The sequence below is a fragment of the Salibacterium halotolerans genome (assembly GCF_900115625.1).
Lineage (GTDB): Bacteria > Bacillota > Bacilli > Bacillales > Marinococcaceae > Salibacterium > Salibacterium halotolerans.
Genome location: NZ_FOXD01000006.1, coordinates 1 through 57,671, shown reverse-complemented (window position 1 = coordinate 57,671; position 57,671 = coordinate 1). Strand labels below are relative to the sequence as shown.

General features: G+C 46.4%; 58 protein-coding genes and 1 pseudogene (1 of these 59 running past the window's edge). 14 read left to right on the top strand and 45 right to left on the bottom strand.

What is annotated here, in order from left to right; translation table 11 throughout:
• The 11 genes from sufD to BM124_RS06660 all read right to left on the bottom strand — a co-directional run.
• Nucleotides 1–354: the 5' end (the start) of a Fe-S cluster assembly protein SufD gene (gene sufD, locus BM124_RS06705; protein WP_093336237.1), read on the bottom strand. The gene continues 957 nt to the left of window position 1, outside the view; the window shows 354 of its 1,311 coding nt (coding positions 1–354); the start codon lies at nt 352–354; the stop codon falls past the left edge of the window.
• Between the two features lie 19 nt (nt 355–373).
• Nucleotides 374–1,159 (bottom strand): Fe-S cluster assembly ATPase SufC, encoded by a 786-nt coding sequence (gene sufC / locus BM124_RS06700; protein WP_093336414.1) that lies wholly within the window; start codon nt 1,157–1,159, stop codon nt 374–376.
• A 232-nt stretch (nt 1,160–1,391) separates the two neighbouring features.
• Nucleotides 1,392–1,532 (bottom strand): YuzK family famiily protein, encoded by a 141-nt coding sequence (locus BM124_RS18825; RefSeq protein WP_170841013.1) that lies wholly within the window; start codon nt 1,530–1,532, stop codon nt 1,392–1,394.
• A gap of 208 nt (nt 1,533–1,740) precedes the next feature.
• Nucleotides 1,741–2,145, bottom strand: a complete 405-nt coding sequence (locus tag BM124_RS06695) for a carboxymuconolactone decarboxylase family protein (RefSeq protein WP_093336236.1) — start codon at nt 2,143–2,145, stop codon at nt 1,741–1,743.
• 189 nt (nt 2,146–2,334) lie between these two features.
• Nucleotides 2,335–3,228: a MetQ/NlpA family ABC transporter substrate-binding protein gene (locus BM124_RS06690; protein WP_093336234.1), complete on the bottom strand. Its 894-nt coding sequence runs from the start codon at nt 3,226–3,228 to the stop codon at nt 2,335–2,337.
• A 16-nt stretch (nt 3,229–3,244) separates the two neighbouring features.
• Nucleotides 3,245–3,913: a methionine ABC transporter permease gene (locus BM124_RS06685; protein ID WP_093336233.1), complete on the bottom strand. Its 669-nt coding sequence runs from the start codon at nt 3,911–3,913 to the stop codon at nt 3,245–3,247.
• Nucleotides 3,906–4,928 (bottom strand): methionine ABC transporter ATP-binding protein, encoded by a 1,023-nt coding sequence (locus tag BM124_RS06680; protein WP_093336231.1) that lies wholly within the window; start codon nt 4,926–4,928, stop codon nt 3,906–3,908. Before BM124_RS06680 ends, BM124_RS06685 begins: the two co-directional genes overlap by 8 nt.
• A gap of 219 nt (nt 4,929–5,147) precedes the next feature.
• Entirely contained in the window at nt 5,148–6,974 is a 1,827-nt protein-coding gene (locus BM124_RS06675; protein WP_093336230.1) for an ABC transporter ATP-binding protein, read from the bottom strand.
• Nucleotides 6,975–6,990: 16 nt separating this feature from the next.
• Entirely contained in the window at nt 6,991–8,739 is a 1,749-nt protein-coding gene (locus BM124_RS06670) for an ABC transporter ATP-binding protein (RefSeq protein WP_093336228.1), read from the bottom strand.
• 199 nt (nt 8,740–8,938) lie between these two features.
• On the bottom strand, nt 8,939–9,322 hold the full coding sequence (gene gcvH / locus BM124_RS06665; protein ID WP_093336227.1) for a glycine cleavage system protein GcvH: 384 nt from the start codon (nt 9,320–9,322) through the stop codon (nt 8,939–8,941).
• 26 nt (nt 9,323–9,348) lie between these two features.
• A complete protein-coding gene (locus BM124_RS06660; protein ID WP_093336225.1) occupies nt 9,349–9,708 on the bottom strand; it encodes an arsenate reductase family protein in 360 nt (119 codons plus the stop codon).
• A 156-nt stretch (nt 9,709–9,864) separates the two neighbouring features.
• Between BM124_RS06660 and BM124_RS06655 the strand changes: the two genes are divergently transcribed.
• The 3 genes from BM124_RS06655 to thpD all read left to right on the top strand — a co-directional run bounded on the left by BM124_RS06655 (nt 9,865) and on the right by thpD (nt 11,654).
• Nucleotides 9,865–10,137, top strand: coding sequence for a hypothetical protein (locus BM124_RS06655; protein ID WP_093336224.1), 273 nt, complete (start codon nt 9,865–9,867; stop codon nt 10,135–10,137).
• 13 nt (nt 10,138–10,150) lie between these two features.
• A complete protein-coding gene (locus tag BM124_RS06650; RefSeq protein ID WP_093336223.1) occupies nt 10,151–10,486 on the top strand; it encodes a spore coat protein in 336 nt (111 codons plus the stop codon).
• A 223-nt stretch (nt 10,487–10,709) separates the two neighbouring features.
• Complete coding sequence (gene thpD, locus BM124_RS06645; protein WP_093336222.1) at nt 10,710–11,654, top strand: ectoine hydroxylase; 945 nt, start codon at nt 10,710–10,712, stop codon at nt 11,652–11,654.
• A gap of 21 nt (nt 11,655–11,675) precedes the next feature.
• Here thpD and BM124_RS06640 read toward each other — a convergent pair whose 3' ends face one another.
• Nucleotides 11,676–11,897 (bottom strand): hypothetical protein, encoded by a 222-nt coding sequence (locus BM124_RS06640; RefSeq protein ID WP_093336221.1) that lies wholly within the window; start codon nt 11,895–11,897, stop codon nt 11,676–11,678.
• An 89-nt stretch (nt 11,898–11,986) separates the two neighbouring features.
• Complete coding sequence (locus tag BM124_RS06635; RefSeq protein WP_093336220.1) at nt 11,987–12,277, bottom strand: hypothetical protein; 291 nt, start codon at nt 12,275–12,277, stop codon at nt 11,987–11,989.
• 247 nt (nt 12,278–12,524) lie between these two features.
• Between BM124_RS06635 and ilvD the strand changes: the two genes are divergently transcribed.
• Nucleotides 12,525–14,222 (top strand): dihydroxy-acid dehydratase, encoded by a 1,698-nt coding sequence (gene ilvD / locus BM124_RS06630; protein ID WP_093336219.1) that lies wholly within the window; start codon nt 12,525–12,527, stop codon nt 14,220–14,222.
• Between the two features lie 237 nt (nt 14,223–14,459).
• Entirely contained in the window at nt 14,460–14,591 is a 132-nt protein-coding gene (locus BM124_RS19490) for a hypothetical protein (RefSeq protein WP_280139718.1), read from the top strand.
• Nucleotides 14,592–15,118: 527 nt separating this feature from the next.
• Here BM124_RS19490 and BM124_RS06625 read toward each other — a convergent pair.
• The 4 genes from BM124_RS06625 to BM124_RS06610 form a co-directional block, all read right to left on the bottom strand.
• On the bottom strand, nt 15,119–16,147 hold the full coding sequence (locus BM124_RS06625) for a siderophore ABC transporter substrate-binding protein (protein WP_244504270.1): 1,029 nt from the start codon (nt 16,145–16,147) through the stop codon (nt 15,119–15,121).
• 84 nt (nt 16,148–16,231) lie between these two features.
• Nucleotides 16,232–16,987 (bottom strand): iron ABC transporter ATP-binding protein, encoded by a 756-nt coding sequence (locus tag BM124_RS06620; protein ID WP_093336216.1) that lies wholly within the window; start codon nt 16,985–16,987, stop codon nt 16,232–16,234.
• The gene (locus tag BM124_RS06615; protein ID WP_093336214.1) at nt 16,981–17,931 is read right to left on the bottom strand and encodes an iron chelate uptake ABC transporter family permease subunit; all 951 of its coding nucleotides are present in this window, start codon (nt 17,929–17,931) and stop codon (nt 16,981–16,983) included. The genes BM124_RS06620 and BM124_RS06615 overlap by 7 nt, the downstream gene beginning before the upstream one ends.
• Entirely contained in the window at nt 17,921–18,874 is a 954-nt protein-coding gene (locus BM124_RS06610) for an ABC transporter permease (protein ID WP_093336213.1), read from the bottom strand. Before BM124_RS06610 ends, BM124_RS06615 begins: the two co-directional genes overlap by 11 nt.
• A 243-nt stretch (nt 18,875–19,117) precedes the next feature.
• On the opposite strand from BM124_RS06610, the gene BM124_RS06605 reads away from it, so the two are divergent.
• A complete protein-coding gene (locus tag BM124_RS06605) occupies nt 19,118–19,924 on the top strand; it encodes a ZIP family metal transporter (RefSeq protein ID WP_093336212.1) in 807 nt (268 codons plus the stop codon).
• 308 nt (nt 19,925–20,232) lie between these two features.
• Here the strand turns inward: BM124_RS06605 and BM124_RS06600 are convergent, their stop codons facing one another.
• The 8 genes from BM124_RS06600 to BM124_RS06560 all read right to left on the bottom strand — a co-directional run bounded on the left by BM124_RS06600 (nt 20,233) and on the right by BM124_RS06560 (nt 31,134).
• Nucleotides 20,233–21,825, bottom strand: coding sequence for a catalase (locus BM124_RS06600; RefSeq protein ID WP_093336210.1), 1,593 nt, complete (start codon nt 21,823–21,825; stop codon nt 20,233–20,235).
• A gap of 1,336 nt (nt 21,826–23,161) precedes the next feature.
• A complete protein-coding gene (locus tag BM124_RS06590; RefSeq protein ID WP_093336207.1) occupies nt 23,162–24,103 on the bottom strand; it encodes an aldo/keto reductase in 942 nt (313 codons plus the stop codon).
• Nucleotides 24,104–24,122: 19 nt separating this feature from the next.
• On the bottom strand, nt 24,123–25,142 hold the full coding sequence (locus BM124_RS06585) for an NADP-dependent oxidoreductase (protein ID WP_093336206.1): 1,020 nt from the start codon (nt 25,140–25,142) through the stop codon (nt 24,123–24,125).
• A gap of 128 nt (nt 25,143–25,270) precedes the next feature.
• Complete coding sequence (locus tag BM124_RS06580) at nt 25,271–27,205, bottom strand: BglG family transcription antiterminator (RefSeq protein WP_170841011.1); 1,935 nt, start codon at nt 27,203–27,205, stop codon at nt 25,271–25,273.
• A 68-nt stretch (nt 27,206–27,273) separates the two neighbouring features.
• On the bottom strand, nt 27,274–28,662 hold the full coding sequence (locus BM124_RS06575) for a glycoside hydrolase family 1 protein (RefSeq protein ID WP_093336204.1): 1,389 nt from the start codon (nt 28,660–28,662) through the stop codon (nt 27,274–27,276).
• A 16-nt stretch (nt 28,663–28,678) separates the two neighbouring features.
• Nucleotides 28,679–28,984: a PTS lactose/cellobiose transporter subunit IIA gene (locus tag BM124_RS06570; protein WP_093336203.1), complete on the bottom strand. Its 306-nt coding sequence runs from the start codon at nt 28,982–28,984 to the stop codon at nt 28,679–28,681.
• Between the two features lie 485 nt (nt 28,985–29,469).
• Nucleotides 29,470–30,774: a PTS cellobiose transporter subunit IIC gene (celB, locus tag BM124_RS06565; RefSeq protein ID WP_244504260.1), complete on the bottom strand. Its 1,305-nt coding sequence runs from the start codon at nt 30,772–30,774 to the stop codon at nt 29,470–29,472.
• Between the two features lie 48 nt (nt 30,775–30,822).
• Nucleotides 30,823–31,134 carry a PTS sugar transporter subunit IIB gene (locus BM124_RS06560; RefSeq protein ID WP_093336201.1) on the bottom strand — a complete coding sequence of 104 codons (312 nt, stop codon included), beginning with the start codon at nt 31,132–31,134 and terminating at the stop codon, nt 30,823–30,825.
• Between the two features lie 234 nt (nt 31,135–31,368).
• Here BM124_RS06560 and BM124_RS06555 point away from each other — a divergent pair, with 234 nt between their 5' ends.
• Complete coding sequence (locus BM124_RS06555) at nt 31,369–32,580, top strand: NAD(P)/FAD-dependent oxidoreductase (protein WP_093336200.1); 1,212 nt, start codon at nt 31,369–31,371, stop codon at nt 32,578–32,580.
• Between the two features lie 358 nt (nt 32,581–32,938).
• Here the strand turns inward: BM124_RS06555 and BM124_RS06550 are convergent, their stop codons facing one another.
• The 19 genes from BM124_RS06550 to BM124_RS06480 form a co-directional block, all read right to left on the bottom strand.
• Entirely contained in the window at nt 32,939–33,955 is a 1,017-nt protein-coding gene (locus BM124_RS06550; protein ID WP_093336198.1) for an alpha/beta hydrolase, read from the bottom strand.
• Nucleotides 33,937–34,689 carry a tryptophan-rich sensory protein gene (locus BM124_RS06545; RefSeq protein ID WP_093336197.1) on the bottom strand — a complete coding sequence of 251 codons (753 nt, stop codon included), beginning with the start codon at nt 34,687–34,689 and terminating at the stop codon, nt 33,937–33,939. The genes BM124_RS06550 and BM124_RS06545 overlap by 19 nt, the downstream gene beginning before the upstream one ends.
• A gap of 27 nt (nt 34,690–34,716) precedes the next feature.
• Nucleotides 34,717–36,165: an NAD(P)H-binding protein gene (locus BM124_RS06540; protein WP_093336195.1), complete on the bottom strand. Its 1,449-nt coding sequence runs from the start codon at nt 36,163–36,165 to the stop codon at nt 34,717–34,719.
• Nucleotides 36,166–36,239: 74 nt separating this feature from the next.
• Nucleotides 36,240–36,368, bottom strand: a complete 129-nt coding sequence (locus BM124_RS19485; RefSeq protein WP_280139717.1) for a hypothetical protein — start codon at nt 36,366–36,368, stop codon at nt 36,240–36,242.
• 106 nt (nt 36,369–36,474) lie between these two features.
• Entirely contained in the window at nt 36,475–37,653 is a 1,179-nt protein-coding gene (locus BM124_RS06535) for a nuclease-related domain-containing protein (RefSeq protein ID WP_170841010.1), read from the bottom strand.
• 93 nt (nt 37,654–37,746) lie between these two features.
• On the bottom strand, nt 37,747–39,012 hold the full coding sequence (locus BM124_RS06530) for an ABC transporter permease (protein ID WP_093336192.1): 1,266 nt from the start codon (nt 39,010–39,012) through the stop codon (nt 37,747–37,749).
• Complete coding sequence (locus BM124_RS06525; RefSeq protein WP_093336191.1) at nt 39,005–39,904, bottom strand: ABC transporter ATP-binding protein; 900 nt, start codon at nt 39,902–39,904, stop codon at nt 39,005–39,007. The genes BM124_RS06530 and BM124_RS06525 overlap by 8 nt, the downstream gene beginning before the upstream one ends.
• 200 nt (nt 39,905–40,104) lie before the next feature.
• Nucleotides 40,105–40,275 (bottom strand): hypothetical protein, encoded by a 171-nt coding sequence (locus BM124_RS19160; RefSeq protein WP_212634942.1) that lies wholly within the window; start codon nt 40,273–40,275, stop codon nt 40,105–40,107.
• Between the two features lie 68 nt (nt 40,276–40,343).
• On the bottom strand, nt 40,344–42,311 hold the full coding sequence (locus tag BM124_RS06520; RefSeq protein WP_093336189.1) for a TRAP transporter permease: 1,968 nt from the start codon (nt 42,309–42,311) through the stop codon (nt 40,344–40,346).
• 265 nt (nt 42,312–42,576) lie between these two features.
• Nucleotides 42,577–43,587: a TAXI family TRAP transporter solute-binding subunit gene (locus tag BM124_RS06515; RefSeq protein WP_093336188.1), complete on the bottom strand. Its 1,011-nt coding sequence runs from the start codon at nt 43,585–43,587 to the stop codon at nt 42,577–42,579.
• 446 nt (nt 43,588–44,033) lie between these two features.
• Nucleotides 44,034–44,471: a UPF0236 family transposase-like protein gene (locus BM124_RS06510; RefSeq protein ID WP_212634941.1), complete on the bottom strand. Its 438-nt coding sequence runs from the start codon at nt 44,469–44,471 to the stop codon at nt 44,034–44,036.
• A gap of 337 nt (nt 44,472–44,808) precedes the next feature.
• Complete coding sequence (gene tnpA, locus BM124_RS19700; protein ID WP_425288578.1) at nt 44,809–44,916, bottom strand: IS66 family insertion sequence element accessory protein TnpA; 108 nt, start codon at nt 44,914–44,916, stop codon at nt 44,809–44,811.
• 92 nt (nt 44,917–45,008) lie between these two features.
• Complete coding sequence (locus tag BM124_RS06505; RefSeq protein WP_093336185.1) at nt 45,009–46,139, bottom strand: acyltransferase family protein; 1,131 nt, start codon at nt 46,137–46,139, stop codon at nt 45,009–45,011.
• Complete coding sequence (locus BM124_RS19255) at nt 46,140–46,301, bottom strand: hypothetical protein (protein WP_244504259.1); 162 nt, start codon at nt 46,299–46,301, stop codon at nt 46,140–46,142.
• A gap of 53 nt (nt 46,302–46,354) precedes the next feature.
• A complete protein-coding gene (locus BM124_RS19250) occupies nt 46,355–46,609 on the bottom strand; it encodes an SGNH/GDSL hydrolase family protein (protein WP_244504258.1) in 255 nt (84 codons plus the stop codon).
• Nucleotides 46,610–47,119: 510 nt separating this feature from the next.
• Complete coding sequence (locus tag BM124_RS06495) at nt 47,120–47,920, bottom strand: polysaccharide deacetylase family protein (RefSeq protein ID WP_093336184.1); 801 nt, start codon at nt 47,918–47,920, stop codon at nt 47,120–47,122.
• A 184-nt stretch (nt 47,921–48,104) separates the two neighbouring features.
• On the bottom strand, nt 48,105–48,758 hold the full coding sequence (locus BM124_RS06490) for an N-acetylmuramoyl-L-alanine amidase family protein (protein ID WP_244504257.1): 654 nt from the start codon (nt 48,756–48,758) through the stop codon (nt 48,105–48,107).
• Nucleotides 48,759–49,096: 338 nt separating this feature from the next.
• Nucleotides 49,097–50,881: a HAMP domain-containing sensor histidine kinase gene (locus tag BM124_RS06485; RefSeq protein ID WP_093336181.1), complete on the bottom strand. Its 1,785-nt coding sequence runs from the start codon at nt 50,879–50,881 to the stop codon at nt 49,097–49,099.
• Entirely contained in the window at nt 50,878–51,564 is a 687-nt protein-coding gene (locus BM124_RS06480) for a response regulator transcription factor (RefSeq protein WP_093336180.1), read from the bottom strand. Before BM124_RS06480 ends, BM124_RS06485 begins: the two co-directional genes overlap by 4 nt.
• 660 nt (nt 51,565–52,224) lie before the next feature.
• On the opposite strand from BM124_RS06480, the gene BM124_RS06475 reads away from it, so the two are divergent.
• The 5 genes and pseudogenes from BM124_RS06475 (at nt 52,225) to tnpA (BM124_RS19695) (ending at nt 55,237) form a co-directional block, all read left to right on the top strand.
• The gene (locus BM124_RS06475) at nt 52,225–52,884 is read left to right on the top strand and encodes a hypothetical protein (protein WP_093336178.1); all 660 of its coding nucleotides are present in this window, start codon (nt 52,225–52,227) and stop codon (nt 52,882–52,884) included.
• Between the two features lie 143 nt (nt 52,885–53,027).
• Nucleotides 53,028–53,261, top strand: a pseudogene (locus tag BM124_RS19245) (IS4 family transposase); the annotation flags it as partial.
• Nucleotides 53,262–53,381: 120 nt separating this feature from the next.
• A complete protein-coding gene (locus BM124_RS06470) occupies nt 53,382–53,993 on the top strand; it encodes a TetR/AcrR family transcriptional regulator (protein ID WP_093336177.1) in 612 nt (203 codons plus the stop codon).
• Nucleotides 53,994–54,088: 95 nt separating this feature from the next.
• The gene (locus BM124_RS06465; protein ID WP_093336175.1) at nt 54,089–55,042 is read left to right on the top strand and encodes an SDR family NAD(P)-dependent oxidoreductase; all 954 of its coding nucleotides are present in this window, start codon (nt 54,089–54,091) and stop codon (nt 55,040–55,042) included.
• An 87-nt stretch (nt 55,043–55,129) separates the two neighbouring features.
• Nucleotides 55,130–55,237, top strand: a complete 108-nt coding sequence (gene tnpA, locus BM124_RS19695; protein WP_425288577.1) for an IS66 family insertion sequence element accessory protein TnpA — start codon at nt 55,130–55,132, stop codon at nt 55,235–55,237.
• Between the two features lie 283 nt (nt 55,238–55,520).
• Here tnpA (BM124_RS19695) and BM124_RS06460 read toward each other — a convergent pair whose 3' ends face one another.
• Nucleotides 55,521–56,027: an MmyB family transcriptional regulator gene (locus BM124_RS06460; protein ID WP_093336173.1), complete on the bottom strand. Its 507-nt coding sequence runs from the start codon at nt 56,025–56,027 to the stop codon at nt 55,521–55,523.
• 743 nt (nt 56,028–56,770) lie between these two features.
• On the opposite strand from BM124_RS06460, the gene BM124_RS06450 reads away from it, so the two are divergent.
• Both BM124_RS06450 and BM124_RS06445 read left to right on the top strand, forming a co-directional pair.
• Entirely contained in the window at nt 56,771–57,433 is a 663-nt protein-coding gene (locus BM124_RS06450) for a GDSL-type esterase/lipase family protein (protein ID WP_093336170.1), read from the top strand.
• Between the two features lie 15 nt (nt 57,434–57,448).
• Nucleotides 57,449–57,671, top strand: a 223-nt coding sequence (locus BM124_RS06445) for an acyltransferase family protein (RefSeq protein WP_280139716.1), incomplete at its 3' end; no start/stop codon positions are given.

Below are 57,671 nucleotides of genomic sequence, written 5' to 3'. Positions count from 1 at the left end.
ATCAAGAAACAGAACACCCTGCTCCTGAAGATGGTCACTTCCAGTCCGGTAGATCGGCTTGCCGTCCCGGAACACGATAAGATTTTGTTCTTCGGTGCTGCGGTCGATCAGTTTCTGAACGTCTTCATGAAGTTCATCTACCGAATCAATAGCGGATACTTCACCAGGATCATGCTTGAATTCGGTGAAATTCCACGTTTTTATATTGGTTTTTTCCGGCTTCGGCAGATTCAGCTCACCCGCCAGACGAATGGCGGCAATACGCTGTTCCGTCAGCCACTCGGGCTCCCCGCGGTTTTGGGAGTATTCTCTTACGTAGTTTTCATCGTAGGTCCATTTCGTATCCACTGACATTCTATTACCTCCCTCGCGATTACGCCTGCTCGCCTACTTTTTCGTCTTCGATTCCGAGTTCTTCCTTAATCCAGTCATACCCTTCTTCTTCAAGACGCTGCGCCAGCTCCGCGCCGCCTGATTTCACGACACGTCCCTGCATCATGACATGGACTTTGTCAGGCGTGATGTAGTTCAGAAGACGCTGATAGTGGGTGATGATAAGACAGCCGAAGTCTGGAGATTTCATGCTGTTGATTCCTTTGGAAACGACTTTCAGCGCGTCAATGTCGAGGCCGGAGTCGATTTCATCAAGGATAGCGATTCTCGGTTCAAGCATAAGAAGCTGCAGAATTTCGTTCCGCTTTTTCTCGCCGCCGGAAAAACCTTCGTTCAGGTAACGCTGGGAAAACGATTGGTCAATTTCCAGTTCGTCCATTTTGCCGTCCATCTTTTTGATAAATTTCATCAACGAAATTTCATCGCCTTCTTCGCGGCTGGAGTTAATGGCCGAACGCATAAAGTCGGAGTTTGTTACACCGCTGATTTCACTTGGATACTGCATTGCAAGAAACATCCCGGCATGAGCGCGCTCGTCCACTTCCATTTCCAGAACATCCTTGCCGTCGAGATGGACACTGCCCTCGGTGATATCATATCTTGGGTGTCCCATGATTGCAGATGCGAGTGTTGATTTACCGGTACCGTTCGGACCCATAATGGCGTGAATTTCACCGCCGTTGATTTCCAGATCGAGTCCGTTGATAATTTCGGACCCATCGATTTCCACATGTAGATTTTGAATCTTAAGGGTTGATCCTGCCATGAGAAATACCTCCATCATATCAATATTAAAGGAACATTCCCGTTCCTCCATAATTCTCAATTTATTCTCATTATCATTTTAAAACAAATTCAATTAGAGTTCAAGAAACTCGGGCACAGCCGCCTTCAAATAGAAAAAGGAGCCGCCTCTTCAGGCTCAGCCCCCTTATGATGACTTATTATATTCATTGTAACAAAATCGATTAATTGTTCAAAATAAAAGCCGGTTTTCCCTATTTACCGAACTCTGCTGCCATCTGCCGGCCCTTTTGGTGATTCTTTTCACGATTGACTTCCACTTCCAGACGGCGGTCTAGACTGTGGTTGTATTCGGCATAGCCGAACCCATGAAACTGATGCATCGCTTTTTCCATTTCCGTTGTCGGATTGCTGCTGATTGCGTGGATAATAAATCCATCCTTTCGTTGTATTTAACACATATCAACGATACCACGCATATTTCCTTACAACAAAGCGTTCTTTTTGTTAAATTTTCTAACAATTAAAGATCAGCAGAAATCTGTGCTGATTTTTTCGAACAGACGAAGGCATACTGGGCGTTCCTCGTCTTTTCTTATCGAGTTACTGTTTCATTTGTTTGTCTGTCTGCAGCTCCTGCACCGCTTCCTGAACGAGGGTAACAGCCTGACTCATTGCTGCTCCCCCACCGAATGCAGCGGTCACGCCAAGGATTTCCATGATCTCTTTTTCGGTGCTCCCTTCATCGAGACATCCTTTCGTATGATAAATGATGCAGTATTCATCCTGCGCATAAACACTGAGCGCAAGTGCCATCCGCTGTTTTTCTTTTGCCTCCAGTTCCCCTGTTTTAAAACAGGCTTCCGTAAACGCATTATACCGTCTGGCAATATGGGGGATTTTCTCCTGAAAAATACCGACTCCCTCTTTGTACTCCTGCAGCGCCTGCTGAATAAAGGATGACGACTGCTGATCCTGTCCCTGCTGTCCTTGTTGCTGCTGCGGCATGACACGGCCTCCCTTTGATCTTTTCCTGTAGTATGCGGACATCCGGATTTTTTTATACCGTTATGTAATAAGAAAACCGGCAGAAAGCCGGCCGCGGACGCAGCTTACCCTCCAAAACAAAAAACGCTTCCGGTCGTCAAATGACAACACGGAAACGTTTTTTCCTCTTTTACAAGCCGTTACAACATCCTATTGTTTTGCCGGTATGACGGCTCCATTGTATTCTTCTTCGATAAACTGGGCGGTTTCCTCAGACTGCAGCACGTCAACGAGGGTTTGAATCGCTTCATTTCCTTCATCTTCACTGCGTACAGCGACAATATTGACATAAGGATTGTTTTCGGCGCTTTCAAGCGCGATGGCATCTTCAGACGGATTCAACCCTGCATCAATCGCGAAGTTGGAATTAATCAGCACAGCGTCGCCTTCCCCGTTCTGATAAGCCTGCGGTAGTACTGCCGCCTCGATGTCGGCCCGGAATGTAAAGTTGTTCGGATTCTTTTTAATATCTTCAATACGCGCATCCACGCCGGCATCTTCAGGCATAGTAATTAACCCTTTTTCGTCCAGCATCTGCAGAATGCGTCCGTGGTCGGCCACAGAACTGCTCATGATAATTTCAGCGCCATCCGGCAGTTCATCCAGACTGTCATACTCCTGCGAATACACACCAATCGGTTCAATATGAACACCGCCTGCATTCACAAAATCATAGTTGTCATTATTTTCAAGCTGCCCCTCGAAATAAGGGATATGCTGAAAATAGTTGGCATCAAGTTCTCCCTTTGCCAATGCTTTATTCGGAAGGACATAATCATTAAATGTTTCGATCTGCAGCTCAATACCTTCCTCATTCAGCTGGTCTTTCGCGAATTCCAGAATTTCCGCGTGCGGAACATTGGTTGCTCCGACCGTAAGGGTTGTCGTTTCTTCCTCTTGTGAAGCGCTGCTTTCGTTGTTTCCTTCCGACGAGCCGCCGGATGCTCCGGATCCTTCTTCTTCTGACCCACTGCCGCCTGTGCCGCAGGCCCCAAGGAGCAGCACCAGGGATGGAACAGCGATAAGTTTAGCAAATTTTTTCATGATAATTCCCTCCATTTTATCGTTTATCTAATGTTTTTGTAATCCAGTCTCCAATCATCTGGAAAATAAATACGATTATTAGTACCGCAATCGTAGAGGCAAAGGTCACGTCGGGCTGCGTCCGCTGAAACCCTTCCCGGTAGGCGAGATCCCCCAGGCCTCCGGCGCCGATAGCTCCGGCCATCGCTGTAAAGCTGACCAGCGTAATGCCTGTCACTGTAATACCGGAAACGAGCGCCGGCATGGATTCGGGAAGCAGCACTCTCATAATAATCCTTCCCTGCCCGGCCCCCATGGACTGGGCTGCCTCAATTACCCCTTTATCGACCTCCCGGAATCCAATCTCGACAAGCCTTGCATAGAATGGTGCCGCTCCGGCAACCAGCGCGGGGAGCGCCGCACTTGGTCCGAGAAATGTACCGAGCAGCGCGTTCGTAAAAGGAATCAAAAGAATAAGCAGAATAATAAAAGGAATCGAGCGGAAAATATTCACCACAGCAGCGGTCAAAGCATGAACCGCTTTGTTTTCCCAAAAGTTCCCTTTGTCCGTAAGATAAAGCAGCAAACCGAGGATGATGCCGAGTATAAACGTCATGATAATGGCTGCCAGACTCATATAGATGGTTTCAAGGGAAGCAGTCCAAAGCGCTCCCCATTCCACATTCGGAAACAGTTGATTAATCATGGCCGAGCACCTCTGCTTTCACCCGGTGTTCGTCAAGAAAACGCAGCGCTTCATTCAGATGTTCATCGTCTCCCTGAAGCTGCACGAACAATGTGCCGTAGCTTCCGTGCCGGGTTTTGGACAATTTTCCCTGCAGAATATTGACTCCCACCCCGCAGCGGCGTATCAATTCCGTCATAACAGGCTGCTCCGCCTCTTCTCCGACGAACCTCAGTTTCACTACAGGACCGCTGTCGTCATCGATCAGCTCATACACAGCGTCCATCGTTTCTTCCGGTTCCGTAATCTGCTTCACAAACTCTTTTGTCATGTCTTCTTCGGGGTGACGGAAGACATCCAGAACATTTCCCTGTTCAACGATTTTCCCTTCCTCCATCACAGCGACGCGGTGACAGATTTTCCGGATAACGTGCATTTCGTGTGTAATGAGCACGATAGTAAGCCCCAGTTTTTTATTGATGTCGGTGAGCAGATCAAGAATCGCATCAGTCGTCTTTGGATCAAGTGCTGACGTAGCTTCGTCACACAGGAGCACTTTCGGGTTGTTGGCAAGCGCCCTTGCGATACCAACGCGCTGTTTCTGACCGCCGCTGAGCTGGGACGGATAAGCGTCCCCTCGACCGCTCAGTCCAACCAGATCAATCAGCTCGTTCACTCTGCTGTTTTTCTCCTGTTTCGACATTCCCGCGATTTCGAGCGGAAAAGCAATATTGTCTTTCACTGTCCGTGACCAGAGAAGGTTAAAGTGCTGAAAAATCATGCTGATTTCCTGACGCGCTTTCCGCAGCTCGCGGCCGCTCAGTTCAGACATGTTTTTATCGCCGACTGTCACCTGACCCGCCGTCGGTCTTTCCAGCATGTTCAACAGTCTGATCAGCGTGCTTTTACCGGCGCCGCTGTACCCGATAATGCCGAATATCTCCCCCTCATTGATAGAAAGGTTAAGCGAATCTACAGCAGCTATATCCTGATCGGGAGTACGGAATATTTTAGACAATTGATGCATCGTGATCATACGTATCCCTCTTCGTTAATCCTGATTAAACTTATCAGAAAACTTATTATGTTATTCTATAAAAATCCGGGTCAGCTCATGCAGAACCGGAAAGAACAAGCATATGTAATCCTTGAAACAAAAAAATAGTAGCACGGAACAGGCTTACTGTCAATATAATTTTACATCTATGTTCCTGTCCTCCGCTTTATGAAAAAGCCGGGACAGGAACACCGCATGTCAACCGGCATGAGAAGGTTGAAACTGCGCCTTTACGAGCCGGTTGTATTCGCCCTGTTTCCGGATCAATTCCTGATGGCTTCCTTCTTCCAGAACTTCCCCTTCTTTAAGCACCATAATCCGGTCTGCTTCCCTGATGGTGGAAAGACGGTGTGCTATCATCACTGCCGTCCTTCCCTTTAACAGTTTACGCAGAGCCTCTTGAATAACCTGTTCGGTTTCTGTATCAATGGATGCTGTCGCCTCATCCAAAATCAGGATGCGGGGGTCCGCAAGCAATGCCCTTGCAAAGGAAATCAACTGTCTTTCTCCGACGGAAAGAACATTTCCGCGCTCTTCCACTTCTGTATCATAACCGTCTCTCAGTCCACGGATGAATGAATCAGCGCCAACTTGGAAAGCAGCTTCCTTCACTTCTTCATCGTCTGCATCTGGATTTCCAAACCGGATATTATCCATAATCGTCCCGGAAAAAATAAAAGTGTCCTGGAGAACAACACTCACCCGGGAGCGGAGACTTTCAAGTGTGACCTCACGCAGGTTTCTGCCGTCAATCAGCACGTTACCGCCGGTGGGATCATAAAACCGGCTGATAAGATTCACGATCGTCGTTTTTCCGGAGCCGGTATGACCCACAAGAGCGAATGTTTCTCCCGGTTGAATATGCAGATCCAGATCCTTCAGTGCATATTTCGACGTGTCATACTGAAAAGAAACCTGTTCAAAGCGCACGTCTCCTTTCATTTCGCCAATGGATACAGCATTCTTTTTTTCCGGGACAGACGGGGACTCATCCAGGTATTCAAATATGCGTTCAGAGGAGGCCATCGCCATAAGCAATTGATTGTATATCTGCCCAAGACGGGAAATAGGCTCCCAGAACATCCCCAGAAACGTCGCGAACGTCACAAAGTTACCAATCGTAAGAGCACCGCTTCCTATCAGATGAATACCGTACCAGATCAAAACTGCTGTGCCGACAGCGTTGGAAAGCTCAACAACAGGGCGGAATTTCGCACTTTTGCGGGTGGCCTGTTCCCACGCGTCATACGTATCCATGTTCAGATCATCAAAATAACGCATGTTTTCCTGTTCCTGATGATACGCCTGCGTCACCCGCATCCCCTGAATGCTTTCATTCAAATGAGCGTTCATCGTGGACTGCCTGAGCCGGACCAGCTGCCAGGAGCGCCGGATTCGGCGCCGCAGGTTGGTGGAGATATAAAACATGATGGGAAGTACAATCATGACAGCCGTTGTCAATTCCGGACTTATGACAAACAGAATACTTACAATACCGACGAGCATGATGACATCCATCATTAAGTTAATGACACCGTTTGTGAACAGCTCCTGAAGGGAGTGCACGTCGTTTGTAACCCGGACGAGAATCGAACCTGCCGAGCGCTGGTCAAAAAAGCGGTGGGAAAGTGTCTGGATATGGTTAAACAAATCCCGGCGCAGATCAAAAATGATATGCTGTCCCATCCGGTTAATCCAGCGGATGCGGAACACATTCGATACCCATTGCAGAGCGTACATTGCAGCGAGCACAGCTGCAATCCAGATAAGCAGGTCCCCGTTTCCGGGAGTTATCGCTTCATCTATCGCGTAACCGATAAGAACCGGAGCTGCCAGCCGGATTATTGTCCCAATAAACATCGCCGCCGCAGCGAGAGGCAGCAGCGTTTTGGCGTAAGGCTTCATATAGGTGAGAAGCCGTTTCAGCTGGGACCAGTTAAACATTTTGTCGACGACACGATCCTGAGGGTAATGAAATCTTCCCTTTGACGCTCTGTCGTGCCCGGCTGCATCATTTCTTTTCATCTTCATCCCCCTGTTCTTACCCCTGATACTGCATCACCTGATTCTGATCCTGGAATTGTATATCATGGATTCTGCGGTAAATGGATCCATTTTCAATCAGTTCCGCATGCGTACCGTGTTCTGCAATACTCCCTTTTTCAAGAACCAGGATCTGATCCGCATGCTTTAAGGAGGAAATGCGGTGTGCGATGATAAAGGTCGTTCTCCCTTTCATCACTTCCCGAAAAGCGGCCTGGATCCGCTGCTCCGTTTCCATATCCACCGCACTTGTCGCATCATCCAAAACCAGTACAGCAGGGTTCAACACAATCGCTCTGGCAATAGCAAGCCGCTGTTTCTGCCCTCCCGACAGCCCCATTCCACGTTCTCCAAGAACCGTATCGTACCCATGTTCCAGCGCGGTAATAAACGAGTGCGCCTGTGCTCGTTTTGCAGCGTCCACGATGTCCTCCATGGAGGCATCCGGTCTGCCGTACGCTATATTATCCTTGATCGATGACGAAAACAGAAACGATTCCTGCAGGACAAATCCTATGTTTTTGCGCAGGTCAGCCAGGCTGTAATGGTTAATCGGCTGCCCATCGAGAAATATGTCTCCTTCTGCCGCTTGATAAAAACCGGCTGTTAACTGAGTAATCGTCGTTTTCCCGGAACCGGCGGCACCGATCAATCCAATCGTGCTGCCGGGAAGCGCATGAAAGGAAATATTTTGAAGAGCGTACGACTGCTCCCCCTGGTATTGATGAAAAACATGATCGAACTCGACGTCCCCTCCTAAACGATCCAGAAAAAGTTTTCCACGCTGAACCTCCATTTCTTCTTCATCCAACACGTCAAGAAGACGTTCACCAGCTGCCTTCGATTGAGAAAACGTGTTGATGACAAAACCCAGGTTCATCAAAGGACCGACGATATACCAGATCAGGCTGAAGGAAGCGGCGAGCTGTCCGATCTGAAGCTGTCCGCTCATAACCAGGTATCCTCCGAAACCAAGCAGCAATACAACACAAATATTCCCTATTAGTTCCATGACTGGGAAAAACACTGCCCAAAGGCCGGCATTATATAACGACTTTTCCCTGTAATCATCATTCCTGCGATTGAAACGAATGCTTTCCATTCCTTCCTGCGACAACGACTTCACGGTACTCATTCCACTCACATTTTCCTGTACTTTCGTCGTCATATCAGCAAATGATTCCCGTATTCTCTTGAATCCCGGATGCACTTTCCGGTCAAACCGGTAGATGACGACCGCGAGAAACGGCATGGAAATCAAAGTGACCAGGGCGAGCTGGAAACTGTAGACCATCATAACGGAGAAACTGAGTACAACGATCAGAAAAAGATTCATCACCTGGGCAAATCCAAAAGAAAGGAAAAAACGGAATGCTTCCACATCAGCGGTTAGTCTCGACATCAAATCCCCGGTCCTGGCATTATCATAAAACCTGAATGGCAGGTACTGCAGCTTTTCATACAGCGATTGACGCAGTCTGTAGACCGAACGGATACCAAACATGTCGCCGCAGTATTGATGCAGGTATGTAGCAACCGCTTTCAAAACGGTTAAAAGAACAAAGCCGACAGCAAGATACGGAAGAAGGGACATATTGGAACCTATCACCACTTCGTCGATGGCATATTGAAGGACGATAGGATAGGCCATGGTCAAACTCGTCATCACGATAAGAAATAAAATCGATAACAGGAAAAGTTTCCGGTCCGGCAGGTAAAAATGTTTCAGTCGTTTGAATGTATTCACATCTTTCCTCCTTTGGAAAACGATAGTATAACTATATCGATTTTATTCCTTTAGAGCGAGAAGCAGGACAATCATGAAAAAAGAGAGAAAAAAAGACCCGTGAAGCTGCTGCGATCTAAAACTGGTGTATCGTTTTATTTAAAAAAATTTAAAAGTTAAAGCAAAAAGCCCCGCTCTCTTAAAGAGCAGGGCTTATGTATTACTCGTCTCCGATCATTTCTTCGTACTGCTCTGCTGTCATGAGCTTTTCGGTTTCGCTCATGTCGGCGGGTTCTACGACAATCATCCATGCTTTTTCGTACGGGGATTCGTTTACAAATTCCGGAGAGTCTTCGAGTTCATCGTTGATTTCCACGACTTTCCCGGTGACCGGTGCGTACAGTTCGGATACGGTTTTCACCGACTCCACGCTTCCGAACGGCTCATCGGTTTTCACCTCATCCCCTACTTCCGGGAGTTCGGCAAACACGATGTCACCCAGCTCGGACTGCGCAAAATCCGTAATGCCGACACGGACTTTTCCGTCTTCGACTTTCACCCATTCATGCTCCTGGGAATACTTCAATTCTTTTGGGACACTCATACGTTAAACCTCCTTCGTTTCAATACCTACTGCTTCCACACTTCCTCAAATTCCTTTTCGTTAAACCCGACCGTCACGCTGCTGCCATCTGTCAGAATCGGCCGTTTCAAAAGCATGCCGTCGGAAGCCAGCAGATCAAGCAGCTCGTCCTCGTCTGCTGTCTTCATTTTATCTTTTATACCGAGCTCACGATACTTTTTTCCACTCGTATTAAAAAATTTCTTCAGCGGGAGGCCGCTTTTTTCATAGAGTTTCTTCAGCTCTTCCCGGCTTGGCGGATCATTTACAATGTGGTGCTCCTCGTAGGGCACATTGTTCTCGTCAAGCCAGTTCCGGGCTTTCCGGCAGGTGCCGCAGGGCGGGTATCCATAATAGGTCAGTGCCATTCTTTACGCTCCTTTCTGTGTGGGGATTCTTTGTATAGTATATCGTAAATTCCGCTGCATCTCTAATAGAAGACATGTCTGCTTCATTTTTTACATAACTTTTCGTTTTCATGCAGAGACTATCCACGAAACGATAAACACGAAAGGGTGAATAACATGAGTCCACAGCAACAGCAGCAGCCCGGAATGACCCCGGAGAATGTCATGCCGCAGCCTCCGCAGACCGTCACGGTGAAAGACCATTTGTATTTGAGCGATATGCTCAGCTGGAATTTGACCGCTGCCAAAAAAGCGGCCTTTTTCGCCAAACAGTGCATGGACATGGAAATCAAAAAGGAGCTCGAAAAAACAGCCCAGATGCACGAAAGGCACTACGAGCAGCTTCTCACCCATCTGCAGCCCGGGTCACAGCCGGGACCGTCCAATTAAAAGGAGGATTACAATGGCATCTTCTCAAAAAATACAAAATCCGCAGACCCAGATTCCCAAGACACCGGAAATGAATGACCGTGATTTTTTAAATGATATGCTTTCGACAGAAAAATACATGACTTCTTCCTACGGATACGCCATGAACGAAGCCAGTCACGAAGATCTTTACGACGATATAGCGATGATTTCAAGCGAAACCCAGAACTTGCAGCGCTCCCTTTTTAACATGATGTTCAAAAAAGGGTGGTACAGCTTCGACGCAGCACAAACGAACGCGCTCAGCCAATCCTATCAGCAGTTTAACGGATACACCAATCAGCTCCCGGCACAGGGAAACCTCAACTGAATCAAAAGACGCGCCGCCTGATTTTAAAGGGCGGCGTTTTTTTAATTGAAACATAAAAAAATTAAAAATTCTCTATCCCTCATGCTTTCTGTTTTACAGCTTATCTTTCATCATGATATATTAAAATATTTTACTATTGTGTTTATTTCATCGTATACATGGGTATGGGTCTCATGGACCGCCATTTCATAAACAGAAAAATAGGAAAAGGAGTGATGGTGTAATGGCAGTCGATAAGTATCCTTCCAGAAACGGGCAGCGGGCTCAGGTGATGGAACGGAAAGATCCTGTAGTTCACCGTGATCCTGCATTCTCAGATGGTCCTCTCAGTGAAAAAGAGATGAATGCTTTTGGGGAGAACGGCTATTTACTGTTTGAGAAATTGTTCAACGATGACGAAGTGTCCATCATGAAGAGCGAACTGCAGCGGACGATGGAGTACAATCAGAACCGCGATGGCGACGATGTGATTAAGGAACCTGGAAGCAACGACATACGTTCTGTTTTTGAAATCCATAAAGACAGCGGTTTCTTCCAGGCACTTGCCAAAAATGAACGCATCGTGAAGGTCGCACAGCAGCTTCTGGGAAGCCATGTCTATATTACACAGTCCCGGATAAATTTTAAGCCAGGCTTTAAAGGTAAGGAGTTCTACTGGCATTCGGACTTTGAGACGTGGCACCAGGAAGACGGTATGCCGGATATGCGCGCGGTCAGCTGCTCGATTGTACTTACCGACAACTATGAATTCAACGGCCCTCTCATGCTCGTTCCGGGATCGCAGAAATGGTTTGTATCGTGCCCCGGTTCCACACCGGAGCAGAACTATAAGAGTTCGTTAAAGAAACAGGAAGCCGGTGTCCCGGATAATGACAGTATGACACGTCTGGTCGACCATGCAGACGGCCGTATCAACCGCGCTACAGGGCCGGCCGGCTCCGTCCTGTTCTTTGACTGCAACACGATGCATGGATCCGCCGGCAACATTTCGCCGTATCCGCGCAGCAATGTGTTTTTCGTATTCAATTCGGTGGAAAACAAGCTGCAGGATCCATTTTCGGGGCAGCCGCCGCGTCCGGAATTTCTCGCGAACCGGGAAAATACCGAACCAATCAAGCCGATCAAAGACCGGATACAGAACGTATCCCACCGCATCAAACGTAATTAATAACGGCAAAGAAAAAAAGGATCAGCTGCTTCGGTGCAGCTGATCCTTTTTTTCTGTTTTCTGCTCAGACGGATTGGATTCCCGGCTTAAAAGCATTCCATACGACAGGAAAAACACCATACCGGTGAAACTAATCACCTGCAGTGAGTATCCAGCTCTTTCTTCATACAATACAGGAGCTGTAAAAAACAAAACAGCACAAACCGCCAGCATAATAAAGGCCCGGATAACAGGGACATGCAATAGAAGTCCTCCCTGCAGCGATGATGACTTTTATTCATCCTATGCAGGGGACGCTGTGCTATGCGCCAAAATTGTATCCGGTACGGCTTTCACCGTTTATTTTTCTGCTGTTTCCAAATCACGGCGGCAGTGAGTACCACCATTCCTGCCCAGAACGAAACGATACCTGCAATTACAAGGGCACCTATGATAAATAAAATAAGCCCGGACAAAACAAAAGCACTGGACCCAGGTCTCCGCAGAAGCCCGGCCCCGGTATAAAAAAGCAGCACCGCGGTCAGAATGGATGCTATCATCCCCAAATTATCTCCGAGCAGCGCGAAAAGTCCAATCACCGCCAGAACGGTGATAATGATGTTTAAATTTCTGCCGTACATCATGTGCCATCAGCCGCCTTCATCTCTATCGTTTTTTCACTATTATATCCTACAGTAACATACAATCTTTGTGCCATCACACGTCATTTCTGCAGCAGAAAGGCAAATAGGAGAAATTTTTTGACATTGTCAAAAGATACAATTGATAGTCAGTCCGAGCCCTAGTATCATGAGAATAAGGTTTCTTTCACAAACGACACAAACCTTTTCTACCTATATAGGATAGAACATCACTTGGGAGGGTACATGAATGACGGAAGAAAACAAAGATCTGCGCATCCGCAGTAAAGTAATCAGTGACGATCCCAACCGGGCTCCAAACCGCGCTATGCTCCGTGCTGTAGGTTTTGAAGATGAAGATTTTCAGAAGCCGATGGTCGGCGTAGCCAGCACATGGACGGAAGTGACGCCATGTAATATACATATTGATGAGCTGGCGCGTTCGGCAAAAACAGGAGCATCCGACAGCGGCGCCGCCCCAATGATCTTTAATACGATTTCTGTTTCCGACGGTATCTCGATGGGACACGATGGCATGAATTATTCCCTGCCGAGCCGTGACATTATCGCCGATTCCATCGAAGCCGTCACCGGCGCGGAACGTCTGGACGGATTTGTAGCCATTGGTGCCTGCGATAAAACCACACCAGGCTGTCTGATTTCCATCGGCCGGATGAACCTTCCTTCCGTTTATGTATACGGGGGCACCATTCAGCCCGGCAAACTCGACGGCAAAGACATCGATCTTGTCTCTTCCTTTGAAGCCGTCGGTCAGTATCAGCAGGGAACGATTGATGAAAAGCAGCTTCACCGGGTGGAATGCAACGCCTGTCCCGGCGCCGGAGCCTGCGGCGGCATGTACACCGCCAACACGATGGCAGCGGCGGTGGAAGCTCTCGGAATGAGTATTCCCGGATCCTCTTCCACACCTGCCATTTATGATTACAAGAAGGAAGAATGCCGCCAGGCCGGCGCCATGATCACCGACCTTCTCAAAAAAGAAATTTATCCACGCGATATCATGACAAAAGAAGCATTTGAAAATGCAATCACCGTTGTGATGGCACTCGGCGGTTCCACCAACGCGTTTCTGCATCTTATCGCGATCGCCCGCTCCGCTGATGTCGACCTGACATACGACGATTTCGAACGCATCCGCAAAAACGTGCCGCATATCGCGGACCTCAAACCAAGCGGACAGTATGTCATGCAGGATCTGTATGAAGCAGGCGGTGTGCCGGCCGTGCTGAAAATGCTGCTTGAGGAAGGCCTGCTTCACGGAGACTGCCTCACCGTTACCGGCAAAACGCTCGCGGAAAACCTTGAAGACGCACCGGACCTGAAAGAAGGCCAGGACGTCATCAAACCGCTGCATGACCCGATCAAACAGCAGGGTCCTCTCGTCGTGCTGAAAGGAAACCTTGCTCCCGAGGGCGCCGTGGCGAAAATGTCCGGTCAGAAAATCAGCCGTTTCGAAGGGCCGGCCAAAGTGTACGACAGTGAAGCCGAAACAACAAAAGCCATCGAAGCCGGTGAAATTGTGGAAGGGGACGTGCTTGTTATCCGCAATGTCGGCCCGAAAGGCGGACCGGGTATGCCGGAAATGCTGTCCATCACGTCCATGATTGTCGGCCGCGGGCTTGGCGGAAGAGTCGCTCTTATTACCGACGGCCGCTTCTCCGGCGGCTCCCACGGCTTTGTGATCGGCCACCTTGCGCCGGAAGCAGCAGCCGGCGGGCCGATCTCCCTTCTGCAAAACGGAGATACAATCACCATCGACAGTGACACCCAGGAGATCAACTTTGATGTGACGGATGATGAGCTCGAAGAACGTGCCCGCCACCGTGTGCCATTTGAACCGCGCTACAAAACCGGCGCACTGGCCAAATACTCAAAACTCGTCTCCTCCAGCGCAAAAGGCGCCGTCACCGACGAGAATTTATTCTAAAAAAGAAACTGTAAAAAAGAGTCTGGGACAAAAGATAAATAGGCAGAAAAAGACACGAACGTCTTCTGGAGCTGTTTAGAAGCCGCATAGCAGCGGAGCCAAAATGCTTCGATTCCTGCTCAGAACAGCACGAGTCTCAAGACCCCGCAGGAAGCGATTTTCTTCCGAAGGCCCGCAGGATGCGGGTCAGGTCGGCGTTGGCACAGGACGTGCCGTTTTTAGCCGATCATCCTCTATTTGAGCCGTGCCCGCGGCAAAGAAGACACGATGAGCCCCAGCGAATCGATGCCGCCCTTGTACTCTGGAGTGAAAGCGAAGTATTTTGGCGCAGCGATTTATCTTAGGAACGAAAAATACCGAACGATTTAAAAAAATCGTTCGGTATTTTTTTATTGTACATAAGGTTTGTCCCAACCTCTTTTTATAGGATGGAGTTAAAAAGCTTTTTCTGCTTTCATCTATCCGGCTTTGGACACTTCGTTCTTATTTTTCAATGATAATGTCCACGGAGCATCATTCTGTGTACACTGCACCGGTGAAATAAGCAATTAGTGTCCATTGGAGGAAATTAATAGACACTAATTGCCGGCAGGGGAGTTGCAGTGTCTACCAACACTACTTCCGTCGACACTATGTATGCTGCCGGTCGGTTTAGTGTCCACGGAACCGTTCCATCCCGGATCAGTCACAGCCCTGCTGCAGACGCCGGACTTTTTTTATTATAAGGTTTTTGCCGTTAGGCAGCCGCCATCCAGGTTAAAAGGGGTTCTTATTAAAAATGCCAACGCAGCGATGGCAGGATGCAGAACAAAAAAACGCCGAACGATTCGCTAAGAAATCGTTCGACGTTTTTTATTGACTTACTGAATTTGTCCAGTCTCTTTGTCTGTTACGTTCTATTCAAGAGCGGCTGATGCCTGTTCAACCATAGCGGGCACGGATTGCAGGCCGCCACCGGAAATGTACCAGTACTCCGGATTCAGATAGACGATGTTGTCATTCTTATAGGCCTTCGTCTGTTCGGTGAGTTCGTTCTCAATCACTTCTTTGGCTGACGTGTCACCGCCTACCACGGCTGTCCGGTCAATGACAAACAAATACTCCGGATTCTTTTCTTTCACGTATTCAAACGACACACTCTGCCCGTGCGTGGAAGCTTCAATGTTTTTATCCGCCTGGGCAAACCCGAATTCATCGTGGATCACACCAAACCGGGAACCGGCACCATACGCACTCAGTTCTCCGTTGTTGGCAAGCGTGACAAGTGCTTTACCGTCGGCGGAGGAAGCTTTTTCTTCAAGGGACTCCACCTTTTCCTGGATGGAAGCCAGTTTTTCATCCACCAGATCTGATTTACCGAAAATCTCTCCCAGCGTCTGGGCATTGGAGGCGAAAGAATCCCAGTAATTCTCCGTGTCCACCTGCATGTAAATCGTAGGCGCAATCTCGCTCAATTCTTCATAGGCTCCAGACTGTCTTCCGGAGATGATGATGAGTCCGGGTTCCATCGCCGCTATCTTTTCAAAATCGGGTTCCTTAATACCGCCGGCGTTTTCATACTCCGAGCTGTCATACTGACTCAGATAATCCGGTACGTTCGCTTTAGGGACTCCCGCTACATCAACACCGAGGGTATCCAGTGTGTCAAGGCTCCCGAAGTCAAACACTACAACGTCTTCCGGGTTCTTCGGCACGGTCGTTTCTCCCAGCTCATGGGAAACAGTTACTTCTTCTGTTTCCGTACTTCCACCGTCTGCGTTTTCTTCACTTGAGTTGCCTTCCGATGATGCACTCTCTTCGGCCGCACTGCCTCCGGACGCGCCGGATGTTTCTCCACCGGAAGCTTCTTCACTGCTTTGTGAACCGCAAGCGGTCATTCCCATAGCAAGCAGTGCTCCTGCGATTACCAATTTCCATTTGTTCAACATGTTGATTCCTCCCTTTTTATAATACAACTTGTAATCTGGTTCACTTTGTGATGACTGTTTTCTATGTCCCCCTTTTTGTACTTAAAAGTACACACAGATTTTCTGCTGGTTGATATGATGAACCGTCATATCCAGCTCATAGATATCCCGCAGTACCCCGCGATCAATGATTTCATCGGTGGTTCCTTCTTTGAACACTTCACCGTCTTTCATCGCGACGATATAGTCGGAATAACAGGAGGCAAAATTAATATCATGTATGACCAGAACCACGGTTTTTCCGAGGTCATCGACCAATTGACGGAGAACTTTCATGATCTGGACCGAGTGCTTCAGATCCAGATTGTTCAATGGCTCATCGAGCAGAATATAATCGGTATCCTGAGCAATAACCATCGCGATGAAGGCGCGCTGGCGCTGGCCGCCGCTCAGCTGATCCAGAAATTTGTCTTTCATGTCCTCCAGTTCCATGTACGTGATGGCTTCTTTCACGTAACGCCGGTCTTCAGAGGTCAGCCGTCCCTGCGAGTAGGGAAAACGGCCGAATGTGACAAGTTCCTCCACCGTCAGGCGCACATTCATTTCATTGGACTGTTTCAGGATCGCAATCTGCTTGGCAAGCTCTCTGGACGGCGTGTCGGAAACATCTCTTTGATCCAGCAGCACGTTCCCGCTGTCCCGTTCAATCAACCGGCTCACCATGGACATCAAGGTACTTTTGCCGGCTCCGTTCGGCCCGATAAAGGTAGTAATTTTACCGGGTTCAATCTCCACAGACACGTCGCTCACCACGGTCTGGTTTCCGTATGTTTTGAATAAGTGCTTCACGTTTACCATTTTCTATTCTCCTTTAGCAGAAGGTATATAAAGTAGACACCGCCGGTAAAGTTAACTATGACACTTAACGTTGTGGAAAAGGCGAACACCCGCTCCACCATCATCTGCCCGGCCACCAGCGCAATAATGCTGATGAGGATGGCCGCTGTTATCAACGGTTTATGCCGGTACGTTTTCATAAACTCATAGGCAACGTTTGCAACGAGCAGTCCAAGAAAGGTAATCGGTCCGACAAGAGCTGTAGCAATCGAAATCAGCACGACGACAACCAGAAGGAGCCGTTTTACTACACTCTTATAATTCACCCCGAGGTTAATGGCATGTTCTTTTCCAAGTGCCAGAACATCGAGATATTTCGCGGCCGGGAGAAAATAGAGAAACACCAGAACCATCCCCACGCACGATATCAGCAGCAGTTCGGTCTGCACGTTGTTAAAACTGGCAAACATCCGGTCCTGTACAATCAGAAATTCATTCGGGTCAATGAGCATCTGCATGAATGAGGAAATACTTTCAAAAAAAGTGCCGAAGACCAGTCCGACTAAAAGAAGAAAGTAGATATTGCGTCCTTCCCCGCGGAACAGGAATTTATACAAAAGCACTGCAAACACCATCATCAACCCGACCGAAAGGAAAAAGTTCAGCTGTTTGTTCGCAATGGTCAGTGTATCGGATCCATAGAAGAAGATAATGGCCGTCTGTGTCAGCATGTAAAGAGAATCCATGCCGATAATGCTCGGTGTTAAAATACGGTTGTTCGTAAGCGTCTGAAAAATAATCGTCGAAAATGCGATGGCTGCCCCTGTCAAGCTGATGGCAAACACTTTTTTGCCACGGCTTTCCAGCACATAACTCCAGTTTCCTTCCACCCCCTGGAACATGAACAATGCCAGGGAAACTGCAGCAAGCACGGCCAGCACGAATAATTTGGCCTTATGACTCATATGCTTTTCTCCTCAACAACAAATAAATAAAGATGCCGCTTCCGATCACCCCTACGGTCAGACCGATCGATATTTCGTAAGGAAAAATGATGATCCGGCCGAGTATGTCGCACAGCAATACGAATACGGCGCCGAGAAGCGCTGTATGTGGAAGGTTTTTTCGTAGATTGTCCCCCTGGAAAATACTTACTATGTTTGGAATCACCAGACCGAGAAACGGAATCATACCGGCGGTCAGGACGACAACGGAAGTAACAGCCGCAACGACGATTAAACCAATGTTGACTACTTTCTTGTAGTCGAGACCGAGATTGGTGGAAAAGTCCTCCCCCATCCCCGCGACCGTAAATTTGTTGGCAAAAGCGTACGCCAGAATAAGGGCGGGAAGACTAAGATAAATCAATTCATACTGGCCGCTGATAATCATCGAAAAATCCCCATGCAGCCAGGACGACATGCTTTGGATGATATTGTTTTTGTACGCAAAAAAGGTGGTGACAGAACCAACGATGTTCCCAAACATCAATCCGACCAGCGGTATAAATACGGTATCTCTGAATTTAATCCGTTCGAGAATTTTCATAAATACAAAAGTCCCCGCCAGCGCAAAAGCAAAAGAAATGGCCGCTTTTTCAAGTGGTGACGCATTGGTGAAAATCATCAGGGAAACAAGAATACCGAGTCTGGCGGAATCCATCGTTCCTGCCGTCGTAGGTGATACAAATTTGTTCCTGCTTAACTGCTGCATAATCATACCGCAGATACTCATGCTCATCCCTGCGATTAATATGCTTGCCAGCCTCGGCAGACGACTGACTGCGAGGGTGTGGGCCTGGTCCTCTGTTAAATCAAACAGATCCAGCGGTGATATCGGTGTGACACCGATAAAGACCGAAGCAAAGGACAGTATAAACAGTGCTGCTGCCAAATATCTTTTTTTCATAGGTGCCCCATACTCTCTCTTCTTTTCAAGTGATCATTTATAACTGCGCGCAGGATTTAAAAATGATAATCATTATCAACTTAATTGATAACGATTATCATTCTACCAGTTTTGATGTTTTTGTCAATATTATCTAGAGTATTTTGATTGACAGGTTTCGACAGAGAGGAGTAGCATGAATTTAAAAGTTTACCTGAGGCAAAAAAATATGAATAGATCAACAATAAGGGAGTGGAGAAAAAAATGGAATACTTTCTATCGCTGCATCCAGTTATGCAGGCCTTTCTGGCTACGTTATTTACGTGGTTCATGACAGCCCTCGGTGCGTCTGCTGTCTTTTTTTCCAAAGGGACGAACTACCGTATAATGGACGGCATGCTTGGATTCGCCGGCGGGGTCATGATTGCAGCCAGTTTCTGGTCCCTGCTGTCTCCGGCTATTGAACGAGCGGAAGAGAGTGGTGTTCCCGGCTATATTCCGGCCGTGATCGGTTTTCTGCTTGGCGGCGCCCTGCTTCTTCTCGTTGACAGAATGCTGCCGATGCTCCGTGATGACCGGTATTTCACGGAAATCAAAGACACGAAGGCCAAACACCGAACCGCCCTGCTCGTCTTTTCCGTGACGCTTCACAATATACCGGAAGGACTGGCGATTGGTGTTGCTTTCGGGGCTCTTGCCGGTGATATAACATCAGCTTCCATCGGCGGCGCCGTCGCGCTTGCCCTCGGTATCGGAATTCAGAATTTTCCTGAGGGACTCGCCGTGTCCATGCCGCTTCAGCGGGAAGGGATGTCCAGGAGAAAGAGCTTTATGTTTGGGCAGTTTTCCGGTATGGTCGAACCCATTTCAGCTGTGATCGGGGCTTTTGCCATTATTATGATTGAACCGGTTCTGCCTTATGCCTTGAGTTTCGCGGCCGGTGCCATGATTTTTGTCGTCGCCAAAGAAATCATCCCGGGCTCCCAGGAACGCGGCTATGTCCAGCTCTCCTCCATCTGTCTCATGATCGGCTTTGCCGTCATGATGACACTGGATGTCGCGCTTGGGTGATGCAGGATAACCAATAGAACCGGAGCATAAAACAAACTCCCGTCTATCCATTATGATAGGCAGGAGTTTGTTTTCATTTTCTGGAAATATATAGACAGCCGCTGCGGGGCTTAGGCAGATGCTTTGCCTTGATCCACTATCAGCTTAAAATTCGGGATTAGTGTCCATATTATATAATCCGGTGGACACTAAGACGCTGAAATTAATTGTTAGTGGCTTCAGGGGGATAGACGAGGGACACTAATCTTTAAAGTCAGCATCGTAGTGTCCACCCACCACCGGACAACATCTCTGCCCTTCCCTATTTTTTAATACGGATCCGAGACATGCCCGGTTTTTTCCGCTTCCATCACGGCTTCCTCACTGTCATCGGTCGCAATCGGACCGCTGCTTCCGTTTTCTGCCGCCATTTTTAACCCTTCCGCTACCCGTCTGCCGTACTCTTCATCACATTCATGAAACAGGGAAATCATTTGTTCCTGAATACCAGTGTGACAGGTTTTTAACGTGTTGACCAGGTTGTTGATCAGATCGTTTCGTTCCCAGTCACTGAGACGGCGGTATGTTTCACCGGCCTGACCGAAGTTGTTTGTCCGCTCGATCGATTCGCGTGTCAGGCGCCCCGACACATAAGGCTCATGTTCCGTTCCCGGATTATGCTGCTCCTTCAGCCCTTCGACAAGCGATGGTTCATAGTTAATGTGCGGGTTGCGGTCTCCGGCATAATCGGTCCGGTAGTCCATCTGTCCTTTCTGCTGATTCGTGATCGTTTCCTTTTCCGGGTTGTTGATCGGAAGCTGGAGGTAGTTGCTGCCGACGCGGTACCGCTGCGTATCAGAATAGGAAAACGTACGGCCCTGCAGAAGCTTGTCATCGGAAAAATCAAGGCCGTCCACAAGCACTCCGGTCCCAAATGCCGCCTGTTCCACTTCTGCAAAATAATTATCCGGATTCTTGTTCAGCACCATTTTGCCGACCGGAAGCCACGGAAATTCATCCTTGTACCAGAGCTTCGTCGGATCGAGCGGATCAAAATCCAGTTCATCGTGCTCCTCATCAGTCATAATCTGCACATACAGTTCCCATTCCGGGTAGTCTCCGTTATCAATCGCTTCAAACAAATCCTGAGTGGCATGATTAAAATTCTTTCCCTGGATGCTGTCCGCTTCATCCTGAGCCAGATTTTTAATGCCTTGTTTCGGCTCCCAGTGATACTTCACCAGCACAGACTCTCCGTCTGCGTTCACCCATTTGTACGTATTCACGCCGGATCCCTGCATGTGGCGGTACCCCGCCGGAATCCCCCACGGCGAAAATAAAAACGTAATCATGTGCATCGCTTCCGGAGACTGCGAAATAAAGTCGAAAATCCGCTCCCCGTCCTGAATGTTTGTTACCGGATCGGGTTGAAAGGCATGAACAAAATCGGGAAATTTAATGGGGTCGCGGATGAAAAAAATCTTCAGGTTGTTGCCGACGAGATCCCATATTCCATCTTCTGTGTAGAACTTCACCGCAAACCCGCGCGGATCACGCAGCGTTTCCGGCGAGTGTTTTCCATGATTTACCGTTGAAAATCTCACAAAAACCGGAGTCTGCTTTCCTTTTTCCTGAAACACCTTCGCCCTCGTGTATTTGGATGCCGGTTCATTTCCAACCATTCCGTAGGATTCAAAATAGCCGTGTGCTCCTGCCCCGCGGGCGTGCACGATTCTCTCCGGAATTTTCTCCCGGTCAAAATGACTGATCTTTTCGAGAAAATCATAGTTTTCAAGTGTCGCCGGGCCGCGTCTGCCAACCGTTCTCGTGTTCTGATTGTCTGTGACCGGGTGACCCTGACGGTTGGTCAGCGCCTCTTTCTTATTATGCTGGTACTTGTTTTTACCATACATCGCACACATCGCCTCCTTCTTTTCTTCATTGTTGCCAGAAGGCGTAAGATTATGACAGAAAAAAGATGAAAAAATGAACGGACCAGGTATGTGCTATGCGCACCGTTAGAACCATTTTACAGTGAAAAGTGTCTGTAAAACCGCGCACGTCCTGTGCCGGGCATAGAAGCTACCACGGCTCGCGGCCGCGGTTCCACCGGATCAGCTGCTTGTCGAAACCGAAGGACCCCGGGCGTTCCAGGGCCCGTTTGCCGGAATCGAAACCACACCTAAGCTGCTCCGCGATGTGATCACGACGCCAGCCGGTATAACGGGGGAAAAGGAAGCAGCTCCGGCCGTACGGATGCAGAAAAATGCAGGGCGGATGTACGGTGGTTTGTAAATGGGAATGGGTCATAAGGCACTTTAGGGGGTTCAGCGCTCCCTTAAACGTCGTTAAGCATGGCTCATGAGACACTTTAGAGGGACCGGTGCACCCTTAAACGTCATCATGAATGATTCATAAAGCACTTTAGAGGGTTCCGTGTCCCCGTAAACGTCGTCATGAACGAATCCAGGTTCCGTTTAGCGGGAATTTGAACGGGCCGACGCAGCAAAGAGCCCACTTCGCTGCGTGAAATGTGGGATGAATAGTCCATAAGGCACTTTAGAGGGTTCACCTCCCCCTTAAACGTCGTTAGTCATGTCGCCTGAGACACTTTAGAGGGACCGGTGCACCCTTAAACGTCATCATGAATGATTCATAAAGCACTTTAGAGGGTTCCGTGTCCCCGTAAACGTCGTCATGAACGAATCCAGGTTCCGTTTAGCGGGAATTTGAACGGGCCGACGCAGCAAAGAGCCCACTTCGCTGCGTGAAATGTGGGATGAATAGTCCATAAGGCACTTTAGAGGGTTCACCTCCCCCTTAAACGTCGTTAGTCATGTCGCCTGAGACACTTTAGAGGGACCGGTGCACCCTTAAACGTCATCATGAATGATTCATAAAGCACTTTAGAGGGTTCACCTCCCCCTTAAACGTCGTTAGGCATGACGCATGAGGCACTTTAGAGTATCCTGTGCGCCCTTAAACGTCAATATCATGTGGAAGCACGAGTCGAAGCATTTTGCCTCCGCTGCTATACGGCTCTTGAACAACGCCGCAAGACATTCGTGTTCTCCTCCGCCTATTTTACTTTTGTCCCAGACTCTTCAGAAGAAAACATAAGACAAAATGGTCCGTAACCATCTTTTACAGACACTCTGCCGGCCGTATTGTCTATAACCCAGATTTACTCTTCCCCATTCTTAGTCAGATCGGCCGAAAAAATCCCGGAAGCTTTAACAGCATCCGGGATATTACATCTTATGATTTGAAGATACGGTCGATCTCAGCCGTTTCTTCTTCTGTCAGTGACACATCGACGGTTTTCAGGTTGTCGACGACCTGTTCAGGACGTTTGGCCCCTGGAATCACAGCGTCCACGGCATCCCGTGTCAAATACCAGGCGAGAACAACATGGGCGGTGTCAACGCCCTTATTCTCTGCGATCCGGCGCACCTGATTCACTTTTTCCAGGTTCTCTTTAAACGTTTCTCCCTGGAACATCGGGCTGCCCGTGCGGATATCGTCTGAGGCGAACGTCGTGTTCTCGTCATACTTGCCCGCAAGCAGACCGGAGGCGAGCGGGAAATACGGAATGAACGTGATGCCGCGTTCCTGCACGAGCGGAAGCATATCCTGCTCCGCGCCGCGTTTAAACAGGTTGTATTCCGATTGGATGACATCTACATGTCCGTCCTGGTCCGCATCTTTCAGCTGGTCGACGGAGAAATTGGACACACCGATGGAACGGATTTTGCCTTCTTCCCGTAACCGCTGCAATGCACCGACGGCTTCCACTTTCGGCGTATCTTCATCGGGAAAGTGGATGTAAAAGAGATCCACATAATCCGTCTGCATCCGTTTTAGACTGTCATCGACCGCCTGCTTCAGAAAGTCGGGACGGTTGTTGAAAACCATTTCCCCGTCTTTAAAAGAGTGGGCCGCTTTTGTCGCGATGACTGCTTCCCGGCGGCTGCCGCGCTCTTTGATGACCTCACCGATAAGTTCTTCGGAGCGCCCCATACCGTAAGCGTACGCTGTATCCAGGAAATTCATGCCGTGGTCGAGGGCATGGTGCACAACCTTTTTGCCCTGCTCTTCATCCAGGTTCGGATAAATGTTGTGGCCGCCGACCGCGTTGGTGCCTACTCCAATCGGATGAACCTTAACATCGGAGCGGCCGAGTGTCGTTTGTTCTGCCATACGGATTCCCTCCTTCTTTTTAGTTCGATGGTTCACTTACTTTCACGAGCTGCTTGCCGAGATTTTCTCCTTTAAATAACCCGAGAAAAGCGTCCGGTACGTTCTCGAACCCTTCCACCATTGTTTCTTCATACGTCAGTTTTCCTTCTGACAGCCAGGCCGCCAGTTTTTCGCTTCCTTCCTGAAAGCGGGAAGCATAATCGCTGACGATAAAGCCTTGAATCAAGGCACGGCTTTTTACAAGAATCGGCTGCACTCTCGGACCGATATCGGCTTCTGTTTTGTTATAGGAAGAAATCGCGCCGCAGACCGGAATCCGGGAGAAATCGTTCAACTGTGACATGACGGCATCGGATACCGGGCCGCCGACGTTGTCAAAGTAAACGTCCACGCCTTTCGGGCATGCTTCTGCCAAAGCAGCTGTCAAATCGGACACCTCGTTATAATTCACCGTTTCGTCAAATCTTAGTTCATTTTTCAGGTAATCGGTTTTCTTCGTCGATCCGGCAATGCCGACTACACGCGCGCCGCGCAGCTTTGCAATCTGTCCGGCTGCCATGCCGACCGCACCGGCTGCTCCGGAAATAACCACCGTTTCACCAGCGGCCGGATTTCCGATATCAAGCATACCGAAATAGGCTGTCAGTCCAGTGATGCCGAGAATACCAAGATAAGCGGACAACGGCGCAATCGAATCATCAATTTTGCGGACTGCTGCGTCTTCAATCGTATTGTAGCGTCTCCAGCCGAGCATTCCCATCACTTTGTCACCCGGCTCAAACAGGCTCGATTTGGATTCCACCACCTCTCCGACGACGGATCCGTTTATGACTTCGTTGACTTCAAACGGTTCGACGTACGATTTCGCACTGCTCATTCGACCGCGCATATAAGGGTCAACGGATAAGTATATCGTTTTCACAAGAACCTGACCGTCCTGCGGCTGCTCGATGGGTTCTTCCTGGTAGTTAAATGTGTCGTGGGAAGGCATACCTTCCGGGCGTTCTGCCAGTAGGATTTTTTCGTTTGTTTCGGGCATGGTATCACATCTCCCTCTTAGTAAAAATCACGTGCACCACTATTTTCTACCACTGTTTTCCTTTTGTAAAACATTACGAACTGCCGGCGCAAAAAACAGGCACCGTAACCGGTGCCTGCTTGAACGTTTCAGGATAAAAACAGACGCAGAAATTCGTGTTTGGTGCTGCACTGTACCAGCTGCTGCACCAGAGAGAGATCATCAATAACAGCTCCAAGACTTTTATAAAGCGCCTGCAGATCATGGCGGCTGTTTTTTTCTATACTTAACAGGCATACAAGCTGCACGCGCTTATCATCCCAGATAATCGGCTTCTGCAAGGTGCAGACAGCGAGAAAGGTCGTCGTTGTCTGCGGCGTGATGGGATGCGGGACCGCTGTCATATTTCCAAAGCTCGTCGGCGCGGCATCTTCACGTTCATACAATTTTTCCAGGAAGTCACCATCCGTATAACCCTTCTCCATCAACTGACCGCCCAGAAAATGCAGTACTTCTTCCTTGGATGACATATCCTGCTGCAGAAAAATTAATTCTTCTTTTACATACCCAGACATGTTTCTCCATTGATCTTCAGACACAGCGTTTTCCACTTTTTTCAGATCCCCTTCCCCCAGTATCGTGTTCACATGGATGACTGGGATGGGGATATCGTCCGGAATCTCCATGGTACTGATAAGAAAATCGAGTTCCTGCAGGGGGATGCGGGGAAGATTATAATATTCTGTCGTTCCGGCAAGCTCCAGCTGCGTACCAAACCTGGCCTGCAGCTTGTAGTAGATCAGCTGCGCACTGCCGGCACCCGAAGCACAGACAATCATGCAGCGTTTCGGCCTTTTCTCCAGATTCTGCCGCTCCATGGCCGCTCCAAAATGAAGAGCAATGTAGCCGATCTCACTTTCTTCAATGCTTACTTTCTCTTCCTTTTCGAGAACCATTCCTGCGATAACCGCCGCTTCAAAGGAGGCGGGGTAGTTGGTTTTAATATCATCGAGCAGCGGATTGCGGATATTCATGCCGTAGCGGTACCGGTTCACAGCCGGCTTTAAGTGAAGACTGAGGCCGATCTGCAGTTCCCGGTCGTGCCGGATGCCAAGGTCGAGCTTCTGCTCCACTTCTTCCAGTATAACGGAGGTGAGGGAATAGGCACGTTCGTCCATCACTGCTTCGATACGCTCTTCTGTCATATTTGTTTCGGAAATCATCTTGGTACCGAGCAGGTGCATCGCAATGTAGGCAATTTCCACCTCCGGAAACGTCACCCCGAGTGCCTGTTCCACTTTTTTTACGATGGTTTCTGCCACTTCATATTCTTTCTGGTCCATGATTTCATCAAATTCTTTTGCGTAAAAAGAAATATGATGACCGGTCTGTACCCGCTTGCATGTGATGGCTGTGTGAATAAACAAATTATTCAGGGCAATATCCGAGAGCGTGATGTCGTGTTCATTAATTTCCTCCACGATAATATCCCAAATATCATTCATATTATCATTCATCAGCCACGGCAGCCGGTTATGGAAGCGGGATGCTTCATGTTTAATGCTGCGGTCGAACACATATTCTGATATGCAGAACCTGAGTTTCATTTCACTTCCGCTGACTTTCAATCCGTAATTCGGCCGGTTCTCCAGTGTGATATCATATGTCTGTAAAATATCCCGGACGATGCGGATGTCGTTTTGAATCGTGGAGCGGCTGATCAGAAGTTCATCGGCCATATCATCCAGTTTTACATAATCGCCTGCCAGCAGCAGGCGTTTCATTAAATAATACACGCGTTCTTCCGGTTCGTCCGGTATCATGGAGCCGGCGGCTTCCTTTCTCTGAAAAATCTGTTCCAGATAGTGCCGAAATCTGTCGTCATCGTCAATCCGCAGTTCATACCCTCTCGCATGAAGCGCGTGTATAACAGCACCATGACCGGCCAGCGCATCATTGAGCTGTTTGATGTCATTTCTCGTTGTCCGCGCTGTCACTTCGTTTCGGTGCGAGAGATACCGGCTCGTAAGTGGTGTATCCGCCGCCATGAACTCGCGCAGCAGCATCATGCATCGTACATTCATATCATCCCTCCTTTCCTTAGAAAAAGGCCCTGACCCCTGCTGTCAGCGCCTTCTTCCTTGCTGCCTTCTTAAAATCCGTTACGTTCCGCCGTTTCTCTAAACCATCCCGCGCTTTTCTTCGCGGTCCGCTCCTTTGTTTCCAGATCTACTGCAAAGAACCCATATCTATTCTTATACGCATTCATCCAGGACCAGTTATCCATGAAGGACCATAAGTGGTAGCCTTTCGCATTACATCCTTCCTGAATCGCCTGATGCAGCCATTTCAGATGACCTTTGATAAAATCAATCCGGTAATCATCCTGAATCTGTCCGTTCTCCATAAAGCGTTCTTCATTCTGAACACCCATTCCGTTTTCTGATACGAATGATTCTATATTACCATAGTTTTCTTTCAAGTTTATCATAATGTCGTAAATGCCCTTTTCGTAAATCTCCCATCCCCGGTACGGGTTCATCTTCCGCCCCGGCATCTCATACATGTCAAAAAACCAATCCATCATGAACGGCCCGTAAGGATTCGGAAGATGCTCCTTTGCTTTGACCCGCCGCGGTTGATAATAGTTGACGCCGAGAATGTCCGCCGTATTGGCGAGGATCAGACTGCTGTCCCCTTCTTTCGTTTCCGGAAGCTGCCCGTGCTCTTCGAGAATCTCAAGCAGTTCCTGTGGAAACTCTCCTTTTACCGTTGGGTCAAGAAAACTACGGTTAAAAAACAGATCCGCTATACGTGACGCCCGAAGGTCTGCAGGGTTACTGCTTCTTGGATATGAAGGGGTCAGGTTCAGAATAATGCCGATTTTCCCTTTCGGTATGGAAAAGCTCCGAAAGACCTGCACTGCCTTCGCGTGGGCGATGATGGTATGATAGGCGACCTGGGCCGCCCGCTTAAAGTCCACGACATTCGGATAGTGAAAATCATACAGGTACCCGCCTTCCACCGGTACAATCGGTTCATTAAACGTGAACCACTTGGACACACGGTCCCCGAAGCGCCGGAAGCACTCTTCGGCAAAAACGGTATAAGCATCTGTCACATACCGGTTCTCCCAGCCTCCGATTTTCTGCATCTCCATCGGCATATCAAAATGAAACAGATTCACAAACGGTTCGATTCCCTGGTCGAGCAGTTCATCTATGACACTCGTGTAAAAGGTTGCGGCTTCTTCATTTACCGCGCCGTCTCCATCAGGTATGAGACGGGACCAGGAGATCGAGAACCGGAACGTGTTATGACCGGTCTCTTTCATTCTGCGGATATCCTCTTTGTATTGGTGGTAAAAATCAGAAGTCGTCTCTGGACCGACACCTTCAAAAAAACGGTCTGGTTCCCTGGAATACCAGTAGTCCCATATATTCCATCCTTTTCCGCCCTCAAAGGCTGCTCCTTCAATCTGGGTGGCAGACGTGGCGCTTCCCCACCAGAACCCTTCCGGAAAACGGTACTCAACTGTCATTTTCCATTCCTCCTGATTATTTATTACGATAGATTTCGATAATTTCTACAGCCAGATCCCGGACCGTCATGGACGTCATGAGGTGATCCTGGGAATGAACGAGCATCACGTTCAAAGGCGCCTCCTTCCCATCTGCTTCCTGCTGAAGAAGACGGGTCTGGAATTCGTGCGCCTTGCCAAGTTCTGTGCCGGCTTCTTCGATCAACTCATCCGCACGCTCGAAATCGTCCTTTTTTGCTTCCTGAATCGCTTCCATCGCGCTGGATTTTCCGTTCCCCGCGTACAATATAATCTGAAATGCTGTTTCTGTAATTTGTTCCATAATTGGTTCCCCTCCTGCCTTCCACTTTTCTATTTTTTAGACCGAGCTGTATCAAAAGCCATTAAAAGTAAAGGCATCCGCTGCAGGCGGACGCTTGCACTCCAGAGCACAAGTGCGACATCGGCTCGCTGGGGCTCACCGTGTCTTCTTTGCACTCCGGAGTACAAGGGCGACATCGATTCGCTGTTGCTCATCGTGTCTTCTTTGCCGCGGGCAGCACCTCAGCTACATCCTGTAGAGGAAGATCGGTTAAGTTCGGCACGTCCTGTGCCAACACCGATCTGACTCCCGACGCGAGCGCCTCCGTTTGATGGAATCTTCGGCTGCTGCTTCGACGAACAGGAGGTTCTAGCATCGGCGCCCGCCACAGGACGTGACCGCTTTTAGCCGATGAACCTTCAAATGTCGCCGCCATCCGCTTCTGCCTGAGTTGAAAGTTCTATATCACTAAAATGGATTTACACCTTTTTACACAGCCCTCATCCTTACTCTTTGGTTGCTGCAGCGTCTTCCTGTTTTTCGGTTTCATAGTATTGCTTATCCATTATTTTTAGGAAAGGCCACCAGATGAAAAAGACGATAAACATGCTGACAAGCTGAATAGCTGCCCCCTGCCAGGCATTCCCGGTTGCCAGAAATCCGCTTAACAGAGGTGGTGTCGTCCAGGGTACGATGATGCCGGCGGGCTTTGGAACAAGCCCCGCTGCCATGGAAAAGTACACAACAACAGCCACTACAACCGGTGCAACCAGCCACGGTATGAGAATTAAGGGGTTCATGATAATTGGAAGACCAAAAATCATCGGTTCGTTCACGTTAAATATCCCAGCCGGCGCGGATACCCGTCCGACCTGTTTCATTTGTCGGCTGCGGCCGATCAGAAAGATACCAATGATGACGGCCAGTGTCATTCCGGAACCGCCAATACCGACAATAAACGTATCAATGAATTGCTTTGTCACAATGTTGGGAAGTTCTCCGCCGTTCTGAAAAGCTTCAAGGTTCTGGTTGTTCAGCGTATACCAAATCGGGTCCAGAACGGAGTTGATAAGAATCTGCCCGTGCAGACCGAAAAACCAGAACAGCTGAATCAGAAGAACAGCCACAATCGTTGCCGGAAGACCTCCGCCGAGTGCTGTCAACGGCTCCTGCAGCACGGTGTAGATGAAATTCTGTACCGTGTCAAACGGCGTCAAACTGAAAAGAATGCGGATGACAAGAAAGATAAACAACGTTATCGCAATCGGAATCAGTGCGCTGAATGAACGGGTGACGGCGCCTGGTACACCAGCCGGCATTTTTATCGTCCAGTCCTTTTCAACAAAATACCGGTACACTTCCGCCCCGAGAAAAGCGGCCAGAATTCCGAGAAACAATCCTTCCGCTCCGATGCTCGCGGTCGGAATCACACCGCTTGTCTCTTCGACGGTCTGCGGGGTAAGAATCAGAAAACCGGCAAGGGATACGACACCGCCGTAAATTCCTTCTCCCCCGGCATGTTCCACTAATTTATACCCTATACCAATAATGACAAAAAGCCCCATAATACTCAGTGTTGCAGCGGACGCCGGGTTCAGCGCATTCTGATAGGCCGTAAACGCTTCTTCACTGAGCAGCTGATCAAGAAATGGAAAATTCGCGATAACAACGAAAATCGATCCGAAAATAATAAGCGGAAGAGCGACCAGAAATCCGTCACGCAACGCAGTCAGATGTCGGTTGTTATTCAATTTCTCGGCAATAGGCATCAAAATTCGTTCGAGCAGGTCCATAAACTTACTGTTATTCACAATACGTTCCCCCTGTTTTTCATATTTTTCTCCACCCCTTTTCTCCTGCTATTTTTTATCCAGCAGTTCCAGCGCCTTATTCAATACAGCTTCTCCGTCCACCCGGCCGTATGCGACAGGGTCGATAACATCGAGCGGTATGCCGGTTTTCTCTGCTGCTTTGGAGTATTTGTTTTTCATGAATCTCATCTGCGGGCCGATAAGCAGCACATCAGCCTGTTCCATTTCTGTTTCCGCCTTATCTTGAGCCACGGCCCAGATTCGTACATCCATGTTTTTGGCCTCAGCCGCTTCTTCCATTTTTGAGACAAGAAGACTCGTCGACATCCCGGCAGAGCACGCCAGTAAAATATTTGTCATGGTGCACCTCCTCCTTCTTTGATTACATTCAGTTTATGGGAAAAGCCGGTGTATGAAAACGCATACTTTTTCCGTTAAGAAGCGGAAATCGTTTAAACAGCAGAGGGACACGATTTGTGAAATATTTAACGTTACCTTCTTTTTTGTTATAATAATGATGGTTGTTAACGTTTTTATCAAAGGGCAATACTTAAGATGTAAGATTTTTTATCTTCGTTTAGAAAGGTGATCATTGTGAGCAGAAAACCTAGAATTGTTGTCATTGGGGCCGGATATGCCGGCATGATGACGACAAAACGCCTGACCCAGCAGCTGCAGCACCAGGAAGCTGACATCATCCTCGTCAATAAGCATAACTATCATTACCAAACCACATGGCTTCATGAGGTAGCGGCGGGAACGATAGATCCAAACCGCGTCCGGATTATGATCAGTGACGTCATCGACACAAAACGCGTGCAGATGGTGTATGACACTGTCACCGAAATCCAGCCTGAGAATGAGCGCGTCATTCTCGAAAATGGGGAACTGTCCTACGATTACCTCGTCGTCTCCCTTGGCTTTGAGACCGCCACATTCGGCATCCCCGGCATTGCCGAACATGCATGGAAAATCGAGAACATAGAGAACAGCAAAGCCATTTACCACCACATTGAATCACAGTTCACTAAATACGCGAGCGGCGAAACCGATGATGACACGGCATTGAATATTCTTATCGGCGGCTCCGGCTTCACCGGTATCGAATTTCTTGCAGAAGTCGTGGAAAAAGTACCGGAGCTTTGCAGCAAGTATGACATTGACGAGTCCAAGGTCCGCATCATTAACGTCGAAGCCGCTCCTTCCATTCTTCCCGGCTTTGATGAAGAATTGATTGAGTATGCCGAGAAGAACCTGGCAGACCGGGGCGTAGAGTTCCGAATCGGAACAAAGATCCAGGAATGTACACCGGACAGCTTTATTGTCGGGGATGACAAGGAAGAGATCAAAGCCGGCACCGTTGTCTGGACAGGCGGAGTTCAGGCCAATCCTGTCGTCGGTCAGTCCGGTTTTGAACTGACGAAAGGAAAAGTCAACGCACGCGATGACCTCCGAGCACCGAATTATGACAATGTCTTCATGATTGGCGATACGTCCTGGGTATGGGACCACGAAAACGACAAGCCATACCCGGTAAACGCCCAGAGCGCGATCCAGGAAGCCGATACCTGTGCTGCCAACCTGCAGGCCCTGCTGCACGGCAAAAAACTGAGCAGCTTCGTATTCGACAACAAAGGAACAGTCGCCTCCCTTGGTAAAGGCGATGCCATCGGCACGATACTCGATGACTACAAACTGTTCGGCAAAAAAGCACGGCTGATGAAAAATGTCATCGACAACCGCTACCTGTTCCTCGTCGGCGGACCGAAACTCATTCTGAAAAAAGGAAAAGTCCGTTTCTTCTAAAAGAAGACAGAAGGAGGAGAGTAGAAATGAAAAACTGGTTTATGATCGTATCACTGATTTCCGTCGCCGCGGCCGCCATTTACACCGCCGCGAGCCGCTGCATGGAAGGAAGCCGCGATTTCCGCTGAAGCACCGGCTGCCAAAGAAGGATCCCGGGAACATCACCCGGGATTCCTTTTTTTATGGTTTGATCTGGTTAGAGGACGTTTTTCGCATATTTGTATCTCCTAAACGTCACGTTGGAGGGGTCATAGTGACGTTTAGGAGATACAATTGGTCCAAAACGTAAGCATGGTACATTCATACTTACGTTTTTGTCCGTCGTGACAGGAGAAAAGTGCTGTATGAAGTGGATGGGTTATTCTGTTCCTGTTTCTATGGCATCAAACACCTCGTTAGCCCAGTTGATAAAATGCTTTTTCCAATAGCTGAACTTGTTGTTCAGTCGTTTCAGACCTGTGCCTTCGCAGTCGCCGAATCCATGGTGGGCGCCTTCCAGCTCAAGCAGGTGGTTCGGCACTCCTTTTTCCTCCAGCGTACGTTGATACTGCTGCACGCTTTCCTGTGATATGAGTAAATCTTTTGTGCCGTAACACAAAAACTGGGGCGGGTCTCCGGACTGAATATATTGGGACAGCTCATGCCCGTGGAGCAGTTTTTCCCACTTTTCTTCGTCGTCCAGCTCTTCTTTCGGATGAAGAGCAACAAGCATATTCGGGATGTCCCGGATGGTTAACACAGGGTAAATCAGCCCGGCTAAGGCGGGACGGCCATCCATCTGATCCACCTCGTCTTCCTCATATCCTTTTTCGTTAACTGCTGCGTTTGTATGTTTTGTGAGAACGGAAGCCACGCAGTGCCCTCCCGCGGAAAAACCTAGCACCCCCACTTTTTCAGGGTGGATACCGTACTCACGGGCGTGATACTTCACGTATCGGAGCGCGCGCTGCAAATCAAGGGACGGTACCGGATCTTTGTACGAATTCAATCGGTACCATAAAACAAACGCGGAAATACCGGCTTCATTTAAAGCCCGGGCCATCCCTTCTCCTTCCTGCTTGAAAGACTTAAAAATGTAGCCGCCGCCCGGCACAATGATCATCGCACGGTCACTGCCCGAAACGGTATACTCCGTGAGATAGGGAATGTCGTCATACGTTATTATCCCCTCCCCGTTTTTGATTTCTTCGTGATATGTCATTTCGTGGATGTAGTGGTGTTTTTCCGTAAAAGTGCGGCTTCCCAGTGTTCTCATACAATGAAACGTCCGCAGCAGCCTCGGGCGTTTTTTTTGGACATCGAGTTCCTCGAACTTGTTTTTCCCTGTGTTATAGGGAATCCGCGATCCCCATATTCTTATCTTCTTGTGTTCCATGACGGCATTCTCCGCTTCTTCTTCGCCTTCCGCCGGGACATAACCTGCATCACAAGATTAACGGCAAGGACAAGAATACCGATGACGGTTGTCAATACAATCAGATTTTGTTCATTTTTTACGAACACCGCTGCATACACCCATATGAAGACGAGGGAATACCACACGTCACGGTTTACTCTGGTGAATACAACAGCCACGGCAGCAAGAATAAGAAGCATGAGTACCGTCCAGGTCACTTCCCCCATGCCGAGAAACGGCACGATATCATTCCAGACAAACCAGGTGAAAATGTTAACCACACTAGCTGCCGAAACCCAGCCGATATAAATGGAAAACGGCAGCCGCACGAAACCTGCCCGTTTATGTTTCCAGTAAATAATCTGATAAATCCGGATCAGGGATATAAGCAGCAGTATAATAACCAGTGTCGACACAAGAATCCATTCGTTTGTGAACGCAATAATCCAGGCGCTGTTCAGAAGAAAGTTAAGCGGAATCCATACCTGCGTGTCCCGGTAAATTTCCTTTTTCCCCTGGCGCTGAAACGGTGCCCGGAGAATCCATAAGAGCAACAGAACATAAATCAGCCCCCAGATGGAAAAAGCGTAGCCGGCAGGTTGAATCAGGGCCGGTTCCTGGTTCGCTGTGATGCCGACGTTAGTGGCAGAGGAATAGTTCACAGCAATCATGAGAATAAAAAATAACAGATTAACAAGCGTGATCCGAATCATGAATGAACACCGCCTTTCTTTTGTCACCTATTGTTCGATGGATGACCGGCCCTGCACGAGTAATGGAAGCCGCACCGTCCCGTGCTCTATCTCTTCTTTTTCAAGATGGCGGCGGAAACGGTACATCACAAAGCGGTGCGCTTTAGCCTGCGTGTATTTATACAGAAACCACGGGAGCGAAGGCATATAATCGTGGATAGCAATGATGCACTCCGGTCTGCCCGGAATTTTCCGGAATTCCAGCCTGCCTCTTTCATTCTCTGCTTTATCATCAAACAGTCCGCCGGTGATGTAGAAAAGGGCACGGTCCGGCTGGCTGCGCTCCGCCGAATGACGAAGTTCGAGCAGCGTCCAGCCGCGGAACCGTATTTTTATGACACCGTCGAAATGATCCTGAACGCTGAGCAGCGGATGGATGATTTGGGACAGCCATTCGGCATAATAATGCGCCGTCCAGAGCGCTGTTTTGCCAGCCGGCAGCGGAATCCGCTGCACAGACCTGACGTCGTTATCGATATCCGGAATACTCAGCACCTTCAACCGGCCGAGGCGTTTTTGTTTCTCCTCTTCCAGGGATTTGCGCGCCGCTTCCCGGAACGACGTCGATCCTCCGCTGATACCGCTGACCATATTTTCAGGTTTGACCATCATCGGGTGAATCAGACTCTCAATCAGCGGATACACCATTTCCCTCGGCGAGTTGGACACAAGACTGACCCAGAGCCTGGATAAGTTTACGGTCATGAAAGGAACCGAAATCATTTTCGGCTGTTTTCCCATGACTTCCGCCGTCTCTTTCATCATGTTTTTGTAGGTCATCACTTCCGGACCGCCGACGTCAATGGATCGGTCATAAAGATCCGTGCGGCCCGCGCACCGGACGAGCGAATCCAGCATGTCGCCGATATAAATCGGATGCGTCTTTTTTCTCGTCCATTTCGGAAGCAGCATGACGGGAAGACGTTTGACCATTTTCGCAAGAATCGGGAACGACGACCCGTTCGGTCCGACAATCAGCCCCGCCCGCAGTGTCGTCACCGGTACCTGGTACGACGACAGCACCTGTTCTACTTCGAGGCGGCTTCGGATATGGCGGGAGTGGTGATCAGCATCCGGGACAAGCCCGCTTAAGTAGACGATCTGTTTGATCCCCTGCTTTTCAGCGGCCTGTGCAAAATTGTCCGCTAGAATGACATCCATATTTTCAAATGTGCCCTGCGTCAATTTGGCCGACGGTTTCATCGAATGAACGAGATAATACGCATAGTCCGCTCCTTCCAGCGCTTTTTCCGCATCCGCCATTGAAAACAAATCACAGGAACGCCACGTCACATGTTCGGAATCTTCTTTGTCACCGCCGTTTCGGGACAAAGCGATAATATCGGCATAAGGGGTGAGCTGCTTCAGCAGATTCCGACCAATATAGCCGCTGGCACCGGTTAACGCGATCACCGGTCTTCGATTTATGGCTGTCATAGGGGATAACTCCTTTATCGGTATAGTGTATACCACCCCTATACCCGTATATGTGAACGTTTAGACCGGGAATCTTATACCCAAATCCGGCGCAGGATTTCTTGTACCAGCCGGATCCAGGTCGATACATGCCGGCCGGGCTCCAATACATGCCAGCCGATTTCATACGAGCCAAGTGGAAGCCGATACTGTCCAACTTTCATCAAATACATGCCAAAATCACTTCAATACATGCCAACGTCTGCGGTACTTGCCAAGTTCATGCTTTTACAAGCCAATTTATGTCGAATACACGCCGAATGGCACCATTTACATGCGGGCAAGTATCTCCAGTGGTAATGTGTACCTTCGATTTTTATACGATCCTGTGTACGGGAGATCTAATTGATGAAAAAGTTTGGCGACAACAGAAGGAGAGTCGAGCTGCAGGAATGTGCGGCATTCCCGGTTGGTGATGGTGGTTTTATGGATAAGAGCATAATCAATGAGAGACGCGGTATGAGCTTGGGGATGAAGCGAATGACAGACACCACAGTACCATCCACCGCGTTGTCTCGGAAGCGGCAGATGATGACAATCCGGACAATATACGCCGGTGCGCAAAAGACGCGGTTCCACTTCACTTGGCGTATCCGGAATATGATGCTGATGAAATTTCTTTAATTTGCGTGAGATTTTCTGCACCTGCTGTTTAGTGAGAGTAACAGCTGCGTATTTTTTCTGAAGCGATTCGAAGGAATAAGGAAGAGACGGGGGACGGATGACAGAGTGGTACATGTCGCGGTTCTCCGGATCAGCTTTGAGCACAGCCGATGCGTTACTGATGACAACAAATCCCGGAACCGGTGCCTGGGGAAGTTTATGGCGGATCAGCCAATTTTGCAGCTGACTCTTCTGCCTGGACAGCTGCAGCAGCGGATCGGGAAATGCTTCTTCTTTGTCATCCAGCGTGCGGATCATTTGTTGAAACGATGGATCAAAGTATAGCGTACCCGCTATGTTTTTAATCTCAAGAATTAGAAGAAAATGCGGGGTGATCAGCAGGGTATCAATTTGAAAATACGTGTCCCGTTCTCCCTGTAGGCGGAGATCATGAAGAACGTAGCAATCATGGGAGGGCAGAAAATTCAAGTGATAATCCATCGATGTCTCCCCGCGGTACCCGGCGCGGCTCATGGCAAGCTGTTCCTCGAGTTTCGTCCGCTCCGGGTGAGCAGACGGCAGCCGCCGCAGCAGCGCTTCCCATTTTCTGATTTTCCACGGGACGTGTCGTTCTTTTTTAATCAGGTGAACCACCTCTTTCGTTTTGTCCTTCCTGATATTCGACGTGTAACGAGGTTTTTCCTTTATTGTTTTTGTGTCGGATGTTACTGTCCATGTTTTGTCGAATACGATCCGAATCGGAGCGGTTACATGCCGGCCGGGCTCCAATACATGCCGGCCGATTTCATACGAGCCAAGTGGATGCCGATACGGTCTAATTTTCATCAAATACATGCCAAAACCACCGCAATACATGCCAAACCACCAATCACCCCACACCAAAAGATCCCGCTGTACTCACAGCGGGATCTGTCACTTTTATTCTTTTTTCGATAACTGCAGGGCTTTCTTCACGTCTTTGAGGGAATTGGATTTCCCGTACAGCAGCACGCCGCCTTTGTAGACTCTGGCGCCGGCCATCGCCAGTAAGATAATGGTGCCGATCAGCAGCCCGAACGACAAAGCGGTTTCCCATATCGGCACCTCCAGCATCGTCACCCTTAGAAACATGATCATCGGTGTGAAAAAAGGAATGAAGGACGTGACCGTCACGAGCATATTATCCGGCGAATTCAGTCCGAAAATCGCGATGAAAAACGCAATCATGATGAGGTAAATGAGCGGTGCCATTAACTGGTTTACTTCTTCGGTCCGGCTCACAAGAGAACCAATGGTCGCGGACAGTGTCGCATACAGCAGATAACCGAGCAAAAAGAAGATAATCGCGTAAATGAACGTACCGGCTTCCGCATGCTGCAGACCGAAATACTGAAACACGCCGCCGGTCAGCTGGTTCTGATTCGTCTGAAGCATCACGTAGCCTGCCGCAAGGATGATGCCGAATTGCGTAAGACCGAGCAGCGCGATTCCCGCAATTTTCGCAAACATCTGCGTCACCGGAGATACGCTTGAGACTAGAATTTCCATAACTCTTGATGATTTCTCGTTCGCGACGTCCATCGCAATCATGTTGCCGTACATAATAACCGATAAATACAATAAGAAAAGCATAACATATACAATACCGCGGGCGCTGTTTTGTTCTTCCGCCGATTGCGCACCCTGATCCTGCTCAAGCGCCGATGTTTCAAAAACAACCGGAGACGTGAGCTGTTCCACCACCGCCGGATCCACGCCGGCGTCTGCTGCCGCCATGTTCACTTTCACCGGCTGCAATGCCTGCTGCAGGCTTTGGGACAACGCGGAGGGATTGCCCTGCATAGAAAAATATGCCGCCTGCGGCTCGCCGCTTGGCATCGTAATGTTCAGAAAGCCATCGAATGTGCCGTCTCTTACCTCCTCTTTGGCTTCTGCCTCCGAACCTTCATAACGCTGGAGCGTTACATTTCCACCTGTGTTCTGCACATTGTTTCGCAAATCCGGAAAAACTTCCCCGGTCTCATCCAGAACCGCCACACGCTGGCCGGCATCTTCTCCTCCGCTTCCTCCGAAGGAAGACAGGATCGACGGCATATTGCCCGCTAGAAAAATGAACAGAACGGTGATAATGGTCGTAATGAGAAAGGATTTGGCTTTTACTCTGCTTAGATACGTATGACTTAATATAATGCCGAATTTATTCATACGACGTGCCCGCCTTTTCAATAAAAATATCATTCAATGAAGGCTCTTCCAGTTCAAATCGACGCACAAAACCTCTTCCCTGGAGCTTCTGAAAAATATGTTCCGCCGTCTCTTCCCGGTCAATCTGCAGCACGCACCCGTCCGGTACGTCCGCAAAGGTTACAACACCCTCCACCTCTTTGAGATAACCAAGATCAAAATCAGCATGGATGCGGAGATTTTTTCTCCCGTAGGAGCGTTTGATTTCTTTCAGACTGCCATGCACAATCGGCTGTCCGTGCTGCAATATGCAGACATGCTCGCACAATTCCTCGACATGTTCCATCCGGTGGGAGGAAAAAACAATGCTCGTGCCCATCTTCTTGACGTCCAACACAGCCTGCTTCAAAAGTTCTACGTTGACAGGATCCAGACCGGAAAACGGTTCATCCAGGATCAGCAGCTTCGGTTGATGAATCACTGCAGAGATGAACTGGATTTTCTGTTGATTGCCTTTCGACAGCTCTTCCACCTTCTGATCTATATAATCCGGCACCTGAAACCGCTCCAACCAGCCTTCCAGTTCTTTCACAATATCCGCTTTCTTCATGCCGCGCAGCCGGCCGAGATATATCAACTGGTCTCTGACGGTCAGCTTCGGATACAGGCCTCTCTCTTCGGGAAGGTACCCGATCATGCCGCTGCCCGCATATGTCATTCTGCCGCCGTTCCAGTATACTTCTCCTTCTGTCGCTTCAAGCAGGCCGATAATCATGCGGAATGTCGTTGTTTTCCCGGCACCGTTTGCCCCGAGCATGCCGAAAATCTCCCCCTCCGGAATCTCGAGCGAAAGATCACGAACCGCTGTCGTATCTCCGAATGTTTTCGTAATGTGATCCAGTGTCAGCGTCATCGGCGCCCCTCCTTCTTCTTCCTTTATACTATACTTCTACGGACAAGATAAGCTTTTGTTTCGCTGGAATATTATACAAAATGTATAAAACAGTCCACATCCCAATTTTATGTTTTCAGCATGTGAAATGATACCGTACCCATTCTCGTATAACTACGTGGCTCACCGGTTTCATATGTTGTTTTGAAATGTCATCGTCGTCAGCATCCAGTCGATTGGCCAACTGATACCGAAATTCTTCTTTTAGCTCCTGGAATGGGGCCGCGGTCGTCCTGTTTGTATTTTTGGATAAGTTCCTGGACAATTTGTTCAACAGAAATGGTTTTCTCTTCATCTTCTATATCATCACTATCATCCGGAAGCAAGCTCATCCATCAATTTATACTTTCTGACGTTAAAATAAAAAATGCAGACGCTATTATAACGCCTGCATTCTTTATTAGGACACTTGCTTTTTCGCTTTTTCTGTTTTATTCTGCAGCAATTGCACCACTGTAACGATTGCACATATGACCAGACCTGCCAGTGAAATGGCAATGTTTGGATAGATCAATAAGAGTCCGCCGGCTATCAGGACAATCCGTTCTACCCGGTTCAATGACTTAATGTAGTAGCCAATCAGACTGGCGCTCACTGCAGCCATGCCTAACATTGCCGTGATAATAGCAACCGACACATTCCAAACATTAGCGTCGCCCTGCAGCAGAAGCATAGGCTGTGACAAAAACATATACGGGATAATAAACGCTGCGATAGCCAGTTTGACAGCTGTAACGCCGGACTTCATCGGATTGGCACGGGCTATCCCTGCGCCCGCATAGGCTGCCAGGCAGACAGGCGGCGTGATATCCGCAACGATACCAAAGTAAAACACAAACATATGCGCAGCAATGACAGGCACATCAAATGCCAATATCGCCGGCGCTGCCATTGATGCTGTCACAACATAGTTGGCAGTTGTCGGCAACCCCATACCCAATATGATACAAGCAATCATGGTGAAGAACATGACAAGGAAGAACTGTCCTTGTGCCAGATCAATAATACCGCCAGCGATTTTAGGACCTAAACCTGTCGTTGTCACGGTACCCGCAATAATACCCGCCGTCGCACAGGCAGCTATAACCGGCAGCGCTGTTCTGGCCCCTTCTTCAAGCAAGTTAATGATTTCTTTCATCTTCATCCTTGTGTCTTTTCTGAAAAAGCTGATGACAAAAGCCACAATAATAGCAAATAGCGCGGCGAATGTCGGCGTTTTACCGGCTAAAAGGAAGCCGATAATAATGGCGAGCGGCGCAAATAAATCGATCCGTTTAAGCAAGCTTTTTGTTTTAGGCAACTGTTCTTTAGCAAGCCCTAAAATACCTTGCTTTCTGGCCTCGAAATGGGTGCCCATAAACAACCCGGAGAAATACAGGATTGCCGGAATAAGTGCGATAACGATAATTTCACTGTAGGGAACACCTGTATAAGAAGCCATAATGAATGCAGCAGCCCCCATAATGGGCGGCATGATCTGCCCACCGGTTGAAGCGGCAGCCTCTGATGCAGCAGCAAAATGCGGTTTGAAGCCGGCATTTTTCATCATGGGAATGGTAAATGAACCGGATCCAACAGTGTTGGCAACCGAACTGCCATTGACCATCCCCTGCAGACCGCTTGCAGCGACAGCGGCTTTTGCCGTTCCACCCGTGTATCTTCCTGTCAGCCGCAATGCAATATCATTGAAAAACTGGCCGATGTTCGTCTTAACCAATATAACGCCAAAAAACAGGAATAAATAAATATAGGTGGATGAAATTTGAATCGGGGTGCCAAAAATGGAGCTTGAACTAAAAAACATCTCTGTTGCCAGTGTCGGCCAGTCATAACCGGCGTGCCCGATAATCGGGATATAGTTGCCGAACAAACCATAAAGTAAAGCAACCATTGCAATAATGACAATTGGAAGCCCCACAACACGCCTTGTTGCTTCAAGCAGCAATAAAATTCCCGCAGTGGCCACAATTTGGTCAAATGCTGTAAATCCAAATATGATTGCTTCATTAATTAAATGTTCATAATTATAAACAATATAAAAATTCGTGAACAATGCCATTAGCGCCAGTAAAGCATCATACCATGGCACACCCCTCTGCTTTGTCATGCTGGATTTAATCGGATACAGCAAATAAACCAGGCTAAGAGCGGCGCCCAGGTGAATCGCACCCTGCACCATGGAAACTTTCGCCCCTTGATAGGCCGTGTACAATTGAAAAATTGTTAATGCCGTGCCAATGATAAGTGTTACCCATCCCCAGGACCCCAGATTTGTACGGAAATTGCTTTCTTTATCATATTTTGCCATTAATTCATGTCTGTCGATTTCTTGTTTGTTATGTTCAACCACTGGTTTCCCTCCATTCATTGCGTCCGTTTATCAGTACGTGTTCAAAAAGGATAAAAAGGATCGGTCGGCTAAGTTTTCAGGCGACAATCACGGGCGCCGACACTAGCACAGCGGGTAGCGTCAACTTCGAGGCGGACTTCTTGCGTGTTGTGGTGACTTCTGCTGTTGGCGACCCGCCGTGTCGGTACTTAGTCGAAGGTCCCTTGTCGATGTGTTATGTTTACCGGATTTTTTGAACAACCTTTAACAGGGAAAAAACCGGACAATTGATGTCCGGCTTCTACTACTCAGTAATACCTGCTTCTTTAAAGTATTTCTCTGTTCCTGGATGCAGAGGCAAGTCTCCAACACCGTTCATTGCATTATCTTTTGTAATCAATGACGCCTGTTCGATTGTCATGTCTCCGGATTTTTCATATAACGTTTTGGTGATTTGATAGGCAAGATCTTCACTAACTTGTTCAGTAGATCCGAGCAGAAGCGCCATCGCCGTCACAGTTTTCACAGGCTCTTCCTGCCATTCATACGTACCCGGCTCGACTGTATACTCTGAATATTGGCTGTTATCGAGTACTTCCTGCAGGGCATCCCCTTCAATATTCAGGAATTTAACTTCACCGGTTGCGTTAGCCAGTTCGTCTGTTGTTGAGGATGGCACACCTACAACCGCGAATGAAGCGTCAATCGTACCGTTCTGCAATTTACTTTTTGCATCACCAAAGCCTTCTTCGTAAGCTTCAAAGTCACCTTCCTCGATACCATATGCACTGAGTACCATCTCTGCTGCTTCACGCGTCGCACCGCCAGGAGGTCCGATTGCAACCTTTTTACCTTTTAGATCTTCTATTGATTCGATACCTGTTGATTCAAGTGTCACCACCTGTAATGCTTCAGGGTAAAGAGAACCAATCACACCGACTTTATCGGAATTTTTGCCTTCAAACTCGCCCGTTTGATTAACTGCGTTCATCAACGTTGTGTTTTGCGCAATTCCAAGCTGGTATTTACCGGCTTGAATCTGTGCAATATTTTCGATGGAAGCCCCTGATTCAACAGAGCTCACATCAAATCCTTCTACATCAATATTGTCTTTAAACAAGTTCGCCATTTCACCGCCAAGCGGATAGTAGACACCACCAACACTGCCGGTTCCCATGGTCAGGCTGGTCACAGGCTCCGCGGAATCGCTGCTGCCGCTTCCCCCACTGCTTCCCTGACCGCTTTCACCACAGGCACTCAGCACCATGCCAATGGTAAACATCAAAATAAATGAAAATAGCATTCTATTTCTCATGTTCTTCCCCCTTCATCATATGATGGATGGATGTTGTTGCTCACAACAATATGAAACCGGTTTACACTTGTATTTTACCCTGTATTTCTGCTCATTTCAATTTTTAAAAATATTCAGATATTAATTGGCGTTAAGAAAAATCGGGCAAAATAGACTGCCATAGCGAAATGAGACAAAGATAAAACACCCTTGCTTGCACTACATCCCATTTTACCTCACTGGAATACACGTTTTTGCCCACGCAAAAACACTTCCGATTTAGTACTTATTTTCATTGTACCATGTCGAAGGTGTTTTATATTGTCTCAAATTTTTAGGTTAGTCTACCTCCTATTTGGCTGAGACTGGGTGTTTTTTTATAGGTTTACCCATATTTAACTTGTTCGGCGTGAACTTCGTGCATTAACATGGAGCTGTCTTGTCGATGCTCTTATAAAGCAATACGGCTATGATATACCGAACCGTGTATTAAAAACATGGACGATCCTAAAGTTCAGATACTTCTGATGAAGAGATACGTCCCGAATGATACCATTTTCCCGATAGGGGCTCTCGGCCGCCATTTCCGCTGTTTTTACCTCCATCAGAGGGCTGTACCGCTGATTCGGCTGAATAGACAGGTGTTCATCCAGCGGATAATGAGAGATCCCTTCCCGATCGGTCATCAGGGTACGAGAGTACTGAACCGGCCCGAATAAAAACGGGACGGTCCTCGCATCCCGCGTCTCAACGTCCCATCCTTCGACCTTTTTCGCTTCTCTCACCGGATCATCCAGCAGGGTGAGAGCTTCTCCCACCAAATCACGGAACCAGCTGACCATCAGCTGCTGCAGCTTTTCTTCCATGGCCAGGACATCCGGTGTCTCTTTCACTATCTGGTGCATTTCTGTTATAATGGTTATCATGAGAAGGTTTCTTTTCGCTTTGTATTTGCTTGCTAGGCATACATGGATGATAGAGGACCTTCTCTTTTTTTGCCAACCATCAGCTATCGCTACCAAGAACTATTTTACACATACATCTGCCTTTATACCCGTCCTGTTTCAGCCGTTCCTCCAGAAATAGTTCAAACGTTTTCCCTTTCATGTGTAATAACAATAAAGTTGTTTAATTTGGAATCCGCGAATACGTATTACACCGTCCACAGAAGTAGACGGTGTAAAAATAAAGTTATTTATGCAATTGCTGAATAACACTTCGTAGATGTAACAATAAAGTCGTTTAAAAATCTAATTTCTGCGTGGCACACCACTGGGGGACGCTCAGTCCGCTTTCCTGAAATTCTGCAATGCGGCGGCGCCATTCTTCCCGATATTCAATCGGATCCAAAAGCTTTTCCTCCTTTTTTCATCGAGATTACCCTTAGTTTGGCAGAATCTCCAATGAGGAAAAAAGTGGGTACTATTTGACGCTTACTTTCCTCATGGCTGAGCCTGCTGCCCTTTTGGCACGTCCGATTTTTTTCCCGGTGTTCCATAACGAATGGGTTTCTCAATAAACCGCCAAGAAAAAGACGCAATCAAAAGAATAACAGCTATTTGTATAAAAATACGAGGTATAGATTGCCGGCCTTCCATTACTGCAGCAGGAAAGGTCAACACAAGGATGGGATAATGCCAAATATAAATGCCATATGAACGAATCCCCAACCAGCGCAGCGGCTTGCATCCCATGATGCGGGTGATCCAACTGGATGGATGAACAGCTGCGGCAATCAGGGCTGCTGCGGCAATACATTGGAGGACCATTCCACCGCGGTATAGAAATGGATCATACTGATTAGTCTGCCACATCAGCCAGCATAAACTGACAAGACCCGTTATTCCCACTATATCCAGAGTAAAACGCAGACGTTTGTTATCAGCCATTCTACCCGTGAACATTTGACTGGGCAAAAATAACGCAAGAGCTGCCCCAATCAGAAGGGCGAACGCACGGGCATCGGTCCCGAAATAAACCCTGCTTGTATCCAGCAGTCCTGGTTGATAGAGTACTGCCATTTCCAGTGCTGAAACCAATATACCAACGAGGATAAGCACGATTAAGAACTTACGTTTTGGGACGAAATGAAGTCCCAATAACAGTAAAAATGGCCAAACGAGATAAAATTGCTCTTCTACAGCGAGAGACCAGAAATGTAATAGCGGCAAAGGATTTCCAAAATGGGATAAATATCCAACATCATTAAACACGAACCACCAATTAGCAACGTAAAATAGAGAAGCCAGCCAATCGTCCCAAAGGTCAGCTAATTGGGAAGCATGAAACAAGATCATCCATACAGCCAGCACAATCAAAAAAAGAAGCACTCCCGGCAGCAGCCGTTTGGCGCGCCGAAACCAAAAATGACACCAATCAATCTGTCCTGTCTTCTCCCATTCCTTCATCATTAAATCTGTAATGAGATAGCCGGATAAAACAAAAAATATACCCACCCCTAAAAATCCGCCGGAGGCCCATCCCAAATCGAGATGGTAGGCGATTACTGCAAATACTGCCAATGCCCTGATTCCATCCAATCCCGGCATATATCTGCTTTTCATTGTCTGCATCTAGGCATCCTCTTCATCGAAGGTCGAATGTTTTTTTATATGGTCCAGAAAAAAAGGGTGAAAATCGGCTTTGAGATGGATACCATCCTCAGCATACAGGTTCTGATGATTTTTAAATATCGGAGATAGATCGATGTAATCGACTTTTTCAGCTGCTGTCATTTTTTTAAGCGCCTTATTATAATCAGGAATATTTTTATATCGTGGTTCTTTCTTTATGGCTTCTTCGGTCGCAGGGGTACCGATAAGACATGCAGCCGGGCATTTGGCAGTTTTTCTTTTAGTTTCTCGATTAATTTCGTGTAATGCGTCATGGAATGTTCCGTGGGATTGTCCACCGGCATCAATATGTCATCGGACCCCAGCATAATAAAAATATCCTGTGGTTTTTTATTTACAATTTGATCCACCTCTTCTATGGCGAGTTGAGCCGTAGCCCCTGCATTACTTATAACTCGGGAATCATCCAATACTTCTGATAAACCATCTAATATAGAATCTCCCAAAAATATACTGTTGCTGTAAGTAGATTCATACTGGTCTCCTGCACCGCAGAACCTGTTTGATTGTCGTCCTGTTTATTACCACAAGCTGCAGCCAATATGGCGAGGATTCCAATAAGCACCGTAAGAAATTTTCTTTTTGTCCTATCCATTACCTCCTAAATTTTAATCGATGCTCTGTGTGAAAACGACAGGGCATCCTTGTACGGTAGAAAGATTAATAGAACAAGGTAGAGATCAAATGAAGATGTTGTTGATCTCAAATAAAGATTTCAACGAAAAATACGTTGGTTCTCTTCCGAAGCAGGAATCGGTTCTCCTTTCATTTGGGCAACCTTCTACTGAATCCAAGCGATCTTGTTTTTTTAAAATTAAATAATAACAAAAATTGAACTTGAGAGTCGATGATAAGCAAATTCTTAACAACTTCTGGCAGGAGAAGACTCACTTAATTCTCTCCTGCAATTCTTGTTTATCCTACTCCTGTTTGGATATCCGATGACAACGTTGATAACAGTTAAAGTTATATGGTTTTGTGTTTTCTTTTATTTTTTCAGTCTGGAACCCTTGTTCCGATAGATAAGCTAATAGACTAGACAAATGGTCAGCTGTATTTTGTTTATCATGCATAAGAATAATTGGCGTCACTCCTGCATTTACTAGTTCTTCTATTTGTCCAGTAACTGTATCTAAATATTGCTCACTGGATAAGGACCAATCCCTGCTGTCAACATTCCAATCCCACAATTTAAAACCATTGCTGTCTAAAACCTCCCGATATGATTTAGTTAAATACGGAACACTGCCATAAGGTGTCCGAATGAGATTGGACCTGACTCCTGTAATTTGTTGAAGGGTCTCCTGTGCGGTAGTTATTTCTTTAAGAGCGGATTGTTCAGATTTATAAAAGTGGTTTATGTCATGGGTCACACCATGTAAACCTACAGCATGACCTTGCTCTATGATCTTATTTACAACTTCTGGTGACTCTCTCATAGAAGGTTCCAGCATGAAAAAGGTTGCTTTGGCGTTAAATTGGTGTAAAGTATCTAAAATATCTGTGGTTGCTGAAGTAGGACCGTCATCAAAGGTTAAGTAGACAGTCTTTTTTTCTATATTTTTTTCCTGTGACCTATCAGATTCTGTTCTTTGTGAATCGGATGAGCCTTTATATTCCGAATATATCTCAGATGATTCGTTATCAGGTTCTGTCTCCGTACTACAGGCATAAAATATAACCAAACAGCCAAGGAAAATAAATAGTATGAGCTTTTTCATATAAATACCTCTATTTCATTTATTAATCTTGTAGACAGATTAATAAAGTGGGATAAAGACGAAATGAAGATGAAATGGATTTGAGCTAAAGATTTGATAAAATGGAAAAAGCTATCCAATTTATTGACTTATAAAGTCAGAAAATTGGATAGCCTGCATTCCGTAGAGATCTTTGGGCGGGCCCCTAAAACATTCCGCTAAAAATACCTTGTTTTTCTGATTCTTCTTTGTATTCTTTAATCCCTTTCACAATGGAATCGGCAACACGTGATTGAAAATCGTCCGTACGCATTTTGGATTCGTTCGCGGAATTCGTCAGGAAACCTACTTCAAGCAAAGCTGCCGGCATTTCTGTATCCCTTACGACAAAAAGATCTTTCTTCTTGATTCCTCTATCCCTGAATTCGGTAGCTTTAACCACATGTTTCTGTAAAATCTGAGCAAACTGGTGGGAAGTCTTGTGATAATAATACGTTTCGGTACCTGAAACATTGGGATCGGAAAAAGTGTTACCGTGAATAGATATAAATACATCCGCGTTTTTTCTATTGGCGTATTTGGGCCTTTCTCGGCTTTCTTGGGAAATAAAGCTGTCATCTGTTCTCGTCATGAAAACTTCCATTCCCGATTCCTGCTCCAGCCGTTTTTCCACTTTTTTCGATAAATTTAACGTGAAACTCTTTTCATATTGGCCGCTTACTCCTGTTGCGCCGGGATCTTTCCCGCCATGTCCCGGATCGATTACCACCTTAAAGGCTGTGTTTTTGTCTTCACTGTTATGGCTGCTATTGGCCTGAACATTATTATTGTTGTCGGAATTGCCGGAGCAAGCCGACATTAATAGAATGGGAAATAAAAGCAATGTAACAACCAACATATTTCGTGTCCTGTGATTTATCCTGTTTTTCTGTTGAAGTATCATCTTTCATCTATCCTTTCTTTTTCAAAGCTACGTTTTAAAGATTAATAGACAGATGTAAAGTTTAGGTGCATATAAAGTCAATACCGTATAAAAATTTGTAATCTGATAGAATCGGTTTTTCTATCACTCCATACAAAAAAGCCGTCCATTCAATAGAATTGAACGGACGGCTTATATGCTTAATGAAGTTTGCTGCTCTTTTTTTTATCTGAAGTTGCGTAATCTATAGAATAAAGTTCCATGCATGTGCAACTTCAAAGTTTTTTATTCAAATAGAAGTAAAACAGCACGCCTTCTTCTGTATTTGTTACACCATACTGCACACCATGCAATTCTAAGATATTTTTTGAAATAGCAAGGCCCAATCCCATGCTGCCTTCTGAACGGTCACGGGACGTATCTCCACGATAAAAACGATCCCATATTTTCTCTACATGTTCTTCTGCAATAGGAGAGCCGTTGTTTTCCACACATACTTTAACAAGTTCCGGCTCATTTTTAGTGGAAATAATAATGTTTTTATCTTCCGGTGTGTGGCGGATCGCATTGGTAATGAAATTCGTAACTACCTGTTCTATTCGATGCTGATTTGCAACGACCCTTGTCCCGGAAAGGTGTTTATGCACATGTAATTGCTTGTCAGCGATATCTAAAGATAATTGTTCGCAAATATACTCGATGACCTGATCAATATAGAAGACCTCCATTTCCATTTTGTACGTGCCGGATTCAAATTTTGCCAATTCGAGCATTTCGACAATAAGCATGTCCATTTTATCGACTTCGTTTGCCATTGCGTTAAAATAATAATCTTTTTTATCCTTAGCGACATCATCTTCTAAAATGGAGATACAGCTCTTCAATATACTTAAAGGTGTCTTTAATTCATGTGACACACCGGAAATAAATTCTTTACGTGTATGTTCCAGTTGTTTTTCCTTCTCTATATCCTCCTGCAGTTGATTAATATGCGAATGCAGCGTGGTAGAGAGGCTGTTAATATTGTGTGATAACGTACCAATTTCATCCTTTGACTTGACAGGTATGGTCTCGGAAAAATCCAAGTTGGCAATTCTGCTTGTCGTATCGTTGATTTGCAGCAATGGTTTGGCGATTTTTTTCGAATAATAAAAGGATGCCAGAACAATAAGGAGCAATACCAATATAATTAGGTATATATAATAATCTTCTAACATTTGCACAGCTTCATCAATTGGCTGTAATGACGTCATAGCAAAAATATAAGCAGTTTCACCATTCGCATCTTTCATCGGTCGGATGAATATTTTGTACTGAATACCATTTTTCTCATAATCCATTGTTTTCGCACGGTCATTATAATTATCATTAAATAGCAGCTTTGCTTGAAATTGTTTGATTTGTTCGATAAACACACGATTTGTGTAAATAGGTGAACGTACGGTTCCTACAGGTAATTGTAATTTCTTAATGTTTCCCGTTAAATCTACCTGCGAGCCTCTTGCTCCAAGGGGGTCTGTTTCCGTGCTGTTTCCATATAACTCTTCCGAGAGCAGCTTATTCTCTAATCCAAAATTCCCGTTCTGTCTAGTTAAAATGGTAGGAATTACTGTATTATCTGCTATTATCCCATCTATCGTAATACGCTTTCCTTGTTCTAAATCAAACTTTATCCTTTCTAAGTCCTCTAAGCCGATAAAACTGTACAAAGGGATAGTAATATCACGATTAACGAGGTCCTTATTCAAAGAAGCATCTGTATGAATTGTCACAGAAAAATCATTTGTGTGTTTTATATTGCCTGCACTATCTAACGTTGTAATCCACGTCGAATGTTCCTGATAGAAATCCTGCTCCAGCCTTTTAATTGCCTGTACATTTTCCCCGGCCTTCAAGTATTCCTTCTTAAAAGATTCAATACTCGTTTTAATGTCATTTACCTCTTGTGTTGCATAATATTGCTTGAAAAATACCGTTTGTCCAATATATATCGTTGCAAGAATAAGCATACACAATAATGTTGTCAGCAAAAATAATTTTAATACAATGCCTTTTTTCATGTATTTCCCTCAAATTTATAGCCAGCCCGAATAACGGTGACAATACAATTTGCTTTAGCGCCTATTTTATGCCTCAAATTACGGATGTGACTATTGATTGTACGATCATCACCGGCAAACTCATAGCCCCAGACTTTAGTGATAAGTTGTTCCCTTGTAATAATAATCCCTTGATTTTGCATTAAATAGGTTAATATTTCAAATTCCGTGTATGTCAAACTAATCCTTTCTCCATCTACTGTCACTGTCCGCGTAGAAAAGTGGACATGGATACCATTACTGAATAAAGTGTCTTCATCAGGTAACTTACCTGCCCGGGCATAGCGGCTATCCATTAATCGTTTCACTCTTGCCAGTAATATAGGCGGACTGTATGGCTTTGTGACATAATCATCAGCGCCTAATTCAAAACCTAGTAGTGTATCATCTTCATCCGTACGTGCTGTCAGCATAATAATCGCCACATCGGAAGTTTTGCGGATTTTTCTGCAAACGGACCATCCATCTACCTCTGGCAGCATAATATCCAAAATAATTAAATGTACGTCATGTTCTTCAAAAATAGCTAAAGCTTCATTCCCATCTGCTGCTTCTAATACTTCATATCCTTCATTTAATAAATAATCCTTAACTATTTCACGTAAAATGGCTTCATCTTCTACAATTAATATTGTTTTTTGCATTTGTCTCCTCCACAATACCTAAATGATTACTACCTTAAATGATAGCATAGTGATGTAAAGATTAGATAAAGATGTGGCTCTTCGCTGTTTCGTGTGAAAAGAGGAATCTGTGCTCCCCTCGCTAGTCTATGATTTCTTGTTAGCAATAGTGGTTGTCTCAGATGCCGGGTGAACTGTTTATGGCATTCTAAAAGTGTAGGTAATGGCAGGCCTTCTATGTTGGTTGACGAAGGAGGTGAAAAACAAAAAAAGCCACTTGCTAACCATCCCCAGAATCAATAGACTTCCTGCTTGAGCAACCAATAAGGACAGAAGGTCATCTAGGAGATGTTAGAAGTGATTGATGTTGAGTATATCAGGAAGGAAGGAAATAAAAAAGGGTTCAGCTATTTTGATGCGGCGATAAGGGTTTCAGGCTTTTTCCCTTCACTATGAATTGGAGCATGAATGTTGCAACCCTGGGGCCGGGAATGCAGGCTTAACCCTGTCATCCCGTCCAGTTTTTTAAATGACTGAATCGGACCATATACTGAAATTGCTGAAGCCGACTTTTTTATATACGTGAAAAATCATGAGAGCAGTACCGTTGTAGAAGTCTTTAATGAAGAGTATGATTAAAATAGGATATACTCACAAGTAAAATAGGGGGTAGATGAAACGATGAAACGAATGCATGCAGCAGCTGCCTTCTGTGCTTTCTCTATACTGATTACCGGTTGCACTTCCAACTCTTCAGGAGCAGATGACAGAGGCGGCAACCGGGAAAACAGCAGCACCCACCAGGAAAACACGCAGGAAGTCGGCAGCAGTCAGGAAACGAAGGAACCTTCACAGCAGGAAACAGCATCAAGCAGCAATGATACCAGTGCCTCCTCTACAAGCAGCGGAGTTGAAAAACAAAGCTTTGACAGCCCTGAAAAAGCCGCGGCTTCCATAAATGATTATCGTACAGTCAAACAGACGAATATTGATCTTGGCCACGGCATCACAGCCCTGCAGGATGCAGGCGCGGGTCATAAATTTATTTCCTGGAATGAGGGAAACTGGCTTATTAAAATAGATTATCCCATTCAATCGAAGTCCGCTGTAAAAAACCACCCGGATAACCGAAAGCTGGCAGAAACGATTGTAGCGTATCTCGAAAACCACTACCTACCTGCTCCTGATAATCAAGGTGTCATCAAAATCCGGGGATTCAAGGACTCTCCCAGCTCCGTCGTAAAATGGCAGGATGGTCGTGTAGTATATGAATTAAAATCTGAAAAAAATAACCCGATGGAATTGATCAAAAGAGCTGTCAAAGCCGGTAAAAACCTTTGATATCCCGTTTTCCAGGCGGTAACCGACACGCACGCCTCGAACATGCCGCTTGAGAAAAAAGAAATCGAAAGAACCCGGACTATACCACTTTCCTTAAGCAGTGGCGATTTTCAGCAGCACCTTTTGTTTCGCTCCATCCGATGTGGATCAAGCAGTATTTGAACATACCAACGTTATTCGGAACAACGCCGAACGCCGTATTTAACCAACTTTATGCAGACTTGATTACGTATGTCCTGCTGCGTTGATTATATCAGCGTACCTCCAAAGGGGAAGTGATGGAAACACTGTCCTTTATCTCCTTCACACGCCGTTTTCTAGCTCAAAATCTACCGATCGACTGGCTGAGTGAAATGGCTGCTTCCTTAAAAAGTTAGAGGAAAGCTCACGGGACAAATATGTTAAATGGTGGATAATCAACAGTCGTGGTTGCTGTAACATCGTTTGTGATACAATTAATGACATGTTGCATTAATATGTATGGGAAGGGATTAAAAATGGATTCTGAGCAAAAAAACGTATCCAGCACAACAAACCGTGGGCGACCAAGAAGTGAAACGTTGCATCGCAACATTTTGGATGCAACGTTGTCATTACTTAACGAAGTAGGTGTCGAAAAACTAAGCATAGAAATGATCGCTCAACGTGCAGGTGTTGGTAAAACTTCAATTTACCGAAGATGGGCGAATAAAGAAGCTTTAGTGCTCGATACACTTGAACAAGTAAAACCCGAATTAAACCTATCAATCAAAGATAATCTCCACGATACCTTATATGAAATCGCGGATAGTTTTTTTGAGCAAATGAATACACCGCTTGGTAAACAGATGCTCTCAGTGCTTGTTTCAACCTTATCAGGTAGCTCCCAAATATCTGAAACATTCTGGGAAAGACACTCCCTGCCAAAGACCAAGGAAATTTCAAGTATTATTGATCATTTTCGACTACATGAAGGGCTAAGCGATAATGTTAGTGATGATCTGGCTTCAGATTTATTAAATGGTTATGTCATGTATCTGTTATTATTTAAACCTCCATCCAAGGATTTCGATTCCTCGCTTAAAAGAGGTATTGAAATAATTGTTAATGGCATGAAAAAATCTGATTAAAGGTCTTGCACAAAACCGTGCAAGACTATTTTTGTTGACAATTAAAATACGGTACTGTATCGTATTTTATATATAAAGTTGAGGAGGCATAATATATGGTGAATGCAAGTAAAACGGTAATTATTACTGGAGGAAATGCAGGATTAGGGTATGAAACCGCTAGGGCAATAGCAATGGAAAAGAGAGATTGGCAAATTATTTTAGCTGCTCGTAACAAAGAAAGAGTGAATGCCGCTGTAAGTGAATTGATCAAAGTTACTGGAAATCAACATATCACAGGAATGATTCTAGATTTAGCATCTTTTGCATCTATTCATCATTTTGTATCAGAGTTTAATCAACTTGACTTCCCGCCGTTACACAGCGTTATTTGTAATGCAGGAATGCAATTTATAAAAAACGAATCGACGCTTGATGGGATCGAAGGTACATTTGGAATCAATCACCTTGGACATTTTCTATTAGTTAGATTACTTCTTCCCCAAATTCAAAAGCATGGATCTATCTTAGTGGTAAGTAGTGATACCCATGACTCCAGTAAAAAAACAGGAATGCCAAAACCCAAATATCTTCACCCAAGTATAATGGCTGATTTGCAAAAATCTGATAAGTCATTAGAAAATATCCCCTCATCCAAGAAAGGGCAAGTGCGTTATACTACGTCAAAGTTATGTAATCTGTATTTCAGTTATGAATTAGCACGGCGAATTGAAAACGCTAAACTCTCTATAAGTGTAAAAGCATTTAATCCAGGTATGATGCCTGGAAAAAAATCAGGTTTAGCTAGAGATTATAGTGGGATTATGAAATTCCTGTGGAATAATGTCTTTCCTTTAATGCGTTATTTTCACCCAGGTATTCGATCGACAAAACAATCAGGTAAGGATCTTGCAAATTTAATATTGGATAATAATCTTGCCGGACTAAGCGGCAAGTATTGGGACGGTCCAAAAGAAATTCCATCATCTAAAGAATCTTATAATGTAAAACGAGCGGAAGAATTATGGAACTGGAGTTCGAATGTTCTAGAATTAGAGAAACAAATATAAGTAAGCGTCAAATAGAACCCACCTTTTTCCTCATTGGAGATTCTGCCAAACTAAGGGGAATCTCGATGAAAAAAGGGGGTACAGCTTTTGGATTCGATTGAATATCGGGAAGAATGGCGCCGCCGCATTGCAGAATTTCAGGAAAGCGGTCTGAGCGTCCCCCAGTGGTGTGCCACGCAGAAATTAGATTTTTAAACGACTTTATTGTTACATCTACGAAGTGTTATTCAGCAATTGCATAAATAACTTTTACACCGTCTACTTCTGTGGACGGTGTAATGCGTATTCGCGGATTCCAAATTAAACAACTTTATTGTTATTACACATGAAAGGGAAAACGTTTGAACTATTTCTGGAGGAACGGCTGAAACAGGACGGGGATAAAGGCAGATTACGGAGTTGATTTATTACTACTGTTGAAGGATAATAAAGATGTTTAAAAAACGTCAGTCATGCTATTGTAACTGCTAGATTAGAGTTAACACTTTTTGCTTGGGTCCTCCGGGAAGCGGTCATAAGTGCCCCGAAAGATTGCAACCGAATAGGTTGAAAACTCATCCCAATTTTGAATACGATTCCGAATACTCCTCTCCAAAAATAGGAGTTGTAGTAAATACCGTTCTTCAAAAGAACAAGAAGAAAACGGAAAAAGCATTGTTTCGGCCCCTCGATTCCAAAAAATAACCTTGGAACGCTGATCTGTAATGAAGGATGGAAATGATAAGTTGTCGATTGTGGCTTGTAATGAATTATTATATTGTTCTTCATTCGGCAATGATAATGCTTCATTATACGCTAAGTTGAAAAGATGTTCTTTCTCGTCAGGACTAAGCTGTAACGCCTGGCCAATATTCATTAAAACATCCCGTGAAGGTTGAATGTCTTTTCCCTGTTCCAGCCAAGTATAATACGTCACACTAACGTGGCTGAGATAAGCAACCTCTTGCCGGCGCAGTCCCGGAGTTCTTCGTCTTCCCGAGGTCATGTGAATGCCGGCTTCTTCAGGCTGAACTCGTTCTCACCTGGACTTTAAAAATCGACCAAACACCTTGGAATGCACGCCTGTTGATTATCCAAATATAGGAAGCGTTTCGTTGGGCTCCGCCTTTCTTGCCCGCTTTCCGCGGGCGTCGCCTCAGCTACATACCTGAAGGAAGATCGGCTAAGTTCGGCACGTCCTGTGCCAACGCCGATCTGACCCACATCATGTGAGCCCCCGGTGATCTTCGGCTGACGCTTCTCCCGCTGGAGTCGGGCAAATGACTCCGTCCAACGAAAAAGAAAGGGGATAAATGCTTTGATCACAGATGCCCCCTCTTAATAGACGCCTTTTCCATTCCTTTATATGGTAAATCAACAGGCGTGCTTGGAATGTACACTTTTTTGCATAAGATTTGATTCATTCCTTTCTGATTGCATTACCAGTACAGCTTTCATTTTGCTATGTATAACCTTTTTCCTTGGCGACGTAAAAGCTCCCTTATAATTTTTCTCATTCTTTATTTCATATCAATCTCTTCTTCACCTAATCTTTATTCCTCTCGTTTAACCTTTGAAGTGAAAGGGATCTTTGGATTTCCTTAGGATCATATTTTATTGAGATCATTATAGAAAGGGGAGTTTACGCCTTGAGCTCTGAGCCATGATCCATGTTTGTTAACTATCTATTTTGCGAAGAGTAGGGAAAACCAGCAAGTCTTCATCAACATACAGGAGGTATCTATCGATATGAAGAAAAAAATATTTCTTAGTTTGCTTATGATCATTTTTGCTATATTTACTGCAGCCTGTGGTGATCAACAAAAGGAAAAGGACAACGTAAGTCAAGGTGAAAGTCAAAATGAAAGTCAAAACGATTCTTCGCATGGGGAAAGCCAGGCTTCATCGTTTTACGATAACAGCTTGTTTTATGGAGATTCCATTTTAAAAGGGCTACCCGATAACTTAGATGATGACCATGTGATCAGTAGTAAGGGGGCCACCACTCAATTTGCCATGGAAAATGTCAATAAAATTGTAGACCAGGCACCTGAAAGTATCTATATGCTGCTGGGATCGAATGACCTCCTCATGCCTGTTGACCATCCTGTGGAAAATTCGATGAAGTATTACAAGAAATTCATCAAAAAAATAAAGAAGAAATTGCCGGATACGCAGATTCATGTTTTATCGGTAACGCCTGTGACCCAAGCTACTTTAAAGAATGAACCGCGTTATAAAGATATCCCGAAATATAATAAAAGGCTTCAAAAGATGGCATCACAGGTCAAGGTCGATTACATTGATTTATCTCCACTATTTGAAAAGCACCAGAATTTACATGCTGAAAATGGTGTCCATTTCAAATCGAAATTTGATTCTCTTTTATTAAGCTATATCCAAAAACAATGAAGGGGGCGCATCATCATGAGGCATAAACAACCAATGGTTAACAACCTTCCCGAAGAGATAAAAGGTCGTTATATGCCGGGATTAGATGGGATAAGAGCAATTGCTGTATGTGCAGTGATTGCTTTCCATTTTGGTTTTGCATGGGCACCTGGTGGATTTTTGGGTGTTGGCGTATTTTTTGTTTTATCCGGGTACTTGATTACGGACATTTTGATGAGGCAATGGAAAAACAAAGGGA

What these genes read in the sequence shown, in the direction of transcription:
- BM124_RS06450 (WP_093336170.1), top strand. Translation starts at nt 56,771, where the DNA reads ATGAAGAAAAAAATATTTCTTAGTTTGCTTATGATCATTTTTGCTATA.
- BM124_RS06525 (WP_093336191.1), bottom strand. Translation starts at nt 39,904, where the DNA reads ATGACGCTGACACTGGATCACATTACGAAAACATTCGGAGATACGACA.
- BM124_RS19255 (WP_244504259.1), bottom strand. Translation starts at nt 46,301, where the DNA reads ATGACAGCAGCTGAAAAAGTCGATTACATCGATCTATCTCCGATATTT.
- BM124_RS06590 (WP_093336207.1), bottom strand. Translation starts at nt 24,103, where the DNA reads ATGGCAGAACAAACGACACTCGGCCGCTCCGATGTTAAGGTTCATCCG.
- BM124_RS06620 (WP_093336216.1), bottom strand. Translation starts at nt 16,987, where the DNA reads ATGGTAAACGTGAAGCACTTATTCAAAACATACGGAAACCAGACCGTG.
- BM124_RS06675 (WP_093336230.1), bottom strand. Translation starts at nt 6,974, where the DNA reads ATGAAAAGAAATGATGCAGCCGGGCACGACAGAGCGTCAAAGGGAAGA.
- BM124_RS06490 (WP_244504257.1), bottom strand. Translation starts at nt 48,758, where the DNA reads ATGTCGGCTTGCTCCGGCAATTCCGACAACAATAATAATGTTCAGGCC.
- BM124_RS06465 (WP_093336175.1), top strand. Translation starts at nt 54,089, where the DNA reads ATGGTGAATGCAAGTAAAACGGTAATTATTACTGGAGGAAATGCAGGA.
- BM124_RS06510 (WP_212634941.1), bottom strand. Translation starts at nt 44,471, where the DNA reads ATGCACCAGATAGTGAAAGAGACACCGGATGTCCTGGCCATGGAAGAA.
- BM124_RS06610 (WP_093336213.1), bottom strand. Translation starts at nt 18,874, where the DNA reads ATGAAAAAAAGATATTTGGCAGCAGCACTGTTTATACTGTCCTTTGCT.
- sufC (WP_093336414.1), bottom strand. Translation starts at nt 1,159, where the DNA reads ATGGCAGGATCAACCCTTAAGATTCAAAATCTACATGTGGAAATCGAT.
- BM124_RS06605 (WP_093336212.1), top strand. Translation starts at nt 19,118, where the DNA reads ATGGAATACTTTCTATCGCTGCATCCAGTTATGCAGGCCTTTCTGGCT.
- BM124_RS06695 (WP_093336236.1), bottom strand. Translation starts at nt 2,145, where the DNA reads ATGCCGCAGCAGCAACAAGGACAGCAGGGACAGGATCAGCAGTCGTCA.
- BM124_RS06470 (WP_093336177.1), top strand. Translation starts at nt 53,382, where the DNA reads ATGGATTCTGAGCAAAAAAACGTATCCAGCACAACAAACCGTGGGCGA.
- BM124_RS06495 (WP_093336184.1), bottom strand. Translation starts at nt 47,920, where the DNA reads ATGAAAAAGCTCATACTATTTATTTTCCTTGGCTGTTTGGTTATATTT.
- BM124_RS06530 (WP_093336192.1), bottom strand. Translation starts at nt 39,012, where the DNA reads ATGAATAAATTCGGCATTATATTAAGTCATACGTATCTAAGCAGAGTA.
- BM124_RS18825 (WP_170841013.1), bottom strand. Translation starts at nt 1,532, where the DNA reads ATGGAAAAAGCGATGCATCAGTTTCATGGGTTCGGCTATGCCGAATAC.
- gcvH (WP_093336227.1), bottom strand. Translation starts at nt 9,322, where the DNA reads ATGAGTGTCCCAAAAGAATTGAAGTATTCCCAGGAGCATGAATGGGTG.
- BM124_RS06570 (WP_093336203.1), bottom strand. Translation starts at nt 28,984, where the DNA reads ATGGAACAAATTACAGAAACAGCATTTCAGATTATATTGTACGCGGGG.
- BM124_RS06690 (WP_093336234.1), bottom strand. Translation starts at nt 3,228, where the DNA reads ATGAAAAAATTTGCTAAACTTATCGCTGTTCCATCCCTGGTGCTGCTC.
- thpD (WP_093336222.1), top strand. Translation starts at nt 10,710, where the DNA reads ATGGCAGTCGATAAGTATCCTTCCAGAAACGGGCAGCGGGCTCAGGTG.
- BM124_RS06580 (WP_170841011.1), bottom strand. Translation starts at nt 27,205, where the DNA reads ATGAATGTACGATGCATGATGCTGCTGCGCGAGTTCATGGCGGCGGAT.
- BM124_RS06485 (WP_093336181.1), bottom strand. Translation starts at nt 50,881, where the DNA reads ATGAAAAAAGGCATTGTATTAAAATTATTTTTGCTGACAACATTATTG.
- BM124_RS06685 (WP_093336233.1), bottom strand. Translation starts at nt 3,913, where the DNA reads ATGATTAATCAACTGTTTCCGAATGTGGAATGGGGAGCGCTTTGGACT.
- BM124_RS06520 (WP_093336189.1), bottom strand. Translation starts at nt 42,311, where the DNA reads ATGAATGGAGGGAAACCAGTGGTTGAACATAACAAACAAGAAATCGAC.
- BM124_RS06585 (WP_093336206.1), bottom strand. Translation starts at nt 25,142, where the DNA reads ATGCCCGAAACAAACGAAAAAATCCTACTGGCAGAACGCCCGGAAGGT.
- BM124_RS06600 (WP_093336210.1), bottom strand. Translation starts at nt 21,825, where the DNA reads ATGTGTGCGATGTATGGTAAAAACAAGTACCAGCATAATAAGAAAGAG.
- BM124_RS06540 (WP_093336195.1), bottom strand. Translation starts at nt 36,165, where the DNA reads ATGACAGCCATAAATCGAAGACCGGTGATCGCGTTAACCGGTGCCAGC.
- BM124_RS06460 (WP_093336173.1), bottom strand. Translation starts at nt 56,027, where the DNA reads ATGACCTCGGGAAGACGAAGAACTCCGGGACTGCGCCGGCAAGAGGTT.
- BM124_RS19485 (WP_280139717.1), bottom strand. Translation starts at nt 36,368, where the DNA reads ATGAAAGTTGGACAGTATCGGCTTCCACTTGGCTCGTATGAAATCGGC.
- BM124_RS06655 (WP_093336224.1), top strand. Translation starts at nt 9,865, where the DNA reads ATGAGTCCACAGCAACAGCAGCAGCCCGGAATGACCCCGGAGAATGTC.
- BM124_RS06615 (WP_093336214.1), bottom strand. Translation starts at nt 17,931, where the DNA reads ATGAGTCATAAGGCCAAATTATTCGTGCTGGCCGTGCTTGCTGCAGTT.
- BM124_RS06575 (WP_093336204.1), bottom strand. Translation starts at nt 28,662, where the DNA reads ATGACAGTTGAGTACCGTTTTCCGGAAGGGTTCTGGTGGGGAAGCGCC.
- BM124_RS06550 (WP_093336198.1), bottom strand. Translation starts at nt 33,955, where the DNA reads ATGGAACACAAGAAGATAAGAATATGGGGATCGCGGATTCCCTATAAC.
- BM124_RS19160 (WP_212634942.1), bottom strand. Translation starts at nt 40,275, where the DNA reads ATGAGCTTGCTTCCGGATGATAGTGATGATATAGAAGATGAAGAGAAA.
- BM124_RS06545 (WP_093336197.1), bottom strand. Translation starts at nt 34,689, where the DNA reads ATGATTCGGATCACGCTTGTTAATCTGTTATTTTTTATTCTCATGATT.
- BM124_RS06505 (WP_093336185.1), bottom strand. Translation starts at nt 46,139, where the DNA reads ATGCAGACAATGAAAAGCAGATATATGCCGGGATTGGATGGAATCAGG.
- ilvD (WP_093336219.1), top strand. Translation starts at nt 12,525, where the DNA reads ATGACGGAAGAAAACAAAGATCTGCGCATCCGCAGTAAAGTAATCAGT.
- BM124_RS06635 (WP_093336220.1), bottom strand. Translation starts at nt 12,277, where the DNA reads ATGATGTACGGCAGAAATTTAAACATCATTATCACCGTTCTGGCGGTG.
- BM124_RS06560 (WP_093336201.1), bottom strand. Translation starts at nt 31,134, where the DNA reads ATGACAAATATTTTACTGGCGTGCTCTGCCGGGATGTCGACGAGTCTT.
- BM124_RS06650 (WP_093336223.1), top strand. Translation starts at nt 10,151, where the DNA reads ATGGCATCTTCTCAAAAAATACAAAATCCGCAGACCCAGATTCCCAAG.
- BM124_RS06535 (WP_170841010.1), bottom strand. Translation starts at nt 37,653, where the DNA reads ATGAAAATTAGACCGTATCGGCATCCACTTGGCTCGTATGAAATCGGC.
- BM124_RS06480 (WP_093336180.1), bottom strand. Translation starts at nt 51,564, where the DNA reads ATGCAAAAAACAATATTAATTGTAGAAGATGAAGCCATTTTACGTGAA.
- BM124_RS06660 (WP_093336225.1), bottom strand. Translation starts at nt 9,708, where the DNA reads ATGGCACTGACCTATTATGGATACCCGCCCTGCGGCACCTGCCGGAAA.
- BM124_RS06515 (WP_093336188.1), bottom strand. Translation starts at nt 43,587, where the DNA reads ATGAGAAATAGAATGCTATTTTCATTTATTTTGATGTTTACCATTGGC.
- BM124_RS06680 (WP_093336231.1), bottom strand. Translation starts at nt 4,928, where the DNA reads ATGATCACGATGCATCAATTGTCTAAAATATTCCGTACTCCCGATCAG.
- BM124_RS06475 (WP_093336178.1), top strand. Translation starts at nt 52,225, where the DNA reads ATGAAACGAATGCATGCAGCAGCTGCCTTCTGTGCTTTCTCTATACTG.